Source organism: Pseudoduganella violaceinigra DSM 15887, from assembly GCF_000425385.1.
Lineage (GTDB): Bacteria > Pseudomonadota > Gammaproteobacteria > Burkholderiales > Burkholderiaceae_D > Rugamonas > Rugamonas violaceinigra.
In genome coordinates this window covers 357,206-413,857 of the sequence record NZ_KE384357.1, presented here as the reverse complement: position 1 = coordinate 413,857, position 56,652 = coordinate 357,206, and the positions used below count along the sequence as shown (strand labels likewise).

Genomic DNA, 56,652 nt, shown 5'->3' with positions numbered 1-56,652 from the left:
CGTCAACCCGCCTGCGCTGGATCTGGATTGCGTGCTTCGCTATCCTGATGAATGCGCTCGCGCCGGCGATTTCGCATGCCGTCAACAGCCATGCCCGCACCTGGGAAATCTGCCTGAACGACGGCACGCGCGTCAGCGGCGCCGGGGAGCTCGATGAAGCCACGTTCGCCGCGCTGACCGACCGCAGCAAGCCGCGGCCCGCCATGCAACCCATGGCCAAGATGGACATGGAGGACTGCGCCTACTGCCTGCCGCATGCCGGCAGCTTCGGCCTGCCTCCGTCGACGCTTGCGCTGCCGTTGCCGCTGGACGGCGCCACGCTGCGCCCAACCCTGTTCTACCAGTCGCCACAACCGTTGCCGGTGTGGTCGGCGTCCAATCCGCGAGGACCGCCTGCCCACGCCTGATTCCGTTCCCCCATTTACGAATTCAGGAGTGAAAAATGAAAAAGCAGTTCTTCGCGTTGGCCATGTCCTTCGCCCTTGCCGCATCCGCTGCGGCCCAGGTAACCGTGCGCGAGCCATGGATTCGCGCCACCGTCCCCGCCGCACAGGCGACCGGCGCCTTCATGGAGCTGGTATCGGCCCAGGACACGCGCCTGGTGGAAGTGAGTACGCCGGCCGCCGGCATTGTCGAAATCCACCAGATGGCGCTGCAGGGCGACCGCATGATGATGTCGGCGGTTGACGGCATCGACCTGCAGGCGGGCAAGCCGGTGGCCCTGGCGTCCGGCGGCTACCACATCATGATGATGGACTTGAAGCGCCAGATGAAGGCCGGCGAGACGGTGCCCATGACCCTGGTGTTCCAGAAAAAGGACAAGAAGCGCGAAACGGTGGAAGTGCAAGTGCCGGTCAAGCCGATGTCCTACGTCGCCCCCAAGCACCAGTAAGGAGCGCCACCATGAAAAAATACCTGATGGCCGCAGCCCTGCTGGCGGCGGCGTCGGCGCACGCGCATATCACGCTTGAGCAAACCAGCGCGCCTGCCGGCAGCTACCAGAAACTGGTGTTCCGCGTCGGCCACGGCTGCAGCGGCAGCCCGACCACGGCAGTCAGCATCCGCCTGCCGGAAGGCCTGGCGGCCTTGCGCCCGATGCCCAAAGCGGGCTGGAATATCGAGCGCACGCCCGACAGCCTGAGCTGGCGCGGCGGGCCGCTGCCTGACGACTTCTACGAGGAGTTTGTCATGTTCGGCAAGCTGCCCGCAGCCGGCAGCCATACATTCAAGATCGTCCAGTCCTGCCAGGCCGGCAGCGCGAACTGGGAAACCACCCTCGAAACGCGCTAAGGACTGAAGATGAATCTGCAATATAAACCGCTGGCGGCGATGCTGGCGGCGATCGGCTTCGCCTGTCCGGCGCATGCGGACCATGTCGTGACCATCAGCGGCGGCCGCCCGACGTCGCTGCCGACCCAGATCCCGACCACGATCGAGGGGATCAGCGGGGCCCAGGTCGAAGACCGCATCAATGCCTTCGATAGCGAAGATGCGCTGAAATACCTGCCGAGCCTGAATGTGCGCAAGCGCTTCATCGGCGACTACGACCATGCCGTGCTGGCCAGCCGCGCATCCGGTACGGGCAACAGCGCCCGTTCGCTGGTGTATGCGGACGGCATCCTGCTGTCCAACCTGCTGGGCAACGGGGCGATGTACACGCCGCGCTGGGGCCTGGTGACGCCGGAAGAAATCGAACGGGTCGATGTGCTGTACGGACCGTTTTCCGCCGCTTATCCGGGCAATTCGGTGGGCGCCGTCGTCGATTACCAGACGCGCATGCCGTCCAGGCTGGAGGCGCACGCCAAGCTGTCCTGGGCGGGGCAGGATTTCGAACAGTATTCGACCCACTCGCGCCACACCGGCCGCCAGGCCAGCGCGTCGCTGGGCGACCGTACAGGGGCGCTGTCGTGGTGGATCGATCTTTCGCGTCTGGACAGCAATGGCCAGCCAATTGCCTTCGCCAATAAATTGGCCAGTGCGGGGGCGACGCCCAAGCCTGGCGAAGCGATGGGCGTGCCGGTGACCGGCGCTGTCGCGGACCGCAACCCGTCCGGCAAGGACTGGTACATCCTGGGCAGCACAGGGCAGGTCAATACGGTGCAGGACCATGCGAAAGTGAAGCTGGCGTACGACTTTTCGTCCACCCTGCGTGCCAGTTATACGCTGGGCTGGTGGAAAAACGACGTGGTGCGCAATACCGAGTCCTATCTGCGCGATGCTGCCGGCAATGCGGTCACCAGCGGCGCGGTCAATATCGGCGGCAAGCGCTTTACGCTGGTGCCGTCCGATTTTGCCGGGGCCAGGGCGGATCTGGAGCATGTGATGCATGGCCTGTCGCTGAAGACGCACGGGCGCGGCAGCTTCAATTGGGAGATCGCCGGCAGCGCTTACGATTACCATCGCGATGTCGCCCGCGTGCCGACAGGAGGCGGGCAGGGCAACCTGACCGATATGGGCGGCAGTGGCTGGAATACGCTGGCGCTGCGCGGCAACTGGCGTGCCGGAGCGGCGCACCAGGTGGAGTTCGGCGTCCAGCGCGATAGCGCTAAACTGCGCACCGAGGTGACGAGCGTGGCGGATTGGCTTGCCGGCGAAGGCGGAAAGCATGTGTCGACCTTCAACGGCAATACGCGCCTGGAGAGCCTGTACGCGCAGGACAGCTGGCGGCTGGCCGACGCATGGAAGGCGACGCTGGGTGTGCGCCAGGAGACCTGGCGGGCCTATGGCGGCGAAATATCGGCGGCGGCGAACAGACTGCTGCCGTTCAAGGACCGCCTTGAGCACGCCTGGTCGCCCAAGGCCGCCCTGGCATGGCGCGCTGATGAGGCGTGGACCGTGAAGGCTTCGGCCGGCCGCGCGGTGCGCAATCCGACTGCGGCGGAACTGTTCCAGGGCTCGATTGTCGATGAGAAGATCGTCAACACCGACCCGAACCTGCGGGCCGAGAAGTCCTGGACCACCGAGCTGAGTGCCGAGCATATGACGGCCAAGGGCAGCCTGCGTGCCACGCTGTTTGGCGAAAGGACGCGCGATGCCTTGTATTCGCAGCCGCTGACGGCAACCGTGAGTACCGTGCAAAACGTCGGCAGGATCCGTACGCGCGGGCTGGAACTGTCGCAGCAGGCCGATGACGTGCTGACGCACGGCCTGACAGTGCAAAGCAGCCTGACGTATGCGGATTCGGAAATTGTGGCCAATGACGCCATGCCGTCGAGCGTCGGCAAGCGGCAGCCGCGCGTGCCGAAATGGCGCGCGAATGCATTGGCGTCGTATCACGCCGGGCAGCATTGGACCGGTACGGTTGGCGTGCGCTATAGCGGCAGGCAGTTTGGCACGCTCGATAACAGCGACCCGAACGGGGCCACGTATATGGGGGTGTCGGATTACCTGGTCGCCGACGTTCGCCTGCGCTACCGCTTCAACCGCCAGTGGACGGCGTCGCTCGGCATCGATAACCTGAACGGTGAAAAATACTGGGCCTTCCACCCGTATGCGCAACGCACAGTGAGCGCGGATCTTAAATTCGACCTTTAAGCAGACCGCTTTTTTCCTCAAACGCCCCGCAAAAATGCCGGGGCGTTTTTCTTCTATCTCTTGCTTGAACTCCGATTTATCGCAAGATCTTAGTGCGCAGCGATTCCGGCCATACGGGTCAGTTCGGGCTGCCGGCCAGGTGCTTGACGCTGCCGGAACCCATGAGGCTCTTGGTGATCTGCGGTTCGCCGTAGTAGCTCACGTCGCCGGAGCCAGCCACGCTGACGGACAGCGACTGCTTGGCCCAGACCACGGCCTGGCCCGAGCCGCCGATGCTGACAGTCGCTTCGCGCGTTGCCAGTTGGCCGGTACTGACCTTGCCGGATCCGCCGATCGAGACTTTCAGCTTGTCTGCCGAACCGGACGCTTTCAGGTTGCCGCTGCCACCGAGCGAAACGCTGACGGATTCACCCTCAATATCGCGCAGGTTCATGGAGCCGGAACCGCCGACATCGAAATGCAGCTTGCCGCCGCGGATGCCTGTCGCATCGACCGAGCCGGAACCGCCGACTGCGATGCGTTCCAGTTTCCTGGCGATGACCACGACTTTCAGATTGCGCGTATCGAGCTGCAGGTTGCGGCGGACCGGGCGGATTTTCAGGGTGCCGTCTTCCACGACGGTTTCGATCAGCGGCAGGATATTGTCGTCGGATTCGATGGTCACGCTTTCCGTGTTGCCGATGCGCACTTCCACCGAGCCCGGCAAGCCGAGGCCCAGGCCGTTGAAACTGGGGACTTCGCGCGCCTGCTTGGCGACATTGCCGTTGCCTTGTACCCGTTCGCCGGCGAACCAGCCCGCCGGCGAAGCCGACACGATGGCGACCGGGGCGGCGGCGGCGAAGACGGAAGCGGCGATCAGGGCGTTGCGCACTGCAGCTGACAATTTCATTCTGTTCTCCTCTGTGTATCAATATTCGATGGAAGGATCGTATCCGAGCCGCGGCCGCCCGGTTCGCCCGATGCGACAGGACGCCGCCAGGGGGGAATAGAATGCAATTCCCGGGGACCGGGCGCGGCTCCTGTATCATTTCGCTTATGCTTACAATCATCATCAAACAAGGCAAGGAAAAATCCATCCTTGCCGGCGACCCCCATATCTACCTGTCCGCCATTGAGCGCGTCGACGGGCGGCCTGCCGAGAAAAACAAGCCGGGCGCCACCGCCACCGTGCTCACATCGTCCCGCCAATTCCTGGCCCGCGCCGCGTACAACGCCAAATCGCAGATTGCCGCCCGTGTCTGGACCCTGCGCGAAGACGAGCCGATTGACCATGCCATGGTGAAGCGCCGCGTGCGCGCCGCCGTTGCACGGCGCATCCATACCCTGCAGTCGGCCCGTCCCGACGAACTGGTACCGATTGTCCTGGGCGATGAGGATGGCTTGTCGGGCCTGCTGGTGCATAGCTATGGCGGCAAGGACGGCTACCTGGTGTGCCAATTCCAGTCCGCCGCGGTCGACGCATGGAAAATCGGCATTGTGCAGGCGCTGATCGCCGAAACGGGTTGCCAGAATGTATATGAGCGGGCGGACAAGCTGATGCGCGAAGGCGAAGGCTTGCACGTCAAGTCGCGCGCCCTGGCGGGGGACGAGCCGCCCCAGCGTCTGATGGTGAGCGAGCGCGGACGCAGTTTTCCTTACGATATTCGCACTGGATTTGAATATCCGAAATAAATGTTGTTCACTAGCCACTTACCTTCCATTGCGCAAATGAAATAGAATCACGCGTATCAATTGGAGAGCACTGGCACAATGGAACACTCGCAAATTCGCACCCTGACTTATATCGAAAACGAAGACCACCCCGTTTTCGGCACCCTCGTCGAGCAAATCCTTCACCTGCTTAACTCCAAACTCGTCTTTTCGGATATCCTGATCCACCAGAACAGCCCTTTGCTGCTGCGCCAGCCAAAGGGCCTGGTGGCGGTGACCGATTCGCCGATCACGCGCGAAGAGCTGGAAGAATTCTTTGAAGTGGTGGAACCGAACTGGCGCGAACGTATCCAGGACCGGGCATTCGACCGCGCAATAGACCTGCATACGGCCCGCATCCGTGCCAACTGCTTCAGCTTCCAGGGCAAAAAGCGCCTGGGTTGCGTGATCCGCCGCTTCCCGAAGGAACCGCTGGCGCTGGCGTCCCTGGGCCTGCGCCCGGCGGAGGAAAAATTCGCACAGCTGTCGAGCGGCCTGGTGCTGATTATTGGCGATACCTGCCAAGGCAAGTCGACCACCATCGCGTCCATGCTGGACGAGATCAACAAGAACCGCTCGGGCCACATCATCACCATTGAAGACCCGGTGGAAACCCTGATCCCGCAGCGCAAATGCGTGATCACCCAGCGGGAAGTGGGCTTCGACGGCGACGTGGAAACGTTCGATCTGGGCGCCAAGGATGCGCTGCGCGAACGTCCGGACGTGATCGTGATCGGTGAAATCCGCGATGGGGAAACGGCGCACGAAGCGCTGGCGCTGGCCGAATCGGGCCCGCTGGTGTTGGCTTCCCTGCACGCACGTTCGATCGAGCTGGGCCTGCAAAAGATGATCCGCCTGCTGGGCAACACCGAACCGCAGCGCCAGGCCCTGGCGCATGCACTGCGCGGCGTGCTGTGCCAGGCGCTGATGCCGGCGCTGGAAGGCGACCGCTACTTCCTGGCCACCGAGAGCCTGAGCGTGAATCCGGAGGTGGCGTCCGTGATCGAAAGCGGCAACGTGGCCGACCTGCGCAAAGTCATGGAGAGCAAGTCCGCCCCCGGCTGCTACACCATGAACGAATGCCTGCGCAAACTGCTGGCAGAGAAAAAAGTCAGCGTGGAAGACGCCCGCCACGCCACCACCGACCGCCTCGGCTTCGCCGACATGCTTTAATTTTCATCGTTCAATCCAGAGGGACGTTACGGTAGCGGTTGACCACCACGCTGGTCACTGGCGGGGCGTTATTGCCCCATGCGGAGCGCAGGTAGGACACCACTTGCGCCACTTCGGCGTCGCCCAGGGCATGGCTGAAAGGCGGCATGCCGTAGGGGCGCGGGTTGCCCGCGGTGCCCGGCGCGAAGCCGCCGTTCAGCACCAGGCGGATCGGGTTCACCGCTTCATCCATCGTCAGCGCGCGGTTGCCGGCCAGGGGCGGGTAGTGCGGTGCGACGCCTTCGCCTTTTTCGCCGTGGCAGTCCATGCACTGCTTGCGGTAGATCTTTTCCCCAGCGGCCAGCCAGGCCGCCGCCTCCGGTTCTTTCGACCGTTCATAAGGCTCGCGCTTGCCGCTTTCGTCGGGCAGCGATTTCAGGTAGACGGCCATGGCGCGCGCATCCTCCTCGCTCAGGTGCTGCAGGCTTTCACGCACCACTTCGGCCATCGGGCCGAACACGGTGGCGCGCTGCGAAATGCCGGTCGTGAGCAGGTCGGTGATCTCCTTGACCTCCCAGCCTCCCAGGCCGGCCTCGCGGTCGGAAGTGAGCGAGGGCGCGTACCAGCCCAGAACCGGGATCAAGCCGCCCGACAAGCCTTTATCGCTCGCGCCCAGTGCATTGCGCTCGCTGTGGCAGGCGATGCAGTGCCCGGGGCCTTGCACCAGATAGGCGCCGCGGTTCCATTCCGCTGATCTGGATGTATCAGGTGCATACACGGCGGGCTTGAAATACAGTGCGCGCCAGACCGCCAGCATGGCCTGCTGGTTGTAGGGGAAGCGCAGCGTATGCGGCTGGCTGGCCTGCTTCACCGGGGCGATGGTCTGGAAGTAGGCGTACATTGCGTCTGAATCGTCGCGCGTCATCGCCGTGTAGTTCGTGTACGGGAAAGCAGGGTAGAGCAGGCGGCCGTCCCTGGCTTTGCCGTTATGCAGGGCGTTCCAGAACTCGTCGGCGCTCCAGTTGCCAATGCCGGTTTCCTTGTCGGCGGTGATATTTGGCGAGATCACATTGCCGAATGGCGTTTGCAGGGCGCGGCCGCCGGCGAAGGCCGCACCGCCGCGGGTGGTATGGCATGCCATGCAGTCGGCGGTCTTGGCCAGGTAGGCGCCGCGCGCGACCTTTTCTTCCAGCGGCATATTCCGCGCGGCGCTACTTGGCGCCGGGCCGATGTCGTGCTTCGGCCAGACGAATGCTAGGGCTGCGGCCAGCAGCAATAGCGGCAAGGCGATGGCAATCTTAGTGTTGCGTTTCATGGTTCGGTCTTTGTCGAAGGGACGCCGCCGCACTCCATCGGCATTGGCTTGGGCAAGGAGGTGGCGGGACGTGCGTTGGAATCGGCCGGCTGGGCCGCCAGCCAGCCTGTCACCGCAGCCACGTCGGCGTCGCTCAGGCGGTTGGCCACTTGACCCATGCAGTCCGGTGCGTGCGCCTTGCGCTTCTGGTTGCGCCAGGCGCCGAATTGCGCGTTGAGATAGTCGCGCGGAAGGCCGATCAAGCCCGGGATCGCCGGAGCGACGCCGGTCATGGTGTCGCCATGGCAGGCCACGCAGGCCGGCACTTTGCGCTCCGGATCACCCTGGTGCACCAGCACGCGCCCACGCTCGATCATTTGCGCCGTCGCGTTGGTGGGGGCCGGCGGCGGGTAGGGCGCGTGCTGTGCTGAGAAGTATTGCGCGATTTCGCGCAGATAGGCATCCGGCAGTTGTTGGACCATATAGGTCATCATCGGATACTGGCGGCGGCCTTCCTTGAAATTCAGCAGCTGGTTGTACAGGTAGGTGGCGGGTTTGCCGGCAATGCGCGGGAAAAAGGCGTCACCTTGTTCGTTGGCCTTGTGGCAGGCGACACAGGCGGCGGCGCGCTTTTCGATGGTATCGGGCAGGCTGGCCGGCGCCGCAATCGCGGCCAGCGGCACAAGCAATGCGGCAAATGGGACGATGCCTGAGAAAATTCGCATGATGAATCCGGTTTCTTGTGGTGAGACAAGGATACGCCTGCAATGCAAAGAATAACAGGCTCGGAAGGGCCACTCTCGGGAGCTTGGCGAAAACCGGTAAACCGGTGTCAGGCACGAGTGCCTGACACGCCCTGCGGTGGCGGCGTTGCGGTGTCAGACCCTCGGGTCTGACACCGGTTTACCGGCTTTGGGGCGTTTGGGCGGCTTGATCGGCGGCAGCACGTTGCCGATGCCGATCCAGTGGCGGTACACGCGCAGCGCAACCTGGGCATCGTCGGCGGCGTACAGGATCTGTTTCTCGTTCAGGCGCGGCGTGGCCCAGTTGGTGGTGGAGATCTTTTTGGACTTGGTGAGCGCTTGTCCGAAGTACTTGGCGACGGCGCTCTTGGCGCCCAGGTCGTTCTTCTGGCCCGGCACACGCAGCACTACGCCCAGGTCGACCACTTTGAGCGGCTCGATGCCGAGCTTGGCGCGCACACGTTTGATGTCGTCGGACAGGCCGAAACCGACCTTCAGCGTCGCATCCGATTCGAGGATGGCCTTGACGGTGTCCAGGTAGGGAAACGAATCGCCGACCTGGAACAGCCAGGCATGGCGGTCGTCGGCGAACTGGATCAGGTGCGGCCCGTCCGAGCTCTCGCCCTTGACGAAGGTGGGTTTGGATTCGGTATCGAAACCGATCGCGTCCGCCGCCAGCAAGGCTGCATGCGCAGCCTGCGCATCGGCGGCGGATTTGACGAGCCGGACGTCGGCCAGGCGGATGCCTTCATACGGAGGCAGCTCCGGAACCGCTTCTGGCGCCGCACTCATTCTTACTTCTTGGAGAATTTGGCAGTCAGGGCCTGCAGCTTCTCCGCGCGGCGGCGGTCGGCTTCCACCGCTGCCGCGGCCTCGCGCTCGGCGGCGCGTTCGGCCTTGCGGCGTTCCATTTCCTTCTTATGGCGTTCCGCCAGGGTTTCCTTGGCGTGCTTGCGGTGTTCATCGGTCACTTCGGCGCCGGTGCTGCCATCGAGGTTGTAGCGCACGGTGGCTTTTTCCATCGCGCGCAGGTAGCGCTGCGAGGAAGTGTGGATGCCCAGCGCAGCGCGCATCAGCTTGCGGTTAAGTTCCGGCATCGCGGCGACCAGCTGCTTGTCGATGCCGATGGACAGCGGCAGGCTGTCGCGGAACGGGGCAAACTGTTGCTGCAATTGCTTGAGCAGGGCGCGCGCGGAATTGGGGGCGGCAGGTGCGGTGGCCTGGTCTTCGGCCGGCTGCTGTGGGGTAGTGCTAGTGTTCATCGACATCATTGGTTAATCAAGAGCCGCCAGCATACCACGATGCGTGCGCTCGGCGCATTGTGTTTTAGCTCATGATGTTGTTCTGATATCGAATTAAAGGGTGCGGTGCAGCACAAATGCTTGTATAATGGCCGACGCACCAAATGCAGGACGGTGCGAATTCAGATTGGTAAAGAGTTTTCGGCCGGGGCCGCGCCGCCCTGTGTAGACCAGTTCCAGGGCATGTGCCCTCTCTAATCACTGAATCATCGGAATCGAGCCCGGTCAAGCGGGCTTTTTCTTTTCCCGATTATCCCTGAATCCGAGCCATCGATAAGCGTTCCCCTTGGGGCGTGTAGAGAGATATTGAATGACGAAACCTAAGACCCTGACGTTGTCCGCCAAGAAATCCACTGGCTCTGCCACCACCAGCGCTCCGCTGGCTGTGCCGAAAACCAGCCTTTCCTATGTGATCGACAATGCTCAAGAGGAAGCAGGAAAAGTCACGGTCGTGAAGAAAACCCGTTCGCGCCTGGCCGCCGTGCCAGCTGTCGAAACGCCGGTTGAAGCGGAATCTGGCGACGCGGTTGTCAAGGCCCGCGCCCGCAAGACTGCCGCTGCCAAGCCTGTGTCGCTGGCCATCATTGCTGAAGAAGCGCCGGCGCCTGCGCCGAAGCCGCGCGGGCGCAAGCCAAAGGCCGCAGAAGCTGCGCCAGTGATCGTGACCGCCGGCCCCGCCGCCGTGACCGAGGTGCGCGACGCTGCGGTGCTGGCGGCGATTGACACCTCCGGCTACCTGCTGCCGCAAGTGAAAGTGCCTGGCCGCCGCGGCCGCAAGCCGAGCGAATTCACCCCGGAAAACGATGAAGTGGCGGCGCTGAACGCCGTGGAACGCGCTGAACTGAAGGCCGCGTCCAAGGCCCGCGAGCGCAAGGCCAAGGGCATCGACGCTTTCGGCATGACCGACGGCGCCAACGCGGAGGAGCTGGAAAAGCGCCGCACCCAGTTCAAGAACCTGATCAACCTGGGCAAGGACCGCGGCTACCTGACTTACGCCGAGATCAACGACCACCTGCCGGAAAACATCGTCGATCCGGAAGCGATCGAAGGTATCATCGCGACCTTCAACGACATGGGTATCGCCGTGTACGAGCGCGCGCCCGATGCGGAGGCGCTGCTGCTGTCCGATAACGTGCCGACCGCCGCCAGCGACGATGAGGTGGAAGCCGCTGCCGCCACCGCCCTGTCGACCGTGGACTCCGACTTCGGCCGCACTACCGACCCGGTCCGCATGTACATGCGCGAGATGGGCGCCGTGGCGCTGCTGACGCGCGAAGGCGAAATCGAGATCGCCAAGCGTATCGAAGGCGGCCTGCGCGACATGATCCAGGCGATTTCCGCCTGCCCGACCACCATCTGCGAGATCCTGGCCCTGGCCGAGAAGATCGAGAAGGATGAGATGAAGGTGGACGACGTGGTGGACGGCTTCGTCGACCTGAACGAAGACGCGCCGGCTCCGGCGCCTTCCAAGGTGGCAGCTGCCGCCGATGAGGAAGATGAGGACGAGGAGCTGGACGACGAGGAAGAAGACGGCGATGTCAACGGCGGCGCCGCCGGCTATTCGACCGAGCAGCTGGCGCAGCTGAAGGACGATGCGCTGGCCAAGTTCGCGCTGATTTCGAACCAGTACGACAAGATGTGCAAGGCCGCCTATGGCAATGCGGCGTACGTGAAAGCGCAGGAAATCATTTCCAGCGAGCTGCTGGGCATCCGCTTCACCGCGAAAGTGGTGGAGAAGCTGTGCGACACGCTGCGTAGCCAAATGGAGCAGGTGCGTTCGATCGAGCGCGCCGTGCTGGAGCTGTGCGTGAACCGCTGCGGAATGCCGCGCGCCCACTTCATCAAGGTCTTCCCGGGCAATGAAACCGACCTGGATTGGGTGGACGGCGAAGTGGCGGCCGGCTATCCGTACAGCGCGGTGCTGGGCCGTAATGTCCCTGCCATCAAGGAACTGCAGAACAAGATGATCGACCTGCAGGAGCGCGTCGCGCTGCCGCTGGCCGACCTGCGCAAGATCAACAAGCAGATGGCCGCCGGCGAAAAGCGTGCGCGCACGGCGAAGCGCGAAATGACCGTGGCCAACCTGCGTCTGGTGATTTCGATCGCGAAGAAGTACATCAACCGCGGCCTGCAGTTCCTGGACCTGATCCAGGAAGGCAATATCGGCCTGCTGAAGGCGGTGGACAAGTTCGAATACCGCCGCGGCTACAAGTTCTCGACCTACGCGACCTGGTGGATCCGCCAGGCGATCACGCGTTCGATCGCGGATATGGCCCGTACCATCCGCGTGCCGGTGCACATGATCGAAACCATCAACAAGATGAACCGCATTTCGCGCCAGATCATGCAGGAAACCGGTTCCGAGCCGGATATGGCAACCCTGGCGCAGAAGATGGAAATGCCGGAATCCAAGGTGCGCGAGATCATGAAGATCGCCAAGGAGCCGATTTCCATGGAAACCCCGATGGGCGAGGACGGCGATTCGCAGCTGGGCGACTTCATCGAAGACAACACCACGCTGGCGCCGCTGGACGCCGCGCTGCATGCGTCGATGCGCAATGTGATCAAGGAAGTGCTGGACTCCCTGACCCCGCGCGAAGCCAAGGTGCTGCGCATGCGCTACGGCGTGGAAATGTCGAACGACCACACCCTGGAGGAAGTGGGCAAACAGTTCGACGTGACCCGCGAGCGTATCCGCCAGATCGAAGCCAAGGCGATGAGCAAGCTGCGCCAGCCTTCGCGTTCGGACAAGCTGAAGACGTTCCTGACCGAGAAGTAAGCAATATGAAACGGAGGCCGCGGCCTCCGTTTTTTTTATCCCGCACCATGATGAAAACCAATCGATTCCGTCTTGCCGCCGCCCTGATGCTGCTGGCGTGCTCTTTCGCCGCGCAGGGCGAGACGCAAATCGACTGTGAGGACCCTGTCAAAGCAGGGGATTACGCATTCGATTTCAATATGCGCCTGAAGGCGGCGCTTGCCGCCCTTAAAGAAAAAGAGATCGCTCGGCAGCGTCGCCACGAGGAGGCGAAGGACCGCATTGTCGCGGCAGGGGCGTTGAGCGAAAATGAGGCGAACTCACTCACGCTCGATGTTGCCACTGGAAGCGCGCAGGGGCAGGCGCTGGAGTCCCGGCGCGCAAAGGCGAACAAGGAGTTCAAGACGCTGATCCACGCGCTCGAAGGCGTGCCAATGATAGCAAGCAACAGCAAATTGGCCGAGCGTCGCGCCACCTGCCTCCTGGGGCAAAAAGCAATGACGCAGCTTGGCATTGTCGACGAGTCGTCGGATGCCGCATGGGAGCTGGTCAACCAGCGGCTTACCGCCCTTGGCAAGGAAAAAGGCGTGCCGGGGTTCTAATCCGGGCCATGCGCGCTGCTGCCGCCCTGGGCGCCAGGGCGGCGTTTCCGCTCAGGGCATCAATGGCAATCGCCGATTTTCTTCAGCAAGCGCAACTGGGTTGCCACCATTGGCGGGTTCGGGTCGTGCCCGGCGCGCGGTACCGTCACGAATTCCTTGTAAGGGGCCTGGATGAAATCGAAGTAGCGCCGGCTTGGCTCAGGCATGGTGACCAGGTCTTGCTCGCCCTGCACCATGTAGAAAGGCACGTCGAACTTCGGCCCGAGCTTATAGAGGTCGATCTTCGAGCCGATGCCGTCACCCTTCATGCCCACAAACTGCAACCAGGAATAGTCCTCGCCGGCGGCGTAATCGGCATCATACTTGGCCGTCGCATATTCCGCCGTGGCACCCATCCAGGCCTTCGGCACCGGTTCGGTGCTCATGGCTTCATATTTGCGCATCACGCGGCGCAAAATGCCCGGGTTGCGTGGATTGGTCCATGGCAGTGGGCCGAGGGCCTCGATCTTGCTGATGGATTCCTGGTCGCCGGCCGCGCGTGCCAACGCCAGCGTGGCGTCGATATTCCGCCGGTCCGAGAACTCTCCAACCAGTTGCGACGAGCTGATATACCCGCAGAACAACCCCGGCGCGGCTTTGGCCATGTGCACGCCGAGCACCGAGCTCCAGGAGCCGCCCAGCAGGATGACCCGCTCCTTCCCAAAGCGCTTGGCCGCAAAGCGCGCCACCTCGATGCCGTCGTCGCGCAGCTCTTCAATCTTCAAGGGAATATCGTCCGTCAACGGGGTGCGCCCGAAGGTCATTCCCGCGCCGCGCTGGTCCCACTGGACGATGGTGAGGTCCTTTTCCCATGACTGGTAGAACTTGTCGGCAAACGGCGTGGTCGGATTGCCAGGGCCTCCATGGACGAGCACAACGATCGGGTTGGCGCAGTTGCTGCCTTTGATGCGGACCCATTGGTCCATACCGCCGATGCGCACAAAGCCTTTCTCGTCAACGGGCGTGCCGGCGCTGCAACTGGCGGCGGGTGGGAACGCTTGGGCATAAGCCGGCAATTGCGGCAGGGCGAGGGTTAACGGCAGGAGCTGTAAGAGGTGGCGAATTTTCATGTGATGGATAGGATGAGCATCCGCTTGCTGAAGTCGGCGCCTTCGCGCAGATGTTCGCGGATTTTATAAAGGAAGAATGTGGCGAGGATCGCCAGGAACGCATAGGTCAGCAGGTCCAAAGGTTTGGGCCAGCCAACCGTTTGCAGCTTGTCGTGCGAGATGCGGGCGGCGCGCATGCGCTGCGCCATGGCGCCGGCGCCGATGATCTGGCCGTCGTCGCCAATGCGGCGGGCCAGGTCGAAGTTGCCGAAGTTGTCGCGTACCTGCATCTGGCCTTTGCTGTAAGCGAAGACCAGCGGGGTATCCCGGCCCCATACCCTGACATTGCCGACCACGTCGCCACGATTGTTGATGGCGGTGGCAAAGCTGTTCCCTTTGGCCATCATCAAACCCAGATCCACCGTGCGTGTGCCGTCGTAAGTGAAGGCGTGCCAGCTGCGGTCGGGCATCTGCATGGTGCCCGCCACGACGCCTTGGTCATTGATTGCCATGGCGACGCTGTGCCGGTCGCCGACGTCCGGGATTTCGAATTTTCCGACGCCGGGCTTGTAGATGAAGGCGCGGCGGAAACCGTTCGCGCGGTCGGCGGCTCCCACCACGACGCCATGCGCGTTGATACCCAGCGCATAGCTGTTCTTGCCGCCAAACGTACCCAGGTCCAGCATTGTGATACCGGTATCGACGAATGCATGGTAGCTGCCGTCGTAGGTGTCCGCATGGCCGACGATGTGGCCGCTTTCATTGATCGCCGCGCCGGCGCTGCTCGCGCCGCCCAGGGTGTCGAGCATGCGCAGGCCGCCTTTGATATCGAAGCGGTAGGCGCGCCAGCTGAAGTCCGCCGTCTGCGCGGAGCCGGTGACGACGCCGGCGCTGTTGATGGCGGCGGCACGGCTTTCTTCGCCGCCAAAGGTGCCGATCTCATAGCGCATTCCGCCGGAGCGCAGGAAAGCGCGGCGGGCGCCGTAGCCGGTGATCGATTCCAGTACCGTGTCGCCGGCGGCGTTCATGTCCTTGGCGACGACGGATTCGGAGATTGAACCGCCGAATGGGCCGGCGTGGGCCATGCCGCCGCAAAGCGCCGCCGCCAGCGCCAATGCGAATGCCGCGCGGCGCATCAGGCCAGCGACAGCATCTTGATGCCGAAGTCGAATCCTTTGCGGATGCGGTCGCGCACTTTGAATGCCGCCACTGCCGCAATCAGGCTCAGGAAGGCGAGGGTGAGCCAGTCGACCGGCTTGAGTCCATGGTCGGTGCGGGCCGAGTCGACGGCGCCGGATTTGAGCACATGGCCGGTGTATGACGAGCCGATCACCTTGCCGTCTTCGGTGATGTCGCGGGTCAGGTAAAGGCTTCCGTAGGCTGCGCGCACCTGCATCTGGCCATTTTTATAGATGAAGGTATGCGGTGCGTCGTGGTCTTTGATTTTCACGGTGCCGACAATGTCGCCGTGGTTATTGATGCCGTTGGCGAAGCTGGAGCCTCGGGCAATCATGGCGCCCAGGTCGATCATGCGGCCGTTCTCGTACATAAAGGCGTGCCAGGCGCCGTTGGGCATCTCGGACGCGCCCACCACCACGCCGTGGTCGTTGATGGCGGTCGCCACGCTGATGCGGCCGCCCAGTGTCGGCAGCTCGATCATGCCGCTGCCCGGCTTGTACAGGAAGGCGCGGCGGTAGCCGTTGGGCAGCTGCGCGGCGCCGACCACGTAGCCGGCGCCGTTGATGGCGGTGGCGTAGCTGTTCTTGCCGCCGAGGGTGCCCAGGTCCAGCATGCCGATACCGTTGTCGACGAAGGCGTGGTAATTGCCGTCGGCAGTGTCGGCGTAACCGACGATGTGGCCGGATTGATTGAGGGCGGTGCCGACGCTGCTGCTGCCGCCCAGCGTACCGAGGTCGCGGATGCCCTGGGCTTCGTCGAAACGGAAGGCGTGCCAGGCGTTGTTGGCGGTGAGTGCGCCGCCGGTGACGACGCCCTGGTTATTGATGGCGTTGGCGGTGCTGTCGCTGCCGCCGAGGGTGCCGATCTCGATATGGCGGCCTTGCGACAGCATGACGGCGCGGCGGCGGCCATCCTCGTCCTTGATTTCGCCCACCGACTCCCCTGCTGCGTTAATGCCGGTCATGGAGCTGGATTCCGCTCTGCGTTCGCCCATCGGGCCGGCGGCGTGGAGTGGGGCGAAAGGCAGAACCAGCGCGATGGCCAGGGCAAGCGAAGCAGGCTTCATGGATAGTCTCCGGTAGAGAATAAAAATTGCTCCGGAGACTATACGACAATATTGCTAAAAAATCTTCACAAATTGTAATGACTAAACTTTGCGGACGAACTCCGATTTCAGGCTCATGGCGCCGAAGCCCTCGATCTTGCAGTCGATATCGTGGTCGCTGTCGACCAGGCGGATATTCTTGACTTTGGTGCCTTGCTTGATCACGCCACCCGAGCCTTTTGGCTTCAGATCCTTGATCACGGTGACGGTGTCGCCATCTTGCAGGATGGCGCCGACGGCGTCCTTGTAGACGCGCGCGGTTTCGCCGGCCACTTCGGCGGCCTGCTTTGGCCACTCGTGGGCGCATTCAGGGCAAACATTGTTATCGCCGTCTTCGTAGGTATACTCGGACTGGCATTTGGGGCAGGCGGGGAAATTGGACATTGGAACTCGTATGCAGGAACTGGAAAACCCGATCTGGGCTGCGCTGAACAGCGCACAGCAACATTTTAGCATTCCGGCAGGTGCGGCCCGGCGCTATCCGGCCGATGTCGCGCCATTCTGCGCGGTGGCCGAGCAGGGCGTTCCGCTAAGCGCCGAGGACCTGGCAGGCGTCCCGGACGGCGGCTATTACTTTCTCGGCGCGATGCCGGAATTGCCGCAGGGCTGGTCGCTGCAGCCGCTAGCGGGCGTGCTGCAAATGGTCTACCAAGGCGGCCCGCTTGCCGCGCCGGACATTTCGATGATCCGCGTACTGGCTGCGGACGATCCGGCGATGGTGGAACTAACCAATATTGCATTCCCGGGCTACTTCCGCCCGCGCACCGGCGAGATGGGCCGGTACGCCGGCATCCATGACGCCGGTGGCCGGCTGGTGGCGCTGAGCGGAGAGCGCATGGACCTGGGCCATATGCGCGAAGTGAGCGCCGTGTGCACGCACCCGGATTTCACGGGGCGCGGCTATGCGCGGCGGCTGGTGGAATTCATTATGTACGGCATGCAGCAGCAGGGCGTGCGTCCCATGCTGCATGTGGGCGCGGCCAACGCCCGTGCGCAGGCGCTGTACCGCTCAATGGGATATGCGGCAAGCCGCGAGCTGGCGCATGCGAGGCTTATTTGCCCGGGCTGACGTTGCCGATGCCCTTGGCCGATTTGTTGACGTGCTTCGGATTGCCGTAATAGGTGAAGTTGCCCATGCCTTCAACAATCAGGTTCAGGGTATCGCTGGCGTACAGGCTGATGTCGCCCATGCCGGTGAAGTTGACGTCGGCGCGTTCCGCTTTCAGGTCCTTGAGATTGGCTTCGCCAACGCCTTGCCCTTTCATGCGCAGCAGTTTGACTTTGCCGCTGGCATAGAGCGCGCCTGCGCCTTCGAAGCTGATGTCGATGCGTTCGCCGTCGATGTTGGTGACGCGCGACTCGCCGGCGCCCAGTACGCGGAAGCTGGTCAGCGCCGGCACGGTGACCGTGATCTTGTCGCCATCCTTGACGTTGATCGACCCTTTTTCATCCTTGTCGTAGACCACGCGCAGCACGCCGCCTTCGACCACGGTGCTGACCTTGTTGATGTAATCCTTGCGGCCGCTGACCGTAACGGTCTGCGCCTTGCCCACGTCGACATAGACGCTGATCGGGCCTTTGACATTGATGCCGTAGAAAGCATCGAACTTGCGGACCTGGTCTTCAGCCAGGGCGAGGGAGGGCAACAGCAGTGCAGCCAACAGCGTCAAGCGAAACATACGATCTCCTCATATCAGACCGCATGATTATGACGTAATTATGGCTTTTTTGCTAAGAGGCCGCTTCAAAATGGCCATGGCGTTGTTGCAGCTCCTTGCCGTGCAGGCGCACTGCCTTCGTCGCTGCGCCTAGCCACGCCCATTTTGAAACAGCCTCTAAGCGGGCCCGGATTGCGCCGGGCCCGTTTTCCGGTGGCGTTCAGCCCGTGTTGCGCAGGCCGGCGGCGACGCCGTTGATCGACAGGTGAATGCCGCGGTTGACGCGCGGATCGAGCTTGTCTTCTTCATTACCCAGCGCGCGGCGGCGCTTGATCAGTTCCACCTGCAGGTGGTTCAGCGGATCGAGGTAGGGGAAGCGGTTGGTGATGGAGCGCGCCAGCAGCGGGTTGCCTGCCAGGCGCTCGCGCGTGCCGGTGATCGACTCCAGGCAATCGAGGGTCTGCTGATATTCCTCGGTGATGCGCTTGAAGATGCGCTCACGCAGTTCCTTGTCCGTCACCAGCTCGGCGTAGCGCGAGGCGATCGCCAGGTCGGTCTTGGCCAGCACCATGTCCATATTGGAGAGCAGGGTGGCGAAGAACGGCCAGTGCTGGAACATGTCGCGCAGCTTGGCCGTGCGTTCTTCGCGGTTGCCGGCGGCGAGCCAGGCGCCGATGGCGGAACCGAAACCGTACCAGCCCGGCAGCAGTAGGCGGCACTGGCCCCAGCTGAAGCCCCATGGGATGGCGCGCAAGTCTTCGATGCGGCGCGTCGATTTGCGGGAGGCCGGGCGCGAACCGAGGTTCAGCTCCGCGATTTCCGCGATCGGCGTGGCCGAGAAGAAGTAGTCGGTGAAGCCCGGGGTTTCGTACACCAGGTTGCGGTAGGCTTTGTAGGCCAGCGCCGAAATCTCGGCCATCACCGCTTCGAAACCGGCCAGGCGCGGTCCGTGGCAGGCGTCGGCCGGCGGCGGCATCAGGCTCGCTTCCAGGGTCGAGCACACCAGCAGTTCCAGGTTGCGGCGGCCGATTTCGGCGTTGGAGAATTTGGAAGCGATGATCTCTCCCTGTTCGGTCAGGCGCAGCTGGCCGTTGACGGTGCCTTTCGGCTGCGCCAGGATGGCCTCGTAGCTTGGGCCGCCGCCGCGCCCGACGGTGCCGCCGCGGCCGTGGAACAGGCGCAGCTTGACGCCGGCCCTGGCGAAGACCTCGACCAGCCCCAGTTCCGCCTTGTACAGCTCCCAGTTGGAGGTCATGAAGCCGCCGTCCTTGTTGGAGTCGGAATAGCCCAGCATGACTTCCTGGATCTGGCCCTGTTTGGCGATCAGTTTCTGCACCAGCGGCACCGCCATCAAGGTTTCCATGATGCCGGCGGCGCGCTGCAGGTCGGGGATGGTCTCGAACAGCGGGATCACCATCAGGTCCGAGCTGTGCTCGCCGTCGGCGCCCTGGCGCAGCAGGCCGGTTTCCTGCTGCAGCACGAACACTTCCAGCAGGTCCGATACGGTTTCGGTGTGCGAGATGATGTAGTTGCGGATGGCGCGCCTGCCGTAGCGCTGGCGGATATCGTGCGCCGTGCGCAGGATGGTCAGCTCGGACGCGGTTTCCTCCGAATAGTCGATGTACGGCGAATACAGCAGGCGTGGTTGCGCTAACTCCGCGAGCAGCAGCTTGACCTTGGCGTCTTCCTCCAGCGCCGGGTAGTCGGCCTGCACGCCGGCCTTGGCGAACAGTTCCGCCAGCACGCGTTCGTGGATGTCCGAGGACTGGCGCATGTCCAGCGACGCCAGATGGAAGCCGAAAATGTCGGCGGCGCGCTTCAGGGTGCTCAGGCGCGGGCGGGCCAGCACGGCGCCGTGGTTGGCGTCGAGCGACTCGATCATCACCTGCAGGTCGGCCGAGAAGTCGGCCGGGCAAGGGTAGGGGGCGGCGTGCCCGACTTCCTTGCGCAGGATATTGGTCGCGCCCAGGGCGCGCGCGGTGGCGGCCAGGCGGGCGTACATGCCGATCAGGGCGCGCCGGTAAGGCTCGTCCCGGCGGTGGTCGGACAAATCGGTGGAGGCGTCGGACAGGGCTTGCAGGGCGGGCGAGCAGCCGATCATCAGGGTCGACACCGACAGCTCGGCGCCCAGGGCATGGGTTTCGTCGAGGTAGAAGTCGAGGATGGTGGTGGCTTGGCGTTCCAGCGCGTGCTGCATGGTGCCGGCGTTGACGTTCGGGTTGCCGTCGCGGTCGCCGCCGATCCAGCTGCCCATCTGCACATACGATGCGTCGATGGCGCGCGGCGCGGCCTGGCCGTAATGCTCGGCGATCTCGGTCTCGATGTCGTCGTACAGGGCCGGCAGCTCGCGCAGGAAGGTGATGCGGTAATAGGACAGGGCGTTGTCGATTTCGTCCGCCACGGTCAGCTTGGAGTAGCGCAGCATGCGCGTCTGCCACAGCGTGGCGATGCGGGCGCGCAGCATATGCAGGTTGGCGCTGCGCTCTTTCGGCGTCAGCGGCAGGTCGCGCTGGGCCAGCAGGCGGGCGATATCGTGCTCCGCGTCCAGGATGGACTTGCGCTGCACCTCGGTCGGGTGCGCGGTCAGGACGGGGGAGATCAGGGCTTCCTTGAAGAAGCTGGTCACGGTGTCCAGTTCGACGCCGGATTCTTTCAGCTTGTCGAGCGCAAAACTGATGCTGCCCCTTTGCGGCGCCGAGCCGGCCAGCAGGTGGGCGCGGCGGCGGCGGATGTGGTGCTGGTCTTCCGCGATATTGGCCAGGTGGGAGAAGTAGGAGAAGGCGCGCACCACCGTAATGGTTTGTTCGCGTGTCAGGATTTTCAGCATGCCGTCCAGTTCCTTGGCGGCGCCGGCGTCGGCTTCGCGGCGGAAGCGCACCGCCGTCTGGCGGATGGTTTCCACGACGGCGAACACTTCCTCGCCTTCCTGTTCCCGCAGGACGTCGCCGAGCAGGCGGCCCAGCAGGCGGATATCTTCTTTCAGCGGCGCGTCTTTGTCGGCGCTCCGGTTTTGTTCGTCTGTTGCACTTACTTGATTTGCCATAGTTAATCAGTCAAAAGATAAGAATGGTCGTGCAAAAGGCTTGTGGCCACAGTCTGCATAGAGGGCGCGCATGCTAGAATTTGTGGTCCCCATCATGCGCAATAAACTGGTGAACGCCGGTTTGGCGCTAGCAACAGCGAAAGAACTGGTTTTGAATACTCCTGAAATGGCCCAACAGCTCCCTTCCAAATTGGTGATCGCATCGCGCGAGAGCCGGCTCGCCATGTGGCAGGCGGAACATGTCCGCGCGCGCTTGTCCCAATTATATCCGCAGTGCAGCATCGAGATCCTGGGCATGACCACGCGCGGCGACCAGATCCTGGACCGCGCGCTGTCCAAGGTTGGCGGCAAGGGCCTGTTCGTCAAAGAGCTGGAGGTGGCGATGGAAGAAGGGCGCGCCGACCTGGCCGTGCATTCGCTGAAAGACGTGCCGATGGAGCTGCCGCAAGGCTTCACGCTGGCGGCGGTGCTGGAGCGCGAAGACCCGCGCGACGCCTTCGTTTCGAACGACTACGGTTCGCTGGCGGAACTGCCGGCAGGCGCCGTCGTCGGCACCAGCAGCCTGCGCCGCCAGGCCCTGATTTCGGCGCGCTACCCGCACCTGGTCATCAAGCCTTTGCGCGGCAACCTGGACACCCGCCTGGGCAAGCTCGATCGCGGTGATTACGCCGCCATCATCCTGGCCGCCGCCGGCCTGAAACGCCTTGGCCTGCCGCAGCGCATCAAAGCGCTGCTGGCGCCGGAAGATTCGCTGCCGGCCGCGGGGCAGGGCGCGATGGCGATCGAAATCGCCGAGCGCAAGGACGGCCTGGACCTGCAAGCCATTCTGGCGCCGCTGAACCACCTGTCGACCGCCCAGGCCGTGACGGCCGAACGCAAGGTGTCCAAGGTTTTCGGCGGTTCCTGCCAGGTGCCGCTGGCGGCGTTCGCAACGGTCGACAATGGCCAGCTGCACCTGCGCGCCATGGTGGCCACGCCGGACGGCAGCCGCGTCGCCCGCGCTGAAGTGAACGGCGCCGCCGCCGACGCCGAAGCGCTGGGCGCCAACGTCGCCGAACAATTGCGCGCTCAGGATGCCGAAGCCATCCTCGCCGCCTGCGCCGCCGAGCAGGCGCACGGCATGACGCCCAACGCCGCGCCATCGGAGGGTGTCTGACCCGGCGGGTCTGACACCGCTTGCCCGGTTTTGATGCCGCGTCCAGTCGTCCTCACCCGCCCGCTCGCGCAGGCCGAGCCGCTGGCCGGCCGCATCCGCGCGCTCGGCCGCCAGGTCGAGGTGCTGCCGCTGCTGGCAATCGCCCCGCTGGCGGATCCGGCGCCCCTGCGCGCCGGCCTGTCCGGCCTGGGGGCGTACCAGCTGGTCGCCTTCGTCTCACCCAATGCCATCGACGCCGCCTTCGCCCATATAGATACCTGGCCGGAAGGCCTGCGCGCGGCGGTGGTGGGCGAGGGCAGCCGCCAGGCATTGCTGGCGCATGGCGTGCCCGCCGGCCTGATCGCCAGTCCCGCCGATCCCGCCCGCAGCGACACGGAACATTTGCTGCAAGCGCTCGACCTGCCGGCATTGCGTGGCGCCAGGGTCTTGATCGTGCGCGGCGAATCCGGGCGCGAACTGATGGCCGACGCCTTCCGCGCCGCCGGCGCCGATGTGACCGTGCTGCCGGCCTACCGCCGCAGCGTGCCGGTCCTGAGCGCGGAGCTGGCCGCGCGCCTGCGCGCCTTGGCGGCGGCCGATGCCGAATGGATCATCACCAGCTCGGAAGCCCTGCGCGGCCTGGTCGGCCTGCTGCAGGAATTGAATGAATCGACAATCGTTGCATTATTGCAACATCACCACCTGATCGTCCCGCACTCCCGCATCGCCGAGACGGCGCGCGAGTTGGGCTTCCAGCATGTGACCCTGACAGGATCAGGCGACGAACGGGTGCTCGCCGCGTTACAATCACGTCCATGAACGATTTGCCTAACCAAACTGACAACAAAGACGTCCCGCCAACCCAGCCAGCCGCGCCGGCCGTCGAGACTCCCACTCCCGCCCCTGCCGCGCCGGCGGCAGCGCCAGTCCAGGAGCGCGATTCCCTGCGCCAGCCGCTGGTGATCGCCGTCGTGGTGCTCGGCATCCTGCTTGCCGCGCAAGCCTTCTACTCGAAGAACCAGGTGTTCCGCCTGCGCGAGGAAATGGCGCGCCGCCTGCAGCAGGGCGATTCCCTGAACGGGCAGACCAGCCAGCTGGCCAAGAATGTCCAGGAGACCGCCAAGGAAATCCAGCTGAAGGTCGGCGTGCTGGAAAACCGCCAGCAGGAAGCCCAGGCGCAGCAGCTCGCGCTGGAGCAGCTGTACCAGGACATGTCGAAGAACCGCGACGAGTGGGCGCTGGCCGAGATCGAGCAGGTGCTCTCCACCGCCAGCCAGCAGCTGCAACTGGCCGGCAATGTGCCGGGCGCGCTGATCGCGCTGCAGAACGCCGACCGCAGCCTGTCCCGCTCCGACAAGCCGCAATTCATCACCATCCGCCGCGCCATCGCCAAGGACATCGAACGCCTGAAGGCTCTGCCGAACGTCGACTCGGTCGGCCTGGCGGTGCGCCTGGATAACGTGATCGCCCAGGTCGACGGCCTGCCGATGCTGTCCGATGCCAAACCGACGCCGCCCGCGCCGCCGGTGCGCAAGGCCGCGCCGGCCAAACCGAAAGCCAAGGGCGCCAACGGCAAGGACGATGCGCCGGCGCCTGCAGCGGAGGAAGAGGGTTGGGGCAGCCGCATCAAGAACGTCTGGCAGGAATGGAGCAGCGATATGTGGGCGGAAGTGTCGACCCTGATCCGCGTGCGCCGTGTCGAAACGCCGGATGCCATCATGCTGGCGCCGGAAGAATCGTACTTCCTGCGCGAAAACCTGAAACTGCGCCTGCTGAACGCCCGTATGGCCTTATTGTCCCGCAATGAAGCGGCGTTCCGCGCCGACCTGCTGGCCGCCCAGGAAGTGCTGACCAAATATTTCGACACCAAGACACGCCAGACCCAGACCGCCCAGCAGCTGCTGCGCCAGCTGCAAGGCAGCAACCTGTCGATCGAGATGCCGACGCTGTCCGACAGCCTGAACGCGGTCCGTAACTACAAGGCGAAGCCATAATGCGTCTCTTTATCTGGCTCGTTGTAATGATGGCTGCGGCCATCGGTATCGCCGTGACGGCTCGCTTCAACCCTGGCAATGTGGTGCTGTTCTACCCGCCATACCGCGTCGACCTGTCGCTTAACTTCTTCATGGTGCTGCTGGCGGCGGCCTTCCTGCTGGTGCATTTCCTGGTGCGCGCCTTCAACGCCACCGTGAACATGCCGAAGAAGGTGGCGGCCTACCGCCAGCACAAGCGCGAGCGCGACGGCAACAAAGGCTTGCGCGACGCACTGAAGGCCCTGTTCGAAGGCCGTTTCGGCCATGCCGAGAAAGCGGCATTGCGCGCCGCGGAACTGCCGGAAAACGCCGGCGTCGCGGCCCTGATCGGCGCCCGCGCGGCCCACCGCATGCGCCAGCAGGCCCGCCGCGACCAGTGGCTGGCGCGCATCGCCAGCGATAACACGATGAAGACCGCGCGCCTGATGACCGTGACCGAGCTGCTGGTCGACGACCACCAGCCGGAAGCCGCGCTGGAAGCGGTGCGCGAACTGAATGCCAGCGGCACCCGTCATATCCACGCCCTGCAATGGTCGCTGAAGGCCGAGCAGCAAGCCAAGAACTGGCCGGAAGTGCTGCGCCTGGCGCGCCTGCTGGACAAGCATAAGGCCTTGCATCCGGCCCTGTCGGCGCGCCTGCGCGAGCTCGCTTACGACGACCTGCTGTCCGATAACGCCCACGACGCCGAGTCGCTGCAGCGCGTCTGGAGCACGATTCCGTCGGCCGACCGCATCAAGCCGTTTGTCGCCTGCCGTGCCGCCACCGCCCTGAATGCGCGCGGCCTGCATGACGAAGCCCGTCTGGTCTGCGAAGAAGCGCTGGCCGCCAACTGGGACGAGCGCGTGGTGCGCGCCTACCGCGACGCCGCCGCTCCGGCCGGCTCCGCCGCGCTGCTGGTGCAGATCGAGCATTGCGAAGGCTGGGTGCGCGAGCGCCCGAACGACGCCGAGCTGGCGCTGACCCTGGGCTCCCTGTGCCTGAAGCAGAAATTGTGGGGCAAGGCCCAGCGCCACCTGGAGCAGGCCCTGTCCGACGCTTCCGAGCCGCGCATGGTGCGCGAGTCCCACCTCAAGCTGGCGCAGCTGCATGAAGCGCTGTCCCAGCCCGAAGACGCGGCGAACCATTATCGCCAGTGCGCCTTGGCAACTATTTTGTGAGGCTGCTGCGCCGCACAAGCGGCGCGCAGTTCGCTATAATTGCAAGGTTAGACTGTTCAAAAAAGCATTAAATCGAGGAAAAACATGAGCCTGAATAAAGTACCGGCCGGCAAAGACCTGCCGAACGACTTCAATGTCATTATCGAGATCCCAATGAACGCGGATCCGATCAAGTACGAAGTGGACAAGGAATCCGGCGCCATCTTCGTGGACCGTTTCATGGGCACCGCCATGCACTACCCATGCAACTACGGCTACATCCCGAACACCCTGTCCGACGACGGCGACCCGGTCGACGTGCTGGTCATCACCCCGTTCCCGCTGATCCCGGGCGTGGTGGTGCGTTGCCGCGCCATCGGCGTGCTGAAGATGACCGACGAATCCGGCGAGGACGCCAAAGTGCTGGCGGTGCCGGTCGATAAAGTACTGCCGATCTACAAGCACTGGCAGAAGCCGGAAGACCTGCAGGACCTGCGCCTGCAGCAGATCCAGCACTTCTTCGAGCACTACAAGGACCTGGAACCAGGCAAGTGGGTCAAGGTGGACGGCTGGTACGGCCCGGAAGAAGCCAAGAAGGAAATCCTGCACGGCGTCGAGCAAGCCAAGAAGCAGGAAGCCGGCGTTTAATCGCCCTGGCACAAAATAAGCACAAGCTAAGCGCCCCGCGGGGCGCTTATTTTTTTGGTGCGCCGCAAGCGGGCAGCGTCAATAATCCAGCACCACCTTCGGCAGCTGGTTGGGCTGGCGGTCGGCGATGGCCGCCACCGTATCGGCCAGGATGCGCACGGAATTATCGAAGCATCCATGGCTGGACGGGATGTTGCGGGCACCGTTGAAGACGTCGCTGTCGCCGAGCACCTGCAGCTGCCGGCCGCCGTAGAACGCCTGCCAGGCCCGCAAGTCGGCCAGGGTGTCGGCATGCCAGAATTCCTCGGTGGCGTATGCGGCGCTGTGCGCGCGCTCCATGCCGAGCAGCGGCGTTTTATGCAGTTTTTCCAGGGCGCGGCTGACCAGGTAGAGCAGGGACTGGCGGTATGGTCCGACACTGTCGCCCTGTTCCAGCTTGTCGGTGAGGGCGTGGACCTGGAGCGACCCAAGTGGCAGGACGCCGCGATCAACCGCTCCCTTGTAATGCTGGAGCGCGAAACTGATGTCGCAGGCCGGCGCGTACAGCGTGCAGCTGGCCGCTTTCAGCTGGTTGACCGGGAAGCGCGACAGCAGGTGGCCGGCCGCGATCGAGCCGGCGGAATGGCCGACGATGTGAATGCGCAGGTCCGGCACTTCTTTCACCAGGTCGCCCAGGCGATCCGCAAGCGCCACCAGCCCGGCTTTGGGATGGGCGCTCAGGCCGCCCTCCAGGTTCTGCTTCATTTCCTGCCACATGCTGCGCACCAGCAGGTCGCGGCATAGCCGTTCGATGCCGCGGTCCCAGGCTTCCTTGAGGGCTTCGCCCACGCCCTGTGCCGGCGGCATGCCGAGCTGGCTGTGCGCCTTGTCCTCGACCAGGTCATGCAGGATTTCCTTCCAGCCGCTCTTCCAGGTCAGGAATAGCGGATAGATGCCGCATTGGTCCAGCCAACGGCCCAGGATGCGGATGCGCTCGATGGAGGATTCCTCGCTGCCCAGCCCCCCGTGCAGGAACAGCATGAGATTCTTCCTGCCCGAGTTTTTCAGGGCCGCCGCAGGCAGTTCATGGGCGACGTAGGCGGCATTTGCCAGCGGGTCGGAAAGGTGCGGAATCCGGTTCAGCAGCACGCCGTTATTGCCGGTGACGACGGTGTGTTGGTAGGCTTGCTCGACGCTCCAGACGTCGCTGCGGCCGGCTTGCGGATCGTCCTGCTGCAGCCAGCCTGCCACCGGGGTGGCACCCTTGCTGCTGCTGCGCCGGCGTACCGCGTGCTGCGGCGACTTGGCATGGGTGTGGGTCGGCACGCCCAGCCCGACGACCCAGGCATCGCTGCCGTTCTCGACCCAGTCGCCGTAGCTCAGCACCGCGAAACCGGAGGCGCCCCAGTCTTCGCCCCAGGAGTTTTGCACGATGAAGCCGTCCTCGTTGTAGCCGACCAGGCAGAAGGCGTGTCCGCCGAGGATCTCCTTGCTTTGAACGATGCGCGGCAGTTCGCCGTGGCTGGCGGTGCTGCCGGAACCGACCTGGCTCCAGCCTTCGTGGACGCTGGCGGAAACGTAGATGGCGCCCATCCGGCTGATGGCCGACTGCATGTCGACGACCGAACGCTTGTCGATGCGGTAGTAGACGCCTACGGGGCGCCTGGTGGCATCGACGTCCCATTTGTCTTGTGGGCCGCTCTTGTTTTTTTCATCGTAGGGCCAGAACGATTCGCCGCAAACGCCGTGCTTTTGCCAGCCTTTCAGGGCGCCGCGGCAGCTGGAGCCCTCGTAATCCTCGTCCGGCCATTCGTCATAGTATTTGGCGAGCTGGTAGATCATGCGCGGGCTGACCTGTTCCACCTTGTTGCCCTTGTTGGCGCGGATCCATAACTGATAATTGATGGTGGCGGCCAGGCCGAAGCCGGTGCAGGCGCCTTCCCGGCCCTGGTTCAGGATCAGGCCCGCCTGGATATAGCTGGGCAGGTATCCTTTGATATCGTCCGCCAGCGGCCAGTGCAGCGGCAGGTTTTCGATCAGCGGGTGGTAGGGCAGGTCGCGCAGGTCAAGGCGATCGGGGCGGGCGTCCAAGCCGATCGGCGCGCCGGCCAACTGCAGTTCTTTTTTTGGCATGTTGGCATCCTTTGCGTTTTGGACTGGCATTCTTGTTGAAAGTCTTGATAAAAATCAAAGACTAATCGACAAAATTACGCGCCGGCTGGACATGCGTCTATTCGTTAATTCCTATTAATGGCAGAGGACCTTGCCGGTTCTGGTAACGATCAGCGTGCAAGGCAGGCTCAGCGGAATGGACTGCGGTCGTTCAGTTCATCGAGATAATCGTCGATGCCGCCCATTTCTCGTTCCAGGAAGCGTTCGACGGCGTCGCTGAACGCGGGATGGGCCAGCCAGTGTGCCGAATAGGTCTTTTGCGGCAGGAAGCCGCGCGCCATTTTATGCTCACCCTGGGCCCCGCCTTCGAAGGTCCTGATACCGTTGGCGATGCAGAATTCAAGCGGCTGGTAATAGGCGGTTTCGAAGTGCAGGCAGGGGACGTGTTCCATGGCGCCCCAGTAGCGGCCGTACAGCGTGTCTTCGGTATGGACGACTAGCGAGGAGGCGATTGCCTGGCCGGCGCGTTCGGCCACCACCAGCAGCAGCTGGTGCGGCATGCTGCGCGCGATGCGCAGCCAGAAGTCCAAGTTCAGGTAAGGCGAGGAGCGGTGTTCGGCATAGGTGTTGCTGTAGCAGCGGTGGAAGAAGCGCCAGTCTTCCTCGCTGGCCTCGGTGCCGCGGATTTGACGCATGGCGATGCCGGCATCGTGGACCTTGCGGCGCTCGGCGCGGATGTTCTTGCGTTTCTTGTGTTCCAGCGTTTGCAGGAATTGGTCGAAGCTGCCGTAGTCCTCGTTCAGCCAATGGAATTGCACGCCGGTGCGCAGCATGAAGCCCGCGTCGCGCAGCTGCTCGGCTTCATCCTGGGGCGGGTAGAGGATGTGGGACGACGACATGCCGGCGGCGACCTGCTGCTCGCACAGGAAGGCCAGCAAGGCGGCCCGCGCCGCCGCGTCGCGCGCCAGCAAGCGTGAACCGGTGACCGGCGTGAAGGGAATGGCCGACAGCAGCTTGGGGTAGTACGCGATGCCGTTGCGGTGGTAGGCATCGGCCCAGGCCCAGTCGAAGACGTATTCGCCATACGAGTGGGACTTGACGTACAGCGGCATGGCCGCGGCCAGTTCGCCGCCATCATGAATGGCCAGGAACTGCGGCTGCCAGCCTGTTTCCGCGGTGGCGCTGCCCGATTCGTGCAGGGCGTTCAGGAAGGCGTGCGACAGGAAGGGATTGCCGGCCGCCAGCCGGTCCCAATCGGCGGGAGCGACGTCGGCGAGGGATGAGAGGACGCTGGTACGGTATTCCATGCGGCCATTCTAGCCAATTACGGCCGCGCCCGTGGCAACCTTGGGGTCAGGCTCTTTGCTTGCCACGGGCGCGGCCGTACGCTGGGGCGGGCGCAATGTTAAAATCTTCGCCATCACTATTGGCCTTGCTGAGTTATGCCGCATTCCTTCCATAATTTGTACCATCATGATTTCGCCCGTGTGGCGGTTGGCGTGCCGCGGTGCCGCGTTGCCGATCCTCTGTTCAATGCGGCGCAGACGATCGAACTGGCGGAAGGGGCCGCAGCGAAGGGCGCGGTGCTGGTGGCTTTCCCGGAACTGGGCTTGTCGGCTTATTCCTGCGATGACCTGTTCCACCAGCGCGCACTGCTGGACGGCGTGCTGCAGGCGTTGGCCTCCGTTGTGGCGGCGTCCACCCGCATTCCCACTGCCATGATCGTGGGCGCGCCGTTGCGCGTGGACCATCAGCTGTTCAATTGCGCGATCGTGGTGTCGGGCGGGGTGATCCGCGGCGTGGTGCCGAAGTCTTACCTGCCCAATTACGGCGAGTTTTATGAGGCGCGCCAGTTCAGCGCGGCCGATGAGGCGATTTCCTCTGAAATCAGCTTGCTCGGCCAGCGCGTGCCATTCGGCGCCAACCAGCTGTTCGAGCTGGAAAACCTGCCGCTGTTCAAATTCCATATCGAGATCTGCGAGGATGTGTGGGTGCCGATTCCGCCGTCGTCTTTCGCGGCGCTGGCCGGGGCGTCGGTGCTGGTCAACCTGTCGGCGTCGAATATCGTGGTCGGCAAGGCCGATTACCGCCGCCAACTGGTGGGCCAGCAGTCGGCGCGCTGCATCGCGGCCTATCTGTATTCGTCGGCGGGGCGGGGCGAGTCGACCACCGACCTGGCTTGGGATGGCCAGGCGCTGATTTGCGAGAACGGCGAAATGCTGGCGGAGTCGGAGCGCTTTGCCGAGGAGTCGCATATGGTGTTCGCCGATGTGGACCTGGAGCGTTTGTCGCGCGAGCGCATGCGCACCACCACCTTCGGCCATTCCACCCGCCGCCACAAGGCTGAGGTGGCGCAGTTCCGCACCGTGCGCTTCCCGGTCGAATTGCCGCTGCACCGCGTGCTGCCTCTGGCACGTAATGTGGAGCGCTTCCCGTACGTGCCGTCCAATGCGCAGTTGCGCGACAAGCGCTGCAACGAAGTCTATAACATCCAGGTCAGCGCGCTGGTGCAGCGCCTGTCCTCGTCGGGCATCAAAAAGGTGGTGATCGGCGTCTCGGGCGGCCTGGATTCGACCCATGCGCTGCTGGTCTGCGCTAAGGCGATGGATAAACTGGGCCTGCCGCGCACCAATATCATCGCGGCGACCATGCCGGGCTTCGCCACCAGCACCCGTACGCTGGACCAGGCGCGCGCGCTGATGCAGTTCGTCGGCTGTACCGCGCTGGAAGTCGATATCCGCCCAAGCTGCATCCAGATGCTGAAAGACCTGGGGCACCCGTACAGCGAGGGCAGGGAAGAGTACGACATCACCTTCGAGAATGTGCAGGCCGGCGAGCGCACCAACCATTTGTTCCGCATGGCCAACCACCACAACGGTATCGTGATCGGCACCGGCGACTTGAGCGAGCTGGCGCTGGGCTGGTGCACCTACGGCGTGGGCGACCATATGTCGCATTACAACGTGAACGCCAGCGTGCCGAAGACCCTGATCACCCACCTGGTGCGCTGGGTGGCCGAGAGCCGCCAGTTCGGCGACGTCAACTCCAGCGTGCTGCTGGCCGTGGTGAATACCGAGATCAGCCCCGAGCTGGTGCCGGGCAAGGCCGACGACGCCGCGCCGGCGCAAGTCACGCAGGACTTCATCGGGCCCTACGAGCTGCAGGACTTCAACCTCTACTACACGCTGCGTTTCGGCTTCTCGCCGTCCAAGGTGGCTTTCCTGGCGCATCATGCCTGGCGGGATCGCGAGGTGGGTCAATGGCCGGAAGACGAGCATGTGGCGCGCAACCAGTACGAGCTGAAAGAGATCAAACACAATCTGGGCATCTTCCTGAAGCGCTTCTTCCAGACGTCGCAGTTCAAGCGCACTTGCGTGCCGAACGCGCCGAAGGTCGGTTCCGGCGGTTCGCTGTCGCCGCGCGGCGATTGGCGCGCGCCGAGCGATTCGGAGGCGGCTGCCTGGCTGGAAAACCTGAAGTCCGTGCCCGACGCTTAATCACAATAAGGAGAACGCAATGAAGCAAATTACCGCCATCATCAAGCCATTCAAGCTGGACGAAGTGCGCGAATCGCTGGCCGAAGTGAACGTGACCGGCCTGACCGTGACCGAAGTGAAGGGCTTCGGCCGCCAGAAGGGGCATACCGAGCTTTATCGCGGCGCGGAATACGTGGTCGATTTCCTGCCGAAGGTGAAGGTGGAGGTGGTGGTGGACGACAGCGTGGTCGATACCGCCGTCGACGCGATCATCAAGGCGGCCCGCACCGGCAAGATCGGCGACGGCAAGATCTTTGTGCAGAACATCGAGCAGGTGATCCGCATCCGCACCGGCGAAACCGGCGCCGACGCGGTTTAATGCGCCTTCAGGCGCAGGTCGAAGCGCCAGGCGATCAGACGCATGACGGTGATCAGGGCGGCGCTGGACCATAGCGCCACGTCGTCCGACACCGAGGTGTATTGCAGGGCGATGTAGAACCAGCAGCCGAAGAAGGCGCAAATCGCATACGGTTTCCCGTCGCGGAACACCATCGGCACCTCGTTGCAGATAATATCGCGCAGCACACCGCCGAAAATACCCGTCACGACTCCCATCATCACCGCCACGAAGATCGGCATATCGGCCGCCAGCGCCTGCGCCACGCTGGCCACGGCGAACAGGCCGAGGCCGATGGCGTCGGCGACCACGATCAGGCGTTCGGAGACGATGTGGCGGATCTGCTTGACGAAGGGCGCGGCAACCAGGGCGACGACGAACAGCAGGATCGTGTATTCCTGGTGCGCGACCCAGAACAGGGGGCGCTTGTCGAGCAGGATGTCGCGCACCGTGCCGCCGCCGAAGGCGGTGATGAAGGCGACAATGAAGACGCCGACGATATCCATGCGCTTGCGGCGCGCTTCGACAAATCCCGAGAAGGCCCCGACCAGGATTGCCACGACCTCGATGATGGTGATGAGGGAGACGGCGGGGACTAGTTTCATATTCTTCTTATGTGGCGAAAGACAAGCCAAAGGTTAGCATTCGGCCAGCAAGTCCCGCAAGCCGCGCACTTGACATTGGGAAATATTGGATTGCATAATTTGCAATATTATGCGTACACTACTTTCAATTGCCGCCTTGGCGGTCTGCGTTGGCGCCCAGGCAGCGCCGCTTCCATGTCAACCGCAGGACAAAATCGATGCCGCGGCCATCAAGGCTCCCATTGTATTGGTCGGCGAGTTGCACGGCACCCAGGAGATTCCCGCTTTCGTTGCGGGACTTTCCTGCAGCCTGCTGCGGTCGGGGCGTCCCGTTGTCATCGGGCTGGAGCAGTTGGCAAGCATCCAGCCGGAACTGGACAGCTTCATGGCGTCCGATGGCGGTGCGGAAGCGCGCCGGCAACTGGCGGCCAGCGATCTTGGCACATTGAGGGATGGGCGCGGCAGTATGGCCATGCTGGAGCTGGTCGAAAGCGCGAGGGCGATGGCCAAGGCCGGCGCACCCTTGAAGATATTCGCGTTTGACCCTGACGTCGATTTCGAAACCTGGCGCGCCGACCCGAATCGTGCGCAGCAAATGCGCGACAGCGGAATGGCAGCCAACATTATGGCTATGCATAAGGCCCATCCTGGCGCGGTAATGGTTAACCTGATGGGGACGACTCACGCGGCGCGCAAGCGCGGCGAGGTGTTTGACACGTTCGAGCCGGCGGCTTACCTGGTATCGCAGCAGGTTCCGACATTTGCGATCAGTATCGCAGAGCAGGGCGGGGAGACCTGGAATTGCATCGGCGTCCGCGGGAAGCCGGACTGCGCGCCACATGCGTTGAGCAATACCCCGCTGGACCAGCAGGGTAGGCAAGGAGAAGATGTGCTGGTGGCGCTGGGCGCCACCAAGGCGTCACCGCCTATCCGCCAGGGCGGAGCGCAGTAGGACCATCAGGGCGCCTTCGCCGCCTTCCTCGGCGCGGGCCTGGCAGAAGGCGATTACGCCGTCGGTCTGCACCAGCCAGGAATGCACCATGGACTTCAGCACCGGTTCGCCCTTGGGCGAGCCGTAGCCGCGGCCGTAGATCACGCATACGCAGCGGAAATTGCGGCGCGAGGCCTTGAGCAGGAAGTCGCTGACGGCCTGGCGCGCTTCGTCGCGGCGCATGCCGTGCAAGTCCAGTTCGTCCTGAACCGGCCACTGGCCCTTGCGCATCTTCTTCATTACGTCCGGCCCAACGCCGGGCGCGGTGTAGTTCAGCGCCGGGTCTTCTTCCATGTAATGGTCGACCTCGAACAGGTCGGACAGGGATTCGCGCAGCACGGCGGCGTCGTCCGCCGCCTGCTCCGCGGCCGTCAGCGGGCCGCGCTTGCCTGCCGGGGCAGGGCGGTTCGCCGCGGCCGGGCCCTTGGCGGGCGGCGGCACGTAGCGGTCGGACGGCTTCATTTTCTGCACGCCGGACATCGAGGACTGGAACACGGTGGCAGCGGCGGCGGCGGCCTTTTGCTGCTTGGCGCGCTCCCTGTCGGCGAGCGCGCGCTGCTCTTCCTGCTCCTTGAGCTGTTTGCCCAGTCCCTTCAGGTCGGCGAAGCTTTTCACTCTTGCGCTTCCAGGTAGCGTTGCGCGTCCAGTGCGGCCATGCAGCCGGTGCCGGCGGAGGTGATGGCCTGGCGGTACACGTGGTCCTGCACGTCGCCGGCGGCGAACACGCCCGCTACCGAGGTGGCGGTGGCCATGCCTTCGGTGCCGGTGCGGGTCTTGATGTAGCCGTCCTTCATTTCCAGCTGGCCTTCGAAGATGCCGGTGTTCGGCTTGTGGCCGATGGCGATGAACAGGCCGTGTACGGAAATGTCGCTCAGGCCGCCGTCATTGTGCTTGACGGTGATGGCGTTGACGCCGGACTGGTCGCCCTTGACTTCGTGCAGGGTGGCGTTCAGTTTCAGCTCGATCTTGCCCTCGGCGACCTTGGCCATCAAGCGGTCCACCAGGATAGGCTCGGCGCGGAATTTCTCGCGGCGGTGCACCAGGGTGACCTTGGTGGCGATATTCGACAGGTACAGCGCTTCTTCGACGGCGGTATTGCCGCCGCCGACCACGGCCACTTCCTGGCCGCGGTAGAAGAAGCCGTCGCAGGTGGCGCAGGCGGAGACGCCGCGGCCCATGAATTCCTGCTCGGACGGCAGGCCCAGATACTGGGCCGAGGCGCCGGTGGCGATGATCAGCGTGTCGCAGGTGTAGACATTGCTGTCGCCGATCAGGCGGATCGGTTTTTCGTTCAGGTGGGTGGTGTGGATGTGGTCAAACACGATCTCGGTCTTGAAGCGTTCCGCGTGCTGCAGGAAGCGCTGCATCAGCTCCGGGCCCTGGACGCCCATCGGGTCGGCCGGCCAGTTTTCCACGTCGGTGGTGGTCATCAGCTGGCCGCCCTGTTCGACGCCGGTCACCAGCATTGGGTTCAGGTTCGCGCGGGCGGCGTAAATCGCGGCGCTGTAGCCAGCAGGACCGGAGCCAAGAATCAGGACTTTGGCGTGTTTGGTAGTAGTCATGGTGGATTCTTTACCTAGTTAGTGTGTATGTCTTGGATATGGGTGCGGACCGGAATGCCACAAGTCCAGCCCCAGGGAAACCGAAATTATATGCGAAGCGTGCATTTCACATGTACCGGGAGGCCGTTTAGCCTTGATATGCCTTAGAATAAGCGCAATTATGGAATTTTTGCCTCCAAGCAATGAGTAAGAAGAGTCAAAAGAGTCAGGAGACGCCTTCTGGTTACACTCGCACAGCCACCGAACGCCAGCCCTTACCCAATCGGCTGGTGCGTTTGCTGTCGGAGGCGCGCTTTTTCGCGCTGTTTGTCGTTTGCGTTTACTTCATCCTGATCCTGGCCAGTTATAACCGCCTGGACCCGGGCTGGTCGCACGATAATGTGGTGCCGGCGGTGCATAACCTGGGCGGCCGCGGCGGCGCCTGGCTGTCGGACCTGATGCTGTACATCTTCGGCCTTTCCGCGTGGTGGTGGTGCGTCTACATGCTGCGCGTGGTGTGGCAGGGCTATCGCCGTCTGACGCGCAAATTCGTGCTGCAGAAGGAAGAGGATCCCGAGCATAAGCAGGAGGGCCTGATCCGCCTGATCGGCTTCGTGCTGATGCTGGTCGGTTCCATGGGCCTGGAATTCCTGCGCATGTACAGCATGAAGATCCAGTTGCCGCGCGCGCCGGGCGGCGTGCTGGGCGAGCTGATTGGCCACGGCAGCCATGTGGGCCTTGGCTTCACCGGTTCCACCTTGCTGCTCCTGCTGCTGTTCGGCACCGGCTTCAGCCTGTTCTTCCACGTCTCGTGGATGTCGGTGGCCGAGCGCATCGGCGAAGTGATCGAGATGGGCATCGACTGGTTCCGCGCCCGCATGGAAGACCGGGAAGACCGCCGCCAGGGCGACGTCGCCGTGGTCAAGCGCGAAGAGAAGGTGGTCAAGGAACGCGTCAAGCACGAGGAAAAGCATCCGAAGCCGGCCGACCTGCCGCCGGACGCCCCGCCGGCGCCGATCGTCAAGATCGAGCCGCAGGTCACCCAGGTGGTGCAGTCCGAGCGCGTGATCAAGGAAAAGCAGGGTACCTTGTTCCAGGACCTGGACAGCACCACGCTGCCGCCGCTGTCGCTGCTGGATGACGCGCCGCCGCAGCAGGAAACCGTGGCCGTGGAAACGCTGGAATTCACCAGCCGCCTGATCGAGAAAAAACTGTCCGACTTCGGCGTGGAAGCCAAGGTGGTGGCGGCCTATCCTGGTCCGGTGGTGACCCGCTATGAAATCGAGCCGGCGACCGGCGTCAAAGGTAGCCAGATCGTCAACCTGGCGCGCGACCTGGCCCGTTCGCTGTCGCTCACCTCGATCCGCGTGGTGGAAACCATCCCGGGCAAGAATTACATGGCGCTGGAGCTGCCGAATCCGAAGCGCCAGATCGTGCGCCTGACCGAGATCCTAGGCTCCAAGGTCTATAACGACAACCATTCGCCGCTGACCGTGGCGCTGGGCAAGGACATCGCCGGCAAGCCGGTGGTGGCCGATCTGGCCAAGATGCCGCACCTGCTGGTGGCTGGTACCACCGGTTCCGGCAAGTCGGTGGGGATCAACGCCACCATCCTGTCGCTGCTGTACAAGGCCGACCCGCACGACGTGCGCATGATCCTGATCGACCCGAAGATGCTGGAGATGTCGGTCTACGAAGGCATTCCGCACCTCTTGGCGCCGGTCGTGACCGATATGCGCCAGGCTGGCCACGCCCTGAACTGGGCGGTGAACGAGATGGAGCGCCGCTACAAGCTGATGTCCAAGCTGGGCGTGCGTAACCTGGCCGGTTACAACGCCAAGATGGCCGAAGCGGAAAAGCGCGAGGAAAAGATCCCGAATCCGTTCTCGTTGACGCCGGATGCGCCGGAACCCCTGGAAAAACTGCCGACCATCGTCATCATCATCGACGAGCTGGCCGACCTGATGATGGTGGTCGGCAAGAAGGTGGAAGAACTGATCGCCCGTATCGCGCAGAAAGCCCGCGCCGCCGGCCTGCACTTGATTCTGGCAACCCAGCGTCCCTCTGTGGATGTGATTACGGGTCTGATCAAGGCGAATATCCCGACGCGTATTGCCTTCCAGGTGTCGTCCAAGATCGACTCGCGCACCATCCTTGATCAGATGGGCGCGGAAACCCTGCTGGGCATGGGCGACATGCTGTACATGCCGCCGGGTACCGGCCTGCCGGTGCGGGTGCACGGCGCCTTTGTCTCGGACGATGAGGTGCACCGCGTCGTGAAGCATTTGAAGGCCCAGGGCGAGCCGAACTATATCGAGGGCATCCTGGAAGGCGGCACGCTGGAAGAGGGCGGCGCCGACGGCGCGCTGGCCGGCGCCGGCGGCGGGGACAGCGAGTCCGACCCGATGTACGACCAGGCCGTGCAGGTCGTGCTGAAACACCGCAAGGCGTCGATCTCGCTGGTGCAGCGCCATCTGCGCATCGGCTATAACCGTGCCGCGCGCCTGCTGGAACAAATGGAAAACAGCGGTGTCGTATCGGCCATGCAGTCGAACGGCAACCGCGAAATCATCGCGCCGACCGCGTCGGCGGAATAAGGAATTCTATGAAGCGCACCAAACTCATGGCGGCACTGGCCGCCGGCCTGCTGTTTGCAGGTTCCTCCAGCGCCGCGGCGCTGGACCAGTTCAAGGCATTTGTGGCCAGCACCAAGGCCGCCAAGGGCGAGTTCTCGCAAAAGGTCGTGGCCCAGGGCAGCAAGGACAAGCAATCGTCCGGCTCCTTCACCTTCGCCCGCCCGGGCAAGTTCATCTGGTCCTACGCCAAGCCCTATGAACAGGTGCTGCAGGCCGACGGCGAGCAGCTGTATGTTTTCGACAAGGACCTGAACCAGGTCACCGTGCGCAAGCTGGGCGATGCACTGGGTTCCTCGCCGGCGGCCATCCTGTTCGGTTCCAATGACCTGGAAAAGAACTTCGCCCTGTCCGAAGCCGGCAGCCGCGACGGCCTGGAATGGCTGAAAGCGACCCCGAAAGCCAAGGATTCGAGCTTCGAGCAAATCCTGATCGGCCTGAAAAACGGCACCCCGGAAGCGATGGAGCTGAAGGACAGCTTCGGCCAGACTTCCTTCCTGTCATTCAGGAAGTTTGAAAAAAATCCGGCCCTGAATGCAGCGTCGTTTAAATTTGTCATGCCGAAGGGCGCGGACGTCATCAACAATTAAGGCATGATGACGCAAGACCTGTTCGCCCCCGAGCCCACGCCGCCGCTGGCCGAAGCGCTGCGCCCGCACAGCGTGGCGGACGTGATCGGCCAGAGCCACTTGCTGGGCGAGGGCAAGCCGCTGAACCTGCTGTTCAAGTCCGGCAAGCCGCACTCGATGATCCTGTGGGGGCCGCCGGGCGTGGGCAAGACCACGCTGGCGCGTCTGTCCGCGCGCGCCTTCGCTTGCGAGTTCATTGCCATTTCGGCCGTGCTGGGTGGGGTGAAGGACATCCGCGCCGCCATTGAGCAGGCGGAGCAGTTTGTCGCGAGCGGCAAGCAGACCATCCTGTTCATCGACGAAATCCACCGCTTCAACAAGGCGCAGCAGGATGCGCTGCTGCCTTACGTGGAATCGGGCCTGGTGACCCTGATCGGCGCCACCACGGAAAACCCTTCCTTCGAGGTCAACTCCGCGCTGCTGTCGCGCGCCCAGGTGTACGTGCTGAAGGCGCTGACGGAAGAGGAAATGCGCCAGCTGCTGGCGCGCGCCCGCGAGCGCGCCATGCCGGACCTGGCATTCGACGAGCTGGCGATCGACACCCTGATCGGCTACGCCGACGGCGATGCGCGCCGCTTCCTGAACCTGCTGGAGCAGACCAAGACCGCCGCCGCCACAGCGCGCACCGGTAAGGTCACCGGCGAATTCGTGCAGAACGCCCTGACCCTGAACGCGCGCCGCTTCGACAAGGGCGGCGACAATTTCTACGACCAGATCTCGGCCCTGCACAAATCGGTACGCGGCTCCAACCCGGACGGCGCGCTGTACTGGTTCTGCCGCATGATCGACGGCGGCGCCGACCCGCGCTACCTGGCGCGCCGCATCGTACGCATGGCCTGGGAAGATATCGGCCTGGCCGACCCGCGCGCGTTGACCATGGCCAACGACGCCGCCGAAACCTACGAGCGGCTCGGCTCGCCGGAAGGGGAGCTGGCGCTGGCCCAGGCCGTGATTTACCTGGCGGTCGCGGCCAAGAGTAACGCCGGCTACAACGCCTATAACGCCGCCATGGCCTTCGTGCGCCGCGACAAGTCGCGCGAGGTGCCGGTCCACTTGCGCAACGCCCCCACCAAGTTGATGAAGGAATTGGGCTACGGCCACGAGTACCGCTACGCCCACGACGAACCGGACGCCTACGCCGCCGGGGAAACCTACCTGCCGGATGGCATGGCCGAGCCAGGCTGGTATCAGCCCGTGCCGCGCGGACTGGAATCGAAAATTGCCGACAAGCTGGCCTATTTGCGCAAATTGGACGAAGAAGCCCGGAAAGGCTGATTAATGCTGGAAAGCAAATGCACTTACTTGCGTAAGCGAAGCGCGTAAGCGAACTATTTACATTTGAATTGCCCCACGTTACGATCTTGTAAATATTCCAACGGAGGGCGGGATGGCAGAGCGTCTGACAGTCGAAGGAGTGACCGTCCATGTGGACGGCGCGGGCGATGAAGTCATCATGATGATTCATGGCTGGCCGTATGACCGCAGCCTGTGGGATGCCCAGGTCCAGGCGTTCTCCCCGTCTTATCGTTGCGTGCGGTTCACATTCCCCAGCCAAGGCGCCAAGGGCAGCCACACCATTGACGAAGTGGCAAGCCTGTACGCCAACACGGTCACTGCCGTGAATGGCGGCCGGCCGGTGATCCTGATGCTCAGTGATTGGGGCTGCATATTTGGCTACCAGTTCGCGCTGCGCTATCCGGAACTGGTGAGCCGGGTGATCAGCGTCGGCATTGGCGGTTCGAGCCAGATGACTTATCGCGCCTCGCTGGACTGGAAAACCCGTTTGCGGCTGGCGTACGCGCACCACCGCCTGAAGGCTTCAAGCGGCAATAGCCGCGAAGCGCGCGAAGCCTGCTCCCGCTTGCAGTTGCCGCACGTGGTCAGCTGGTTGCGTGCCGCGACTCCCGCGGCCGGGGCCTTGCCGTTCAAGCTGCGCTGGCCCATGCTCTATATTTACGGTAAGCGTAAGCCTTTCCAATTCCATACCCGCAGTTTCGAGGCGGCCGTCCAATCGAAGCCTGACAGCAAGGTAATTGCCTTCCGCAGCGGGCACTGGGTCATGCGCGAGCAGCCGGAAGCGTTCAACAGCGCCGTTCTGGGATGGTTGCAAGAGGTTCCTCGGGTTAATTGAAATTTGCATCAGGATAATTCCCGCCGTATAGTGGTGGCCCGTTATTATTCTGATAGCTAATTTCATTAATGAAGATTTCCCATCTTTCCCTGCTGCTGTCGGCACTTCTTGTGTCGGGAACCAGCGCAGCCGCCGAACGTATCTTCCTGCAGCTTCCGGTGCAATTAGCCCCGGGAGTTGAACTTCCTCCGCGCGTACAGGCCGAATGTGACCTGGAGCATCATTTCGCACAAGATGCCGAGGCGCAAATCTCCAAGCGCTTCCGCCCAGTCGAAATCATCACAAGTGGCACCGATGTCGGCAACGATAAAGTGATCAAGCTGACGTTGACGAATATCAATGCCTTGGGCGGCGCTGCCTGGACCGGGCCCAAGTCGGTATCCATGCAGGTCGAACTGATGCGGGGCGGCGAAGTGTTGGATGCCCGCGTGTTTTCGCGCTCGTCGCAGGGCACCCTTTTGACCGGCACCTGCGAAATGCTGCATAAAGTATCCAAGGCCCTTGGCGCCGACGTCGGTGTCTGGCTGAAACGCGGAGCCAATGCGCAAGCCGAGGCTGCCGCTCCAGCTGCAGGAGCCGGCGAGTAAGCTGTCCGGCCGGGGCGCAGCACCGGGATTTCGCATTTCATCCCGTGTTTTTTACGCTTCGTCGCAAGTGCGGGGCAGGGCAGGGAGGCTTTAGGTACAGTGTAAGCATGGAAGCACGGAAGTACTTCAAACACTGACCTGAAGGAGAACATCATGAATGCCCTGAAACACATGGAAGCGATTTTCGTTGTCGCAGCAGCCCTGGCCACCGTGACCAGCTTCGCAACCGCCACCACCCCGGTGCTGCGCGTATCCGCCGACCCGGTTGTGGTCAAAGTGGACAGCAGCATGCCGACCGTGGTGGTGGCCGCCAAACGCCTGACCGCCGCGGAAAAAGCAGCACTGATCTGACAGCACGACGCCGGAGGGCGTAAAACTCGGTTGTTGTGCTGTCATCTTGGTACAATTGCTCCTTTCGACTAAACCTCGCAGCGGCAGCAAAAACATGATTGACATCCAACTTCTCCGTAAAGACATTGATACTGTCGCCGCCAAACTGGCGACCCGCAAGTTCCAGCTCGACGTAGCTGGCTTCAATGCCCTGGAAGGCGAGCGTAAGGCCATCCAGATGCGTACCGAAGAACTGCAAAGCAAGCGCAATTCGCTGTCCAAGCAGATCGGTATGATGAAGGGCAAAGGGGAGGACACCACCGCCGTGATGGCCGAAGTCGGCGGCCTGGGCGACGAACTGAAGGCCAACGAAACCAAGCTGGCCGAGGTGCAGGTAAAGATGAACGCCTTCCTGCAAACCGTACCGAACCTGCCGCACGAATCCGTGCCGGCCGGTGCCGACGAAACGGGCAATGTGGAAGTGCGCAAGTTCGGCACTCCGCGCAGCTTCGATTTTGAAGTCAAAGACCACGCCGATGTCGGCGCCGCACTGGGCCTGGACTTCGAAACCGCCACCAAATTGACCGGCTCCCGCTTCAGCGTCATGAAGGGCGGCATCGCCCGTCTGCACCGCGCCTTGGCGCAGTTCATGCTGGACACCCATACCGACAAGCACGGCTACACCGAGTGCTACACCCCGTACATGGTCAACGCCGAATCCCTGATGGGCACCGGCCAGCTGCCGAAATTCGAAGCCGACCTGTTCTCGGTGAAGAAGGGCGGCGCGGAAGGCGAAGGCCAGACCTTCTACCTGATCCCGACCTCTGAAGTTTCGCTGACCAATATGGTGCGCGACGAGATCGTCGCCGTCGAGACGCTGCCGATCAAGGTCACCGCCCACACCCCGTGCTTCCGCTCCGAAGCCGGTTCGGCCGGCCGCGATACCAAAGGCATGATCCGCCAGCACCAGTTCGACAAGGTTGAACTGGTCCAGGTGGTGCACCCGGAAAAATCGTACGAAGCGCTGGAAGAGATGGTCGGCCATGCGGAAACCATCCTGCAGGCACTGGGCCTGCCGTACCGCGTGATGCAGCTGTGCACCGGCGACATGGGCTTTGGCGCCGCCAAGACCTATGACCTGGAAGTGTGGCTGCCGGCGCAGAACACCTACCGCGAAATTTCCTCGCTGTCGAACTGCGAAGCCTTCCAGGCCCGCCGCATGCAGGCACGCTTCCGCAACGCGCAAGGCAAGCCTGAGCTGCTGCACACCCTGAATGGTTCCGGCCTGGCGGTTGGCCGCACCCTGGTCGCCGTGCTGGAAAACAACCAGCAGGCCGATGGTTCGGTGATCATTCCTGAAGCGCTGCGTCCATACATGGGCGGCGCCGAGCGCCTGATTCCAGCCTGACGAAAACTATTTTCAAGATTTGCAGCGTTAGCCCTTCCTTTTTTAAATAACGCTGCTATAATCTTGGCTCTCAACGGCGACCACCGTTAAGTGCAGTACCTGGAGAGGTGGCAGAGTGGTCGAATGTACCTGACTCGAAATCAGGCGTAGGGTGTCCCCCTACCGTGGGTTCGAATCCCACCCTCTCCGCCAGAATACGAAAAACGGCCCCGGCAACGGGGCCGTTTTTTTTCGTCCGCACTCTGGGGAAAGCTTGACCAATGCCCAGGCACGTCCACCACAATTCCCTAACATCCAGACATGAAAGGTGGATAGAAAGGTGGGATAGAAAGGTGCCGGCAACCATGTACGACGTACTTCGGAGTCCGTACCGGTTGGCCGACACGCCACCAACCGACCTTAAAGCAGCTTGATCAGGCGTAACTGGGTAAAGCTGCCGTGCTTGGCATGGCGTGAGGACGTGGTATCGATGTACTGGAGTGTGAGCACGCTATCGATCCCCGGTATCTTGGTCGTGAAAAAAGCCCCCGCATTGGTCGAGCGGAAGCGGCTCGGACCGAAGGGATTCCCGTCGTCGTCCTGGTACTGCTGGACGCGCAATGCGTGGACGCCGACCACGCCGATTGGCGTCATGTAGCCGGCGGCGACTTCAACCCCGAACCAATTGCCGCTGCGTAGCTGGTTGTCATGATTGCGGGTGTTGAGTCCCAGCGAGACTTTGGCGCCCAATGCGATCCGTGGCGTTGGCAGGTACCCGATTTGCAGCGCGGGGCGCAGCGTGCGGAAATTGCCTGTCCCCGCATCGGGTTTCGGGTCGGTCGAATATTTTCCGGAGGGCAGGATCAGTGACGTACCTGCCAGCACGCGCCAACGGTCGCCGACGAATTGCCAGCCTGCCATCAACTCCGCATCGCCGACACCGTGCACTTTGCCCGACGACGCGGCACTTTGCGCGCTGAGGCCGGCCTGGTACTGGCTGTCGAACTGGCTGGTGACACCGGATTGCACCGGCGGTGGCACAGGGCCCGGCCAGTTCAGTGCCGGCGTCGCCCCTTGCAGCGCGATGTGCTGGTCTTTGCGGATAAGGGGAAGGTCGAGGGCAAACGCCAGCCGCCCGCCGCCATATTCTTCCTTCGTCAAGTAGGCCAGTGCGATATCCGTGCGCGTCATTGCACCATTGCCTTCGACAGTCACCTTGCCGGATGAATAGGAAGGCTGTAAGCCGGGAGGCAGCCCTGGTACGTTCAAGGTGCTGCCCGGCAGCGCCAGGCGCAGGTCCTTTCCGTCATCGCCCGAGACGCGCGGCACGGGAACGCGGGTGGCAGCGGCGACGAAGGCCCAGCCGGTCTGGTCGGGCGGCGCGAAAATTTCGCCGCCCAGGCTTCCAGCCAGGTTGTACCGTGGTTCGAAGCCTTCTGCAGCGTGTCCGGCGGCAGCGTATCCCGCCAGCAGGGCCAGGCTGGCTGCTTTCTTTGTCAAGGTCATGCAGGTCTCCTTCTTACTGTGGTTGGAATTCTGGTTTGCAGACTGCGGGTTAAAAAAAGCCTGCCGCCGGCGGGCGGCAGGCAAACGGACACCCCCTACGAAAACTAGCTGGTTGTCTGAGGGGCCGGGGAGAAGCGAGGCGCAGCGACGGCATTGAATGGGCCAAGAACTTCGGTCACGATGTCGTCCACGCTGGACAGTGGCCCGTCATGCATGACGACGCGGTCGGGACGGACGGCGGCAACCCAACCCACAGGCGCGGCACCGGGAACAAGCGTATCGCCCATGTCTTCCCAATTGCCAGGGCCCAGGTCGGGCTGGCCACGGTGGCGCATCGCCACGAACTGGCCGCCAATCGCGCGCCACGCAGCCTGGAGTGGCGCACTGAGATGCTGCGACGGATCGCAGCCGAAACCGATCAAGGAAAGTCCATTGCCCAACGCTTCATCGCTCAGCACGCAGGGCGCGCCCGGTGCACGTCGAACCAGACCCTGCGGCAATTGCCCGCCGCGCACCAGGCGCGCGTCGCTGCCGCCCCGCTGGAACAAGCCGCGCGGAAAACGATTGGCAGGCTTGATCTGCAGTTCTTCAAAGAAGGGGCGGGTGAAGGGAATGCGGTGCAATATTCCCATCAGCCCGTGCACCAGGAAGGCGGTCGCGCGGTTGCGCGGCATGACCAGGGCGCCCATCATGCGCGCCATATTGATAATCGCCCGGGCATGGGGTCGCCGCTCCTGGTCGTAGCTGTCGAGGATGGACAGCGGCGCGCGGCCCTGCGATACGCTCGCCAGTTTCCAGCACAGGTTCGCGACGTCGCGCAGGCCGGCCACCAGCCCTTGCCCCACAAACGGAGGCGTGATGTGGGCTGCGTCGCCGGCCAGGAACACGCGGCCTTTGGAGAAGCGGTCCACGATGCGGGCGTGGAACCGATACACCGCCGTGCGTTCGATCGTGCAGTCGCGGGTATCGCACCACGGTGCCAGCAGCGCGCGAATGGTTTCGGGCTTCTCCATCTGTTCGCGCGTCTCGCCTGGATGCAGCATGAATTCCCAGCGTTGGCGATTGCCGGGCGCTGGCATGTGCGGCGATGGACGCCGTGGGTCACAGGTGAATTCGATATGCGAGATGGGGATGGGGGCGTTCTTTACGTCAACCACCAACCAGTCCTGCGTGAAGGTCTTGCCATCGAATTCCATGCCGAGCTGGCGTCGCACGAGCGAGCTCGCGCCGTCCGCACCGAGCAGGAAGCGCGCGTGCACTTCAGCCACTTTCCCATCGGCCTTGCGAATCGTCGCGCGCACGCCGTGCTCGTCCTGGGTAACGTCTTCCAGCTCCGCCCCAAGCTCCGCTTGCACGCAAGAATACTGGCGCAGGCGGTCGCGCAGCACGCGCTCAAGCTCGGGCTGGTAGAAGGTGACCAACTGCGGATGGCCATCAATCTGCCCGGCCGTCTTGGCACGCGCATAGTGGCCAAACAATGGTGAATGCATCTGCACTTCCGGGATGGCGCAGGTGGCGAAGGCGCCATCCTCCAGGCCGGCCATTTGCAGGATGCGCAGCGCTTCGTTATCCAGCACGATGGCGCGCGGCGCCATGAAGATCTCTTGCGCTTTGTCGATGACGAGCGTGCGCAGGCCGTAACGCCCCAGCAGGTTTGCGGCGGTGGCGCCGACCGGACCCATGCCAACCAGCAGCACATCGACGTTTTCAGGGAGTGTTTGATGCATGTTCATGCCTTTTCCTCCAGCGGGAAAATGTCGACCGGGAAGGGGAAGTGCGCCAGCAGGCGCCTGGCCTCGGCGGAGCTGCCCGGTTCGCAGTACAGGTTCACGACGGTGCCGCGTGCCGCGTCGGCGAACACCTTGATGCGCGCGGGAATGGCGCTCTCGGCCAATAGTTGCTTGAGCACGTGGTCGGCAGCGTCGAGGCGCAGGTCGGCCTTCGCCAGCTTGCCGACCGCTGTCAGGGGCATTTGCGGCAGAATGGAAACGCGCACAGGTACGGCGGCGCGTTCGGGAACCAGTTCGCGCGCGGCCAACTGCAACTCTTCTGCCGTTGCGGTCGCTCCCGGATATAACGTGACATAGGCGACTGGCAATTCGCCCGAATGCGGGTCCGGTTGGCCAACGGCGGCCGCCAAGGCCACCGCAGGATGGCGCAGCAGAGCCTCTTCGATCAGCGCCGGATCGATATTGTGGCCGCCGCGGATGATGAGGTCTTTCGCGCGGCCGGTCAGGTGCAGGTAGCCGTCGGCATCCAGGTAGCCGAGGTCGCCGGTGTTGAGCCAGCCGGGTTTGAGCCAGATGGCGCGGTTGTCGCGTTGCCGCAGGTAGCCGGGGAAGACGTTCGGGCCGCAAATGCCGATCACCCCGACTTCGTCGACGGCGCAAGGCCGGGTCGCCAGGCCATCCGGATCGACCTGCCAGGCCTGCATTGCCTGATGCGGCAGGCGCAATCCGATACTGCCTGGGCGACGGGGGACGCCCGCCGGCTGCAGGGCCGAGATGCACGCAGCTTCAGTCAGGCCGTAGCCTTCGGTCAGTGAAATGCCAGCGAGTTCTTCGAAACGTTGCGCCACTTCAGGCGGCAACGGCGCGGCGCCGCAAAACGCCTGGCGCAGCGAGGAGATGTCAGCACCCTGCACAGGCAGGTTGGCCAAGGTGGAGAAAATAGTCGGTACGCCGCTGAAGGTGGTGGCGCCGAAGCGTTGCACCAGCTGCCAGAAATTGGCCAGCACGCCGGGCCCGCGGTAGCCTTGGGCCGTGAGCATGACCACTTCCCAGCCGGCATGGAAGGCTCCCAGTCCAGTGACCATGGCGCCATTGACGTGGAACAGCGGCAGGCCGCACAGCACCACATGCCGATCCGGCTGCATGCGGGCCAGCATGTCGGCGACGAAGACTTCGTTCTGGTGCGTGTGCGCCGCCACTTTCGGCAGGCCGGTGGTGCCGCCGGTGTGGAAATAGGCGCACGCATCATCGGCGGCGAAAACACGCCCGGATAGCAGGCGCTCGCCCGTCTGCTGTGCGAGGGCTTCGCCGAACGACCGCAGTCGGACTCCTGCGCGCGGCGGCTGCAGCGTCTGCCGCATTGCCTGCAGCGGCGCGCGCTGTTCAGGCGAGACGTATGGATAAAGGTCGACCAGGAAAACGGTGCGCAATGAAGGACAACGTTCAATCACGGCCTTGGCCTTTTGCCAGTTGTCGCCGTCCGGCTGCGGTGCCAGTGTCACCAGCGCAGTCGCACCGGTCGCTTCGATGATGGCCGCGATGTGCTCAACGTCGAGCAGCGGATTGATGGGGGCGGCAATGCCCGCAGCCTGCGCACCCCATAGGGCGTAGTGTGTTTCCGGCAGGTTGGGCAATAGCAGCGCAACCGCGTTGCCGCGCCGGATGCCGTTCAGATGAAAGGCGTTGGCGGCTTGGGTCACCCGTTCCAGCAAGCTTCGATAACTGATGATCACGGCTGGAACGTCCTGGTCCGCGCGCGGCAGGAATTGCAGGGCGCTGCGTTCAGGGTGACGGGCGCAGGCCTGGCGCAACACATCATAGGTGTTGCTTGCGGCGAGCTGGTCCTTCCAGTTTTCTTGTTCAATTGCGACGACGTCGGCCAGCGTACGCACAGGCGTGCGTAGCGGCGGCGTGTTCACACGGGTCTCCATGAGGTTGTCTCCTTGTTGGTTTTCAGGTGATGTAAGGCAGTAAGAGGGCGCGGCCGGGCTGCTGGCGCTCGACATGGATATGGGCCTGGGCCGCTTGCGTCAGCGGGAAGCGCTGCACCTCGCCGGGTAGTTGCAACAGCGGCGCAAAGTCGGCAAGGTGGTCGAGCGCCGAGCGGTCAGGGCGAAACACGGTCCAGGCATAGCGCGCGCCGTTGGGCACCTGGGCCGCCATGCGCCGTTTCTCGCGCCAGGCGCCCGCGAGGCCACCGGCCAGGCCATTGCGGTCCAGTTGGCCGAGCAGCGGGTGCACCGTACTGGCATGCCCGACCGCATTGTCTGCGAGCAGTTCGAGCAGGAGCGCTTCGTCATCCCAGCTGCCGAAGTTCAAGGTGGCGGCAAAATAACGCGGCAGGGCGCGCAGTGGCATGGTGCGCCGGTCCAGTACGACATCGGCGCCGGCCAGGCGGCACAAATGGCGGCGCGCCCCGGCGGTAGCGGTGACGTGGGCGCCCATCGCGTGCAGCAGGCGCAGTGCAATCTGTCCCAGGCCGCCCGAGGCGCCATGCACCAGTACTTCACGCCCGCTGATGGCGCTGCGTGTGATACCCGCACCCTCAAGCGCCCGCGATACGGTCACGAAGTTGTAGGGCAGGCCGGCTAACTGCTCCGCTGTCATGCCCGATGGTTGATGCATGACCTGTACCGCATCGACCAGCACATGGGTGGCATGGCTGCCTTGCGAGGAGGGCGGCTTGGCGCCGAACACGGCGTCGCCTTCCCGGAATGCCGATACACCCCGTCCCACGGCGCAAACGGTGCCGGCAAAGTCATTGCCCAGCACCAGCGGCAGGCGTGCCGCGCCCAGCACTGACAGCAGCCGCTTGCCGTAGCCGGCGCGGCGCCGGGTGTCGATGGGGGTGACCGCTGCCGCTTTGACACGCACCACAACCTGGCCCCGGCCTGGCTTCGGCAGCGCCATTTCGCGCACTTGCAGCAGTTCGGGACCACCGAAGTCGCCGAGCACGCTGGCTACGCAGCGGTTGCTCATGGCGCCACCACGCGGTTGCGCTGCAGGCCAAGATCGAGCGTGCCGTCGTCGCTGCGGATGGTGGTGGTGATGACGTCATTGGGCTGCAGGTAGGCTGGATTGCTGGCGCCTTTGCCGATAAACAGGCGCCACTTGGTGGCCTCCGACAGCACGTGGCGCATGATCCACATGACCAGTTTGCCGGGGGCGCGGGCGGCGCATCCGGCGGGCGTGCCGGTGGCGATCAGGTCGCCGGGCTGCAGGTCGTGCAGCGCAGACAGTTCGGTCAGCGTCTGGTGTGGCTTGTAAATCATGTCGCCGCAGTAGGAATCCTGGCGCAGTTGTCCATTGACCTCCAGCCGCATGCGTAGTTCTGGCCAACGCCGCCATTCGGCAGGCGTCAGCAGCAGCAGCAGGGGGCCGGTGGGACCAAAGCCGCGGTAGCTCTTGCCTTTGTAGAACTGGACTTGAGGCAGTTGCACGTCGCGCGCCGAGATGTCGTTAACGATGGTCACGCCGGCCAGCCACTCGTGCAACCGGTCGGGAGCAACGGTGACCGGGCCGCTGATCTCGCGCCGCAACACCAGGCCCAGCTCAACTTCGTAATCAAGCAGTTTCACGTGGGCCGGCCGTACGATGTCGGTGTCGGCCGGGGCGATGCAGGATGGCGCCTTGGTGAACAGGGTATTGAAGGGAATGCGATCCGGGTCCATGCCGGATTCGCGCACATGGCTCGCATAGTTGATGCCCTGGCAGATGAACTGGCGGTCGCGGGTGATGGGCGCCAGCAGCGTCACTGCCTCGAGCGCGATGCTGGCTTGCGCCGGCGTGCTGGCCCAGGCCTCGTCCAGACCGTCGCGAACAAAGTCGGCGGTGCTGGCATAGCGGCCGGGCAAGGGCGCGATACGCTGGCCGTGCAGTACACCCCATGCGGAAATTCCGTCCTGCGCATAATGGACGACTTGGACTGCCATAATTAACTCCTTGTGATATTGGATGGCGTCCAGGCATTACAGCCATGGACGCGGGGTGCTCATTGCGCTGCCCAGCAGCTTGAGGCGGCTGACCGTTAGGCGCCCCTGCCAGAGCAGGCGCAGCACCTTGAAAATCGTGCCAAGGTCGCGCTTGACGCCCATGGAGGCGGGCACGTCGTCGCCCCAGGCCCAGATACCGGACAGTTGCAGCGGCACGTAGTGCGTGGGATGCGACGCGGTGAAGACGTCGCCGTCGGTGTAGTGTTCGAACTCCATGCCGTCCGGGTCATACCAGTAGTCGAACAATTGGCTGCCCAGGATGTGCCGGCCAATGCCCCACATGTGGCGGTGGCCCCTGGCGCGCAACACGTTCTGGCCTTGACCAAGCGCGTCGAGGTCGACCACTTCATAGGCGCTGTGTTCGTACTTTTCCTCGATGCCGCCGGCCAGCACGAAGCTATGATGGTCGGCCGGGGCCGCGCCCAGGTCGAGGCGGAAGAAGGCCAGATTGGGCGCGCCATCCGCCAGAAACTGTACGTCGGTCGGAATCAGGCCCAGGTGGCGCATATACCAGGCCGCCATGCCAGCAAAATCGATCGTCTGCAGCACCACGTGGCCAAGCTTGGTGACCGCGGCGGGTTCCAGTGGGGGACGCACGGTGGCATTGATACGGCGCGTCTCATGGTGGCAATTGGTGTGCGGATGCAAGGGCGCGCGTAGCGGCTGTGCCGGCACGGCGGCTTGGTTGGTCACCAGCCACAGCAGGTTGCCAGCCGGGTCGACCAGTTCGACGCCGCTGCCGCCGCCGGGAAGTTCATTGGCATCGAGCCGGCGCGCCCCGGCTTCGGCTTCCAGGATGCACAACTGTGCTTCCGAGGCGACGGTGAACGCGGCGCCCAGGTAGCGCGACCGCGTACCCTGCCGCGCAAAGTAGATCAGCGGCGCGGTACCGTGGCCGCGCATGATGAGCTGACGGTCGCTGTTCTCGACGGGCAGCATGCCGAAATCGGTCAGGAACGCCTGCGTTGCCGCCAGGTCGGCCTTTTCGAACATCAGGAAAGCCAGCGATTGTGCCTTGACCAATGGCGTTGGACGCGCCAGCGGCTGGACGCCTGGTGGAAGTGCGTTTTCCGGGTAAGCCGGCGGGCTCTGCAGCGCCTCCGGGAGTGCTTGTTTCATAGGGTCTCCTGTTAGTGCGGCGGCCAACACGTGATGCCGTCGCTTCCTTGGTGGTAGTGACGATACCGTCATAATGACTGGCGTGTCAATACGAATTTGCGTACAATGACCTGGAAAGCGACGACTATGAATATTGAAGACAACCAGAATCACCGCACCCGCGTGGCTGCCAAGCGACGCGAGAAGACCCGCGCCAGGCTGCTGGAAAGCGCCTTGCTGGTATTTGCGCAAAAGGGGCCGCAGGCCGTTATCGACGACGTCATCGCGCACGCCGGCATGGCGCGCGGATCCTTCTATAACTACTTTCGAACCAACGAGGAGCTGCTGGCCGCTGTGGCCAGTGAAATCAATGACGAGCTGCTGCGTGCCATTGACCCTGTGGTGCAGCAGTGCGAAGACCCAGCCGAGCGCATTGCTTGCGGTACCCGGCTGCTGCTGCACGCGGTACGGCGTTTCCCGCTGTATGGGACCTTTATGGCGCGCCTGCCGTATCCGGCGGCCAACCACAGCTTGCTCGGCGCGCGCTTTCTGGCGCGCGACGTGGAGCAGGGTGTGGCGCAGCGCCGTTTCGGTGACGCCGGGCAGAAAATCGGCAGTGATATGTTGGCTGGGGTGGTACTCAGCGCTGCCTATTCGACCGCCCAGGCGCCGCTGGACCCCGACTATCCCGACGCCAGTGCGCGCGCCATGCTGCGTGTGTTGGGAGTGGAGACGGAGGAGGCGGCCCGGCTCGCGTCGTTGCCGCTGCCAGGCTTTGAACTGCCGCCCGATTCGCTGTTGCGGCGTACCCAGTTGTTTGATGCTGCGGGACCGGCGTGATCTGGTATGATCGCCGCGTTTCCATCGACCGGACAGACTATGCCAGCCAAGACCAATGACCATCGTCCGCGTGTGGCCGCAGAGCGCCGCGAGCGTATGCGCCAGCGTCTCATCGAAAGCGCCATGATTGTGTTTGCTGAAAAAGGCGTCGGTGCCAGCGTGATCCCGGATGTGCGCGATGCAGCCGGGGTGTCGCAGGGTTCGTTCTACAACTATTTCCGCAGCAACGAGGAGTTGCTGATTGCCGTTGCCGAGGAGTTGAGCGGCGAAATGGTCCAGTTGATTGAACCGGTGGTGGGCGATATCGCTGACCCGGCACGCCGCGTGGCGACCGGCATGCGCTGTTACCTGCATCTCGCGCGTGCCCATCGCCTGCTGGCGCGGTTCCTGTCCGCCGCCGGCTTGCGCATGCTGAGGCAGCACAATGACACGTTCCGCTATCTGCCGGATGACCTGACCGAGGGGCAGAAGCAGGGCGTGTTCACCAGCGCGCCGCTGGACATCGTGCTTGACATGGTGGCCGGGGCCGGCTTGGCTGCGCTGGACCGGATGGCGCGCAGCCGCGTGCCCAAAGACTATCCCGACCAGGTCATTGCCGCCTTGATGCGCATGCTTGGCATGCCGGCGGCGGCGGCTGAGCAGGTCGCCAGCGGGCCATTGCCGAAATTGACGCCAGCTGCCGATTCTCTGCTGGCGCGCGCGCAGGCTCGCGCCGCAAGCCAGGTTGATGCTGCAGCCTGACGCTCCCCTTCCGCCAGACCCTCCTTCCTCTTCGTCCTCACCATCTCGACCCGCGGCCGGCGCTAAGCGCCTGCCGCTGCGTCTTCTTGCATTTCGGAAAAATGTCCTCAATGTCAATTTGACTCAAACGTCATAATGACATGTGCGTCGTTATGGTGTATATTGAGCTCCATCTGACATCGGAGGACATCTCAAGTGAACCTGAATTTTCGAAAGGCCGCCCTGGTAATCGCCGTAGCAAGCGTGTTGGCAGGTTGTTCCAAACCCCCAGTTGCCAAGCATGAGGAGGTGCGTCCGGTGCGCACCGTCGTGGCCGGGCAGAGTGACGGCACCGTTGGCGCCAGCTATTCCGGCGAGATCCGGGCGCGCTACGAAAGCCAGCTAGGCTTCCGTACTGGCGGCAAGATCGTGGCACGCCTGGTGGAGGTGGGCAGCCATGTCAAGCGTGGCCAGCCGCTGATGCAGCTGGATCCCGCGCAGGAAAGCCTGCAACTGGCTGCCGCCGGCGCCGATGTGGATGGCGCGCGCAGCCGTGTCGAACAGGCCAAGGTCGATGTGCAGCGCGCCGAGGCGCTGCAGGCACGTCAATTTGCCTCGCAGGCCGAAGTGGAGCACCAGCGCCTTGCATTGCAGCAGGCTGAGTCGCAATTGCGCGCCGCCCTGGCGCGCCAGCAATTGAACGCTAACCAGCGCGGCTATACCACCTTGCTGGCGGACCGCGATGGCGTGGTCAGCGCGCTGCACGCCGAAGCCGGACAAGTCGTTGCCGCTGGACAGCCAGTTGCTGTCGTGGCATCGGATGGCGAACGCGAGGTGGCGATCAGCATTCCCGAGTCGCGCGTCGACGAACTGCGCCTGGCGCGCAAGCTGCAGGTTTCGGTGTGGGCCCATCCAGGAAAAAGCTGGGAAGGCACCTTGCGCGAACTTGCGCCGGACACGGACAGCGTGACCCGCACCTATTCTGCGCGCATCTCGATCGTTCAGCCTGACCCGGCGTTGTTGCGACTTGGTATGACGGCGTCGGTGCTGGCGCCGGATGTGGAAGGCAAGCGCGCGATCCGCCTGCCGCTGACGGCGATCATCGACGGCGACGGCGACGGCGACGGCAAACGCACGGTCTGGATTGTCGACCCGAAAACCAATAAGGTCGCGGCGCGGGATGTGAAACTCGGCAGCGCGCAGAACGACAGCGTGCTGGTGACGGGCGGACTGGCAGGCGGTGAAACTGTGGTGACGGCCGGCGTGCACATGCTGCAGCCAGGCCAGCATGTGCTGCTGGCGGGAGGCGCCAAATGAAAGGACTCAATCTGTCCGAGTGGGCGCTGAAGCACCAGCAGATGATTGCCTTCCTGCTGTTGTTGCTGTCGGTGACCGGCATCCTCGCCTATACCCGTCTCGGTCAAAAGGAAGACCCTGACTTCACCATCAAGACGATGGTAGTGCAAACGAACTGGCCGGGCAGTTCGGCGCAGCAGATGGCGGACCAGGTGACCGACCCGCTGGAGCGCAAGCTGCAAGGCGTGGCGGAAATCGACTACATGTCGACCTATGTCAAGCCAGGCGAGACGCTGATCAAGATCAATTTGCGCGAAGCGGTGCCGCCGTCGAAGGTGCCGGACGTGTGGTACCAGATCCGCAAGAAGCTGGCCGATGTTGGTCATACGCTGCCGCAAGGCGTTCAGGGCCCATTCTTTAACGACGAATTCGGCGACACCTACGGCAATATGTACGCCATCACCGGCGACGGCTACGACTACGCGGACCTGCGTAAGATGGCCGATGCGGCGCGCAACGAATTCCTGCGCGTCGGCGACGTCAACAAGGTGGAGCTGGTGGGCAAGCAGGAGGAAAAGATCTTTGTCGAGATGTCGACCGCCAAGTTGGCTTCCCTCGGCCTGGACCCTGCAATGATTGGCGCGACGCTGGCGCAAGCCAATGCAGTGGCGGCCGCCGGCACGGTGCAGACCAACGCTGAGCAGGTGCGCATTACCGTCAGCGGCGAATTCGATTCGGTGGAAAACATCCGCGCCATCGGCATCCGTGCCGGACAACGCACTTTCCGGTTGGGCGATATCGCTGAAGTGATGCGCGGATTTGCGGAGCCCGCTGTCATGCGGATGCGTTTTAATGGACATCCCGCACTGGGCCTCGCGGTCAGCATGCGCAAGGGGGGCGACGTGATCAGCCTGGGCCACCAGCTCGACGCCACGGTCAAGCGCATTCAGGCCAGCATTCCTGTCGGGGTAGAACTACATGCGATCAGCGACCAGCCGCGCGTGGTCGAGGAGTCCGTGCACGAATTCAAGAAGAGCCTGGCCGAAGCGGTACTGATTGTGCTGGCAGTGAGTTTCCTGTCGCTCGGCATGCGTCCAGGGCTCGTGGTAGCGCTATGCATTCCCCTGGTGCTTGGCATGACCTTCCTCGCGATGTACCTGATGGGGATCGAACTGCAGCGCATTTCGCTCGGCGCATTGATCATTGCCTTGGGCCTGCTGGTGGACGATGCCATCATCGCGGTGGAGATGATGCAGCTCAAGCTGGAGCAGGGCTGGGACAAGTTCCGCGCCGCCACCTTCGCCTACACGGCTACCGCCTTCCCGATGCTGACGGGTACCCTGATCACGGCCGCCGGCTTCCTCCCGGTTGGCTTTGCCAAGTCCGGTACCGGCGAATACGTCTATTCCCTGTTCCAGGTGGTCGGTATCTCGCTGATCCTGTCGTGGGTAGTGGCTGTGCTGTTCACGCCGTATATCGGCTTCAAGCTGCTGAAGGAGGAGGCGCATGCCCACCATGATGAGGAAGCGGTTTACCAGCGCGGCTTCTACGTCAAGTTCCGTGGTTTCGTCGACTTTTGCCTGCGCCGTCGCGGCTGGGTGATTGCCGTCACGCTGGCCGCTTTTGTTGCCTCGCTGGCGATATTCAAGGCGGTGCCGCAGCAGTTTTTCCCGGCTTCCGACAGGCCCGAAGTGATGGTTGACCTGTGGATGCCGGAAGCCTCTACCTTTGAAGCAAGCGAGCGTGAAGTACGCGCGCTGGAGCAGGCGCTCAAGGCTGATCCCGATATCGAGGCCGTCACCAGTTTCGTCGGCGAAGGCGCACCGCGCTTCTATCTGCCGCTGGATGTGCAGACGCCGAACCTGAACCTGGGCGAGATGATGATCATGACCAAGGGCGGGGAGGCGCGTGAGCGTGCGGTGGCCAGGCTGCGCAAGCTGCTGGACGAACGCTTTGCCAACGTGCGTGGCCGCGTCAACCGGCTCGAAAACGGTCCGCCCGTTGGCTACCCGGTGCAGTTCCGTGTGTACGGTAACGAACCGGCCAAAGTGCGCGAAATTGCCGCCAAGGTCGGCGCGATCGTACGCAGCAACCCGCACGTGCGAGCCGTGAACGAAGACTGGGGCGAGCGTGTGAAGCGTGTACGGGTGGATGTCGACCAGGATAAAGCGCGGGCGCTAGGTGTGAGCTCGGTGCAAATCAAGGCGGCCCTGCAGGCATCGCTGTCCGGCACCACGGTGACCCACTATCGCGAAGAAGACCAGTCGATCGCCGTGATGGCCCGCCTGGTGGCCGCCGAACGCACCGACCTGAATAACCTGAAGGATGCCAAGATCTACTTGCGCGAAGGGAAGTTTGTGCCGGTGTCGCAGTTGGCGCGCATCACGTTGGACAGCGAAGAGAGTGTGCTGTGGCGGCGCAACCGCATTCCGACCCTGACCGTTCGTGCTGATATCTCGGGAGCGCAGGCGCCGGACGTCACGAACGCCCTGACGCCCCAACTGGACGCGTTGAACAAGGAACTGCCGATCGGCTACGGCATCGAAGTAGGCGGCGCCGCCGAATCGAGCGCCAAAGCTCAGGCTTCCGTGTTTG

50 protein-coding genes and 1 tRNA gene (2 of these 51 only partly in view) are annotated in these 56,652 nt (G+C 63.5%); 29 read left to right on the top strand and 22 right to left on the bottom strand.

Annotated features, from left to right (window positions below; translation table 11 throughout):
* The 4 genes in view from H597_RS0121575 to H597_RS0121560 are tightly spaced (at most 35 nt apart) and all read left to right on the top strand, a layout consistent with a single transcriptional unit that may run on beyond the window.
* Window positions 1-407, top strand: partial view of a DUF2946 domain-containing protein gene (locus tag H597_RS0121575; RefSeq protein ID WP_028103947.1) — the 3' portion only. 7 nt of this gene lie to the left of the window's left edge; 407 of the gene's 414 nt are visible here — the last part of the coding sequence; the start codon falls outside the window, past its left edge; the stop codon is at window positions 405-407.
* A gap of 35 nt (window positions 408-442) precedes the next feature.
* Window positions 443-892, top strand: coding sequence for a copper chaperone PCu(A)C (locus H597_RS0121570; RefSeq protein WP_028103946.1), 450 nt, complete (start codon window positions 443-445; stop codon window positions 890-892).
* Window positions 893-903: 11 nt separating this feature from the next.
* A complete protein-coding gene (locus H597_RS31970; RefSeq protein WP_051293995.1) occupies window positions 904-1,290 on the top strand; it encodes a YcnI family protein in 387 nt (128 codons plus the stop codon).
* Window positions 1,291-1,299: 9 nt separating this feature from the next.
* Entirely contained in the window at window positions 1,300-3,534 is a 2,235-nt protein-coding gene (locus H597_RS0121560; protein ID WP_028103945.1) for a TonB-dependent receptor, read from the top strand.
* A 118-nt stretch (window positions 3,535-3,652) separates the two neighbouring features.
* Here the strand turns inward: H597_RS0121560 and H597_RS0121555 are convergent, their stop codons facing one another.
* Entirely contained in the window at window positions 3,653-4,423 is a 771-nt protein-coding gene (locus tag H597_RS0121555; protein WP_028103944.1) for a head GIN domain-containing protein, read from the bottom strand.
* A 146-nt stretch (window positions 4,424-4,569) separates the two neighbouring features.
* On the opposite strand from H597_RS0121555, the gene H597_RS0121550 reads away from it, so the two are divergent.
* On the top strand, window positions 4,570-5,205 hold the full coding sequence (locus H597_RS0121550; RefSeq protein WP_028103943.1) for a class I SAM-dependent rRNA methyltransferase: 636 nt from the start codon (window positions 4,570-4,572) through the stop codon (window positions 5,203-5,205).
* 78 nt (window positions 5,206-5,283) lie between these two features.
* The gene (locus tag H597_RS0121545) at window positions 5,284-6,396 is read left to right on the top strand and encodes a type IV pilus twitching motility protein PilT (RefSeq protein ID WP_028103942.1); all 1,113 of its coding nucleotides are present in this window, start codon (window positions 5,284-5,286) and stop codon (window positions 6,394-6,396) included.
* Window positions 6,397-6,406: 10 nt separating this feature from the next.
* Here the strand turns inward: H597_RS0121545 and H597_RS0121540 are convergent, their stop codons facing one another.
* The 4 genes from H597_RS0121540 to H597_RS0121525 all read right to left on the bottom strand — a co-directional run bounded on the left by H597_RS0121540 (window position 6,407) and on the right by H597_RS0121525 (window position 9,683).
* Entirely contained in the window at window positions 6,407-7,690 is a 1,284-nt protein-coding gene (locus H597_RS0121540; protein ID WP_028103941.1) for a cytochrome c, read from the bottom strand.
* The gene (locus H597_RS0121535; RefSeq protein WP_028103940.1) at window positions 7,687-8,394 is read right to left on the bottom strand and encodes a c-type cytochrome; all 708 of its coding nucleotides are present in this window, start codon (window positions 8,392-8,394) and stop codon (window positions 7,687-7,689) included. The genes H597_RS0121540 and H597_RS0121535 overlap by 4 nt, the downstream gene beginning before the upstream one ends.
* A 153-nt stretch (window positions 8,395-8,547) precedes the next feature.
* Complete coding sequence (locus tag H597_RS31965) at window positions 8,548-9,204, bottom strand: 3'-5' exonuclease (protein WP_035374852.1); 657 nt, start codon at window positions 9,202-9,204, stop codon at window positions 8,548-8,550.
* A gap of 2 nt (window positions 9,205-9,206) precedes the next feature.
* Window positions 9,207-9,683: a ProQ/FINO family protein gene (locus H597_RS0121525; protein ID WP_028103939.1), complete on the bottom strand. Its 477-nt coding sequence runs from the start codon at window positions 9,681-9,683 to the stop codon at window positions 9,207-9,209.
* Between the two features lie 340 nt (window positions 9,684-10,023).
* Here H597_RS0121525 and rpoD point away from each other — a divergent pair, with 340 nt between their 5' ends.
* Entirely contained in the window at window positions 10,024-12,492 is a 2,469-nt protein-coding gene (gene rpoD, locus H597_RS0121520) for an RNA polymerase sigma factor RpoD (protein ID WP_028103938.1), read from the top strand.
* A 47-nt stretch (window positions 12,493-12,539) separates the two neighbouring features.
* Window positions 12,540-13,073, top strand: a complete 534-nt coding sequence (locus H597_RS0121515; RefSeq protein WP_154668215.1) for a hypothetical protein — start codon at window positions 12,540-12,542, stop codon at window positions 13,071-13,073.
* A gap of 59 nt (window positions 13,074-13,132) precedes the next feature.
* Here the strand turns inward: H597_RS0121515 and H597_RS0121510 are convergent, their stop codons facing one another.
* The 4 genes from H597_RS0121510 to H597_RS0121495 form a co-directional block, all read right to left on the bottom strand.
* Entirely contained in the window at window positions 13,133-14,182 is a 1,050-nt protein-coding gene (locus tag H597_RS0121510; protein ID WP_051293994.1) for an alpha/beta fold hydrolase, read from the bottom strand.
* Window positions 14,179-15,297, bottom strand: a complete 1,119-nt coding sequence (locus H597_RS33500) for a DUF3466 family protein (RefSeq protein WP_051293993.1) — start codon at window positions 15,295-15,297, stop codon at window positions 14,179-14,181. Before H597_RS33500 ends, H597_RS0121510 begins: the two co-directional genes overlap by 4 nt.
* Window positions 15,297-16,406, bottom strand: a complete 1,110-nt coding sequence (locus H597_RS31955; RefSeq protein WP_051293992.1) for an HAF repeat-containing protein — start codon at window positions 16,404-16,406, stop codon at window positions 15,297-15,299. The genes H597_RS33500 and H597_RS31955 overlap by 1 nt, the downstream gene beginning before the upstream one ends.
* 81 nt (window positions 16,407-16,487) lie before the next feature.
* Window positions 16,488-16,829 carry a zinc ribbon domain-containing protein YjdM gene (locus H597_RS0121495; RefSeq protein ID WP_028103935.1) on the bottom strand — a complete coding sequence of 114 codons (342 nt, stop codon included), beginning with the start codon at window positions 16,827-16,829 and terminating at the stop codon, window positions 16,488-16,490.
* A 10-nt stretch (window positions 16,830-16,839) separates the two neighbouring features.
* Between H597_RS0121495 and H597_RS0121485 the strand changes: the two genes are divergently transcribed.
* On the top strand, window positions 16,840-17,514 hold the full coding sequence (locus H597_RS0121485) for a GNAT family N-acetyltransferase (protein ID WP_035374851.1): 675 nt from the start codon (window positions 16,840-16,842) through the stop codon (window positions 17,512-17,514).
* Here H597_RS0121485 and H597_RS0121480 read toward each other — a convergent pair.
* Window positions 17,498-18,124 carry a head GIN domain-containing protein gene (locus H597_RS0121480; RefSeq protein WP_028103933.1) on the bottom strand — a complete coding sequence of 209 codons (627 nt, stop codon included), beginning with the start codon at window positions 18,122-18,124 and terminating at the stop codon, window positions 17,498-17,500. The two genes, H597_RS0121485 and H597_RS0121480, sit on opposite strands and share 17 nt — an antisense overlap.
* 199 nt (window positions 18,125-18,323) lie before the next feature.
* Entirely contained in the window at window positions 18,324-21,146 is a 2,823-nt protein-coding gene (gene ppc, locus H597_RS0121475; protein ID WP_028103932.1) for a phosphoenolpyruvate carboxylase, read from the bottom strand.
* 166 nt (window positions 21,147-21,312) lie between these two features.
* Between ppc and hemC the strand changes: the two genes are divergently transcribed.
* The 5 genes from hemC to ppa all read left to right on the top strand — a co-directional run bounded on the left by hemC (window position 21,313) and on the right by ppa (window position 26,098).
* A complete protein-coding gene (gene hemC / locus H597_RS0121470) occupies window positions 21,313-22,302 on the top strand; it encodes a hydroxymethylbilane synthase (RefSeq protein ID WP_051294032.1) in 990 nt (329 codons plus the stop codon).
* Window positions 22,303-22,335: 33 nt separating this feature from the next.
* Complete coding sequence (locus tag H597_RS0121465) at window positions 22,336-23,100, top strand: uroporphyrinogen-III synthase (RefSeq protein WP_028103930.1); 765 nt, start codon at window positions 22,336-22,338, stop codon at window positions 23,098-23,100.
* Window positions 23,097-24,275, top strand: coding sequence for a uroporphyrinogen-III C-methyltransferase (locus H597_RS0121460; RefSeq protein ID WP_028103929.1), 1,179 nt, complete (start codon window positions 23,097-23,099; stop codon window positions 24,273-24,275). The genes H597_RS0121465 and H597_RS0121460 overlap by 4 nt, the downstream gene beginning before the upstream one ends.
* Window positions 24,275-25,471, top strand: coding sequence for a heme biosynthesis protein HemY (locus tag H597_RS0121455; protein ID WP_083941222.1), 1,197 nt, complete (start codon window positions 24,275-24,277; stop codon window positions 25,469-25,471). Before H597_RS0121460 ends, H597_RS0121455 begins: the two co-directional genes overlap by 1 nt.
* An 84-nt stretch (window positions 25,472-25,555) precedes the next feature.
* Window positions 25,556-26,098: an inorganic diphosphatase gene (ppa, locus tag H597_RS0121450; RefSeq protein WP_028103927.1), complete on the top strand. Its 543-nt coding sequence runs from the start codon at window positions 25,556-25,558 to the stop codon at window positions 26,096-26,098.
* A gap of 78 nt (window positions 26,099-26,176) precedes the next feature.
* Here ppa and H597_RS31950 read toward each other — a convergent pair whose 3' ends face one another.
* Both H597_RS31950 and H597_RS0121440 read right to left on the bottom strand, forming a co-directional pair.
* Window positions 26,177-28,210 (bottom strand): C1 family peptidase, encoded by a 2,034-nt coding sequence (locus H597_RS31950; protein WP_161630634.1) that lies wholly within the window; start codon window positions 28,208-28,210, stop codon window positions 26,177-26,179.
* Window positions 28,211-28,377: 167 nt separating this feature from the next.
* Entirely contained in the window at window positions 28,378-29,496 is a 1,119-nt protein-coding gene (locus H597_RS0121440) for a GNAT family N-acetyltransferase (protein WP_028103926.1), read from the bottom strand.
* Between the two features lie 135 nt (window positions 29,497-29,631).
* On the opposite strand from H597_RS0121440, the gene H597_RS0121435 reads away from it, so the two are divergent.
* Entirely contained in the window at window positions 29,632-31,686 is a 2,055-nt protein-coding gene (locus H597_RS0121435) for an NAD(+) synthase (RefSeq protein ID WP_028103925.1), read from the top strand.
* A gap of 19 nt (window positions 31,687-31,705) precedes the next feature.
* Window positions 31,706-32,044: a P-II family nitrogen regulator gene (locus tag H597_RS0121430; protein ID WP_028103924.1), complete on the top strand. Its 339-nt coding sequence runs from the start codon at window positions 31,706-31,708 to the stop codon at window positions 32,042-32,044.
* On the opposite strand, the gene H597_RS0121425 is transcribed toward H597_RS0121430, so the two are convergent.
* Entirely contained in the window at window positions 32,041-32,667 is a 627-nt protein-coding gene (locus H597_RS0121425) for a trimeric intracellular cation channel family protein (protein WP_028103923.1), read from the bottom strand. The genes H597_RS0121430 and H597_RS0121425 overlap by 4 nt on opposite strands.
* Before the next feature lie 109 nt (window positions 32,668-32,776).
* Here H597_RS0121425 and H597_RS0121420 point away from each other — a divergent pair, with 109 nt between their 5' ends.
* Window positions 32,777-33,598: a TraB/GumN family protein gene (locus H597_RS0121420; RefSeq protein WP_028103922.1), complete on the top strand. Its 822-nt coding sequence runs from the start codon at window positions 32,777-32,779 to the stop codon at window positions 33,596-33,598.
* On the opposite strand, the gene H597_RS0121415 is transcribed toward H597_RS0121420, so the two are convergent.
* Both H597_RS0121415 and trxB read right to left on the bottom strand, forming a co-directional pair.
* On the bottom strand, window positions 33,566-34,252 hold the full coding sequence (locus tag H597_RS0121415; RefSeq protein ID WP_028103921.1) for a Smr/MutS family protein: 687 nt from the start codon (window positions 34,250-34,252) through the stop codon (window positions 33,566-33,568). The genes H597_RS0121420 and H597_RS0121415 overlap by 33 nt on opposite strands.
* The gene (gene trxB, locus H597_RS0121410; RefSeq protein ID WP_028103920.1) at window positions 34,249-35,199 is read right to left on the bottom strand and encodes a thioredoxin-disulfide reductase; all 951 of its coding nucleotides are present in this window, start codon (window positions 35,197-35,199) and stop codon (window positions 34,249-34,251) included. The genes H597_RS0121415 and trxB overlap by 4 nt, the downstream gene beginning before the upstream one ends.
* Window positions 35,200-35,381: 182 nt before the next feature.
* Here trxB and H597_RS0121405 point away from each other — a divergent pair, with 182 nt between their 5' ends.
* The 8 genes from H597_RS0121405 to H597_RS0121370 all read left to right on the top strand — a co-directional run bounded on the left by H597_RS0121405 (window position 35,382) and on the right by H597_RS0121370 (window position 43,088).
* Window positions 35,382-37,775 (top strand): DNA translocase FtsK, encoded by a 2,394-nt coding sequence (locus H597_RS0121405; protein WP_028103919.1) that lies wholly within the window; start codon window positions 35,382-35,384, stop codon window positions 37,773-37,775.
* Window positions 37,776-37,783: 8 nt separating this feature from the next.
* Window positions 37,784-38,401, top strand: coding sequence for an outer membrane lipoprotein chaperone LolA (lolA, locus tag H597_RS0121400; protein WP_028103918.1), 618 nt, complete (start codon window positions 37,784-37,786; stop codon window positions 38,399-38,401).
* Window positions 38,402-38,404: 3 nt separating this feature from the next.
* On the top strand, window positions 38,405-39,715 hold the full coding sequence (locus tag H597_RS0121395; RefSeq protein ID WP_028103917.1) for a replication-associated recombination protein A: 1,311 nt from the start codon (window positions 38,405-38,407) through the stop codon (window positions 39,713-39,715).
* Window positions 39,716-39,827: 112 nt separating this feature from the next.
* Window positions 39,828-40,571, top strand: coding sequence for an alpha/beta fold hydrolase (locus H597_RS0121390; protein WP_028103916.1), 744 nt, complete (start codon window positions 39,828-39,830; stop codon window positions 40,569-40,571).
* A 68-nt stretch (window positions 40,572-40,639) separates the two neighbouring features.
* Window positions 40,640-41,158 (top strand): hypothetical protein, encoded by a 519-nt coding sequence (locus H597_RS0121385; RefSeq protein WP_028103915.1) that lies wholly within the window; start codon window positions 40,640-40,642, stop codon window positions 41,156-41,158.
* A gap of 153 nt (window positions 41,159-41,311) precedes the next feature.
* The gene (locus H597_RS0121380; protein WP_028103914.1) at window positions 41,312-41,509 is read left to right on the top strand and encodes a hypothetical protein; all 198 of its coding nucleotides are present in this window, start codon (window positions 41,312-41,314) and stop codon (window positions 41,507-41,509) included.
* A gap of 94 nt (window positions 41,510-41,603) precedes the next feature.
* Entirely contained in the window at window positions 41,604-42,896 is a 1,293-nt protein-coding gene (gene serS / locus H597_RS0121375; RefSeq protein WP_028103913.1) for a serine--tRNA ligase, read from the top strand.
* A gap of 101 nt (window positions 42,897-42,997) precedes the next feature.
* A tRNA-Ser gene (locus tag H597_RS0121370) sits at window positions 42,998-43,088 on the top strand.
* A 207-nt stretch (window positions 43,089-43,295) separates the two neighbouring features.
* Here the strand turns inward: H597_RS0121370 and H597_RS0121365 are convergent.
* From H597_RS0121365 to H597_RS0121340, 6 genes are all read right to left on the bottom strand, one after another.
* Window positions 43,296-44,381 carry a transporter gene (locus tag H597_RS0121365; RefSeq protein ID WP_028103912.1) on the bottom strand — a complete coding sequence of 362 codons (1,086 nt, stop codon included), beginning with the start codon at window positions 44,379-44,381 and terminating at the stop codon, window positions 43,296-43,298.
* Between the two features lie 104 nt (window positions 44,382-44,485).
* Complete coding sequence (gene mhpA / locus H597_RS31945) at window positions 44,486-46,108, bottom strand: bifunctional 3-(3-hydroxy-phenyl)propionate/3-hydroxycinnamic acid hydroxylase MhpA (protein ID WP_083941243.1); 1,623 nt, start codon at window positions 46,106-46,108, stop codon at window positions 44,486-44,488.
* A gap of 2 nt (window positions 46,109-46,110) precedes the next feature.
* Window positions 46,111-48,042 (bottom strand): acyl-CoA synthetase, encoded by a 1,932-nt coding sequence (locus H597_RS31940; RefSeq protein ID WP_051293989.1) that lies wholly within the window; start codon window positions 48,040-48,042, stop codon window positions 46,111-46,113.
* 22 nt (window positions 48,043-48,064) lie between these two features.
* On the bottom strand, window positions 48,065-49,090 hold the full coding sequence (locus H597_RS33495) for an alcohol dehydrogenase catalytic domain-containing protein (RefSeq protein ID WP_028103911.1): 1,026 nt from the start codon (window positions 49,088-49,090) through the stop codon (window positions 48,065-48,067).
* Window positions 49,087-50,043, bottom strand: coding sequence for a fumarylacetoacetate hydrolase family protein (locus H597_RS0121345; protein ID WP_028103910.1), 957 nt, complete (start codon window positions 50,041-50,043; stop codon window positions 49,087-49,089). The genes H597_RS33495 and H597_RS0121345 overlap by 4 nt, the downstream gene beginning before the upstream one ends.
* Window positions 50,044-50,079: 36 nt before the next feature.
* A complete protein-coding gene (locus H597_RS0121340; protein ID WP_028103909.1) occupies window positions 50,080-51,222 on the bottom strand; it encodes a VOC family protein in 1,143 nt (380 codons plus the stop codon).
* Window positions 51,223-51,348: 126 nt separating this feature from the next.
* Between H597_RS0121340 and H597_RS0121335 the strand changes: the two genes are divergently transcribed.
* The 4 genes from H597_RS0121335 to H597_RS0121320 all read left to right on the top strand — a co-directional run.
* The gene (locus tag H597_RS0121335; RefSeq protein WP_028103908.1) at window positions 51,349-52,041 is read left to right on the top strand and encodes a TetR/AcrR family transcriptional regulator; all 693 of its coding nucleotides are present in this window, start codon (window positions 51,349-51,351) and stop codon (window positions 52,039-52,041) included.
* Between the two features lie 39 nt (window positions 52,042-52,080).
* Entirely contained in the window at window positions 52,081-52,782 is a 702-nt protein-coding gene (locus H597_RS0121330; RefSeq protein ID WP_028103907.1) for a TetR/AcrR family transcriptional regulator, read from the top strand.
* Between the two features lie 195 nt (window positions 52,783-52,977).
* Window positions 52,978-54,078, top strand: coding sequence for an efflux RND transporter periplasmic adaptor subunit (locus H597_RS0121325; protein WP_028103906.1), 1,101 nt, complete (start codon window positions 52,978-52,980; stop codon window positions 54,076-54,078).
* A protein-coding gene (locus tag H597_RS0121320) for an efflux RND transporter permease subunit (RefSeq protein WP_028103905.1) crosses the window boundary here: on the top strand, window positions 54,075-56,652 show its 5' portion. 476 nt of this gene lie beyond the right edge of the window; the window shows 2,578 of its 3,054 coding nt (coding positions 1-2,578); the start codon lies at window positions 54,075-54,077; its stop codon lies off the right edge, out of view. Before H597_RS0121325 ends, H597_RS0121320 begins: the two co-directional genes overlap by 4 nt.

Bases quoted from the DNA above. Each gene is read 5' to 3' on its own strand.
- H597_RS0121535 (WP_028103940.1), bottom strand. From the start codon at position 8,394: ATGCGAATTTTCTCAGGCATCGTCCCATTTGCCGCATTGCTTGTGCCG.
- H597_RS0121380 (WP_028103914.1), top strand. From the start codon at position 41,312: ATGAATGCCCTGAAACACATGGAAGCGATTTTCGTTGTCGCAGCAGCC.
- H597_RS0121385 (WP_028103915.1), top strand. From the start codon at position 40,640: ATGAAGATTTCCCATCTTTCCCTGCTGCTGTCGGCACTTCTTGTGTCG.
- H597_RS0121460 (WP_028103929.1), top strand. From the start codon at position 23,097: ATGAACGATTTGCCTAACCAAACTGACAACAAAGACGTCCCGCCAACC.
- H597_RS0121570 (WP_028103946.1), top strand. From the start codon at position 443: ATGAAAAAGCAGTTCTTCGCGTTGGCCATGTCCTTCGCCCTTGCCGCA.
- H597_RS0121560 (WP_028103945.1), top strand. From the start codon at position 1,300: ATGAATCTGCAATATAAACCGCTGGCGGCGATGCTGGCGGCGATCGGC.
- H597_RS0121455 (WP_083941222.1), top strand. From the start codon at position 24,275: ATGCGTCTCTTTATCTGGCTCGTTGTAATGATGGCTGCGGCCATCGGT.
- H597_RS0121485 (WP_035374851.1), top strand. From the start codon at position 16,840: ATGCAGGAACTGGAAAACCCGATCTGGGCTGCGCTGAACAGCGCACAG.
- H597_RS0121340 (WP_028103909.1), bottom strand. From the start codon at position 51,222: ATGAAACAAGCACTCCCGGAGGCGCTGCAGAGCCCGCCGGCTTACCCG.
- H597_RS0121425 (WP_028103923.1), bottom strand. From the start codon at position 32,667: ATGAAACTAGTCCCCGCCGTCTCCCTCATCACCATCATCGAGGTCGTG.
- H597_RS33495 (WP_028103911.1), bottom strand. From the start codon at position 49,090: ATGAGCAACCGCTGCGTAGCCAGCGTGCTCGGCGACTTCGGTGGTCCC.
- H597_RS0121495 (WP_028103935.1), bottom strand. From the start codon at position 16,829: ATGTCCAATTTCCCCGCCTGCCCCAAATGCCAGTCCGAGTATACCTAC.
- H597_RS0121465 (WP_028103930.1), top strand. From the start codon at position 22,336: ATGCCGCGTCCAGTCGTCCTCACCCGCCCGCTCGCGCAGGCCGAGCCG.
- serS (WP_028103913.1), top strand. From the start codon at position 41,604: ATGATTGACATCCAACTTCTCCGTAAAGACATTGATACTGTCGCCGCC.
- H597_RS31940 (WP_051293989.1), bottom strand. From the start codon at position 48,042: ATGGAGACCCGTGTGAACACGCCGCCGCTACGCACGCCTGTGCGTACG.
- H597_RS0121540 (WP_028103941.1), bottom strand. From the start codon at position 7,690: ATGAAACGCAACACTAAGATTGCCATCGCCTTGCCGCTATTGCTGCTG.
- lolA (WP_028103918.1), top strand. From the start codon at position 37,784: ATGAAGCGCACCAAACTCATGGCGGCACTGGCCGCCGGCCTGCTGTTT.
- H597_RS0121480 (WP_028103933.1), bottom strand. From the start codon at position 18,124: ATGTTTCGCTTGACGCTGTTGGCTGCACTGCTGTTGCCCTCCCTCGCC.
- H597_RS0121390 (WP_028103916.1), top strand. From the start codon at position 39,828: ATGGCAGAGCGTCTGACAGTCGAAGGAGTGACCGTCCATGTGGACGGC.
- H597_RS0121420 (WP_028103922.1), top strand. From the start codon at position 32,777: ATGCGTACACTACTTTCAATTGCCGCCTTGGCGGTCTGCGTTGGCGCC.
- H597_RS0121555 (WP_028103944.1), bottom strand. From the start codon at position 4,423: ATGAAATTGTCAGCTGCAGTGCGCAACGCCCTGATCGCCGCTTCCGTC.
- H597_RS0121330 (WP_028103907.1), top strand. From the start codon at position 52,081: ATGCCAGCCAAGACCAATGACCATCGTCCGCGTGTGGCCGCAGAGCGC.
- H597_RS0121545 (WP_028103942.1), top strand. From the start codon at position 5,284: ATGGAACACTCGCAAATTCGCACCCTGACTTATATCGAAAACGAAGAC.
- H597_RS0121405 (WP_028103919.1), top strand. From the start codon at position 35,382: ATGAGTAAGAAGAGTCAAAAGAGTCAGGAGACGCCTTCTGGTTACACT.
- rpoD (WP_028103938.1), top strand. From the start codon at position 10,024: ATGACGAAACCTAAGACCCTGACGTTGTCCGCCAAGAAATCCACTGGC.
- H597_RS0121510 (WP_051293994.1), bottom strand. From the start codon at position 14,182: ATGAAAATTCGCCACCTCTTACAGCTCCTGCCGTTAACCCTCGCCCTG.
- H597_RS0121525 (WP_028103939.1), bottom strand. From the start codon at position 9,683: ATGATGTCGATGAACACTAGCACTACCCCACAGCAGCCGGCCGAAGAC.
- H597_RS0121440 (WP_028103926.1), bottom strand. From the start codon at position 29,496: ATGGAATACCGTACCAGCGTCCTCTCATCCCTCGCCGACGTCGCTCCC.
- trxB (WP_028103920.1), bottom strand. From the start codon at position 35,199: ATGACTACTACCAAACACGCCAAAGTCCTGATTCTTGGCTCCGGTCCT.
- ppa (WP_028103927.1), top strand. From the start codon at position 25,556: ATGAGCCTGAATAAAGTACCGGCCGGCAAAGACCTGCCGAACGACTTC.
- H597_RS33500 (WP_051293993.1), bottom strand. From the start codon at position 15,297: ATGCGCCGCGCGGCATTCGCATTGGCGCTGGCGGCGGCGCTTTGCGGC.
- ppc (WP_028103932.1), bottom strand. From the start codon at position 21,146: ATGGCAAATCAAGTAAGTGCAACAGACGAACAAAACCGGAGCGCCGAC.
- mhpA (WP_083941243.1), bottom strand. From the start codon at position 46,108: ATGCATCAAACACTCCCTGAAAACGTCGATGTGCTGCTGGTTGGCATG.
- H597_RS0121365 (WP_028103912.1), bottom strand. From the start codon at position 44,381: ATGACCTTGACAAAGAAAGCAGCCAGCCTGGCCCTGCTGGCGGGATAC.
- H597_RS31950 (WP_161630634.1), bottom strand. From the start codon at position 28,210: ATGCCAAAAAAAGAACTGCAGTTGGCCGGCGCGCCGATCGGCTTGGAC.
- H597_RS31965 (WP_035374852.1), bottom strand. From the start codon at position 9,204: ATGAGTGCGGCGCCAGAAGCGGTTCCGGAGCTGCCTCCGTATGAAGGC.
- H597_RS31970 (WP_051293995.1), top strand. From the start codon at position 904: ATGAAAAAATACCTGATGGCCGCAGCCCTGCTGGCGGCGGCGTCGGCG.
- hemC (WP_051294032.1), top strand. From the start codon at position 21,313: ATGGCCCAACAGCTCCCTTCCAAATTGGTGATCGCATCGCGCGAGAGC.
- H597_RS0121430 (WP_028103924.1), top strand. From the start codon at position 31,706: ATGAAGCAAATTACCGCCATCATCAAGCCATTCAAGCTGGACGAAGTG.
- H597_RS0121395 (WP_028103917.1), top strand. From the start codon at position 38,405: ATGATGACGCAAGACCTGTTCGCCCCCGAGCCCACGCCGCCGCTGGCC.
- H597_RS0121550 (WP_028103943.1), top strand. From the start codon at position 4,570: ATGCTTACAATCATCATCAAACAAGGCAAGGAAAAATCCATCCTTGCC.
- H597_RS0121435 (WP_028103925.1), top strand. From the start codon at position 29,632: ATGCCGCATTCCTTCCATAATTTGTACCATCATGATTTCGCCCGTGTG.
- H597_RS31955 (WP_051293992.1), bottom strand. From the start codon at position 16,406: ATGAAGCCTGCTTCGCTTGCCCTGGCCATCGCGCTGGTTCTGCCTTTC.
- H597_RS0121515 (WP_154668215.1), top strand. From the start codon at position 12,540: ATGATGAAAACCAATCGATTCCGTCTTGCCGCCGCCCTGATGCTGCTG.
- H597_RS0121335 (WP_028103908.1), top strand. From the start codon at position 51,349: ATGAATATTGAAGACAACCAGAATCACCGCACCCGCGTGGCTGCCAAG.
- H597_RS0121345 (WP_028103910.1), bottom strand. From the start codon at position 50,043: ATGGCAGTCCAAGTCGTCCATTATGCGCAGGACGGAATTTCCGCATGG.